At 59.2% G+C, this 57,671-nt stretch carries 47 protein-coding genes, 1 tRNA gene and 2 rRNA genes (1 of these 50 running past the window's edge); 34 read left to right on the forward strand and 16 right to left on the reverse strand.

The window, feature by feature from the left end; genetic code table 11:
• Nucleotides 1–47 precede the first annotated feature (47 nt).
• Both BFP92_RS16630 and rrf read left to right on the forward strand, forming a co-directional pair.
• Nucleotides 48–2,939 (forward strand): 23S ribosomal RNA (locus tag BFP92_RS16630).
• A 157-nt stretch (nt 2,940–3,096) separates the two neighbouring features.
• Nucleotides 3,097–3,212, forward strand: a 5S ribosomal RNA gene (gene rrf / locus BFP92_RS16635).
• Between the two features lie 102 nt (nt 3,213–3,314).
• On the opposite strand, the gene BFP92_RS30500 is transcribed toward rrf, so the two are convergent.
• The 6 genes from BFP92_RS30500 to BFP92_RS16665 form a co-directional block, all read right to left on the reverse strand.
• Nucleotides 3,315–3,809: a GNAT family N-acetyltransferase gene (locus BFP92_RS30500; protein WP_074854533.1), complete on the reverse strand. Its 495-nt coding sequence runs from the start codon at nt 3,807–3,809 to the stop codon at nt 3,315–3,317.
• Nucleotides 3,810–4,003: 194 nt separating this feature from the next.
• Entirely contained in the window at nt 4,004–4,162 is a 159-nt protein-coding gene (locus tag BFP92_RS31745; RefSeq protein ID WP_167365891.1) for a hypothetical protein, read from the reverse strand.
• 401 nt (nt 4,163–4,563) lie between these two features.
• Nucleotides 4,564–4,965 (reverse strand): hypothetical protein, encoded by a 402-nt coding sequence (locus BFP92_RS16645; protein WP_065930344.1) that lies wholly within the window; start codon nt 4,963–4,965, stop codon nt 4,564–4,566.
• On the reverse strand, nt 4,952–5,365 hold the full coding sequence (locus BFP92_RS16650; RefSeq protein WP_239694278.1) for a hypothetical protein: 414 nt from the start codon (nt 5,363–5,365) through the stop codon (nt 4,952–4,954). Before BFP92_RS16650 ends, BFP92_RS16645 begins: the two co-directional genes overlap by 14 nt.
• 116 nt (nt 5,366–5,481) lie before the next feature.
• Complete coding sequence (locus tag BFP92_RS16655; RefSeq protein WP_239694279.1) at nt 5,482–7,794, reverse strand: TonB-dependent siderophore receptor; 2,313 nt, start codon at nt 7,792–7,794, stop codon at nt 5,482–5,484.
• A gap of 309 nt (nt 7,795–8,103) precedes the next feature.
• The gene (locus BFP92_RS16665) at nt 8,104–8,955 is read right to left on the reverse strand and encodes an AraC family transcriptional regulator (protein ID WP_065930347.1); all 852 of its coding nucleotides are present in this window, start codon (nt 8,953–8,955) and stop codon (nt 8,104–8,106) included.
• 113 nt (nt 8,956–9,068) lie between these two features.
• Between BFP92_RS16665 and BFP92_RS32300 the strand changes: the two genes are divergently transcribed.
• Nucleotides 9,069–9,410, forward strand: coding sequence for a transposase (locus BFP92_RS32300; protein WP_256122269.1), 342 nt, complete (start codon nt 9,069–9,071; stop codon nt 9,408–9,410).
• Nucleotides 9,411–9,529: 119 nt separating this feature from the next.
• Here the strand turns inward: BFP92_RS32300 and BFP92_RS16670 are convergent.
• Nucleotides 9,530–9,614 (reverse strand) — tRNA-Leu (locus BFP92_RS16670).
• A 108-nt stretch (nt 9,615–9,722) separates the two neighbouring features.
• On the opposite strand from BFP92_RS16670, the gene queA reads away from it, so the two are divergent.
• The 6 genes from queA to BFP92_RS16700 all read left to right on the forward strand — a co-directional run bounded on the left by queA (nt 9,723) and on the right by BFP92_RS16700 (nt 15,814).
• Nucleotides 9,723–10,787: a tRNA preQ1(34) S-adenosylmethionine ribosyltransferase-isomerase QueA gene (queA, locus tag BFP92_RS16675; protein WP_065930348.1), complete on the forward strand. Its 1,065-nt coding sequence runs from the start codon at nt 9,723–9,725 to the stop codon at nt 10,785–10,787.
• 5 nt (nt 10,788–10,792) lie between these two features.
• Nucleotides 10,793–11,908, forward strand: coding sequence for a tRNA guanosine(34) transglycosylase Tgt (tgt, locus tag BFP92_RS16680; RefSeq protein ID WP_170875848.1), 1,116 nt, complete (start codon nt 10,793–10,795; stop codon nt 11,906–11,908).
• Nucleotides 11,909–11,951: 43 nt separating this feature from the next.
• On the forward strand, nt 11,952–12,290 hold the full coding sequence (gene yajC, locus BFP92_RS16685; RefSeq protein WP_003175975.1) for a preprotein translocase subunit YajC: 339 nt from the start codon (nt 11,952–11,954) through the stop codon (nt 12,288–12,290).
• 62 nt (nt 12,291–12,352) lie between these two features.
• Nucleotides 12,353–14,224, forward strand: a complete 1,872-nt coding sequence (gene secD, locus BFP92_RS16690) for a protein translocase subunit SecD (protein ID WP_065930350.1) — start codon at nt 12,353–12,355, stop codon at nt 14,222–14,224.
• Between the two features lie 9 nt (nt 14,225–14,233).
• A complete protein-coding gene (secF, locus tag BFP92_RS16695) occupies nt 14,234–15,148 on the forward strand; it encodes a protein translocase subunit SecF (RefSeq protein WP_056858739.1) in 915 nt (304 codons plus the stop codon).
• 123 nt (nt 15,149–15,271) lie between these two features.
• On the forward strand, nt 15,272–15,814 hold the full coding sequence (locus BFP92_RS16700) for a glycine zipper 2TM domain-containing protein (RefSeq protein WP_017135941.1): 543 nt from the start codon (nt 15,272–15,274) through the stop codon (nt 15,812–15,814).
• A gap of 127 nt (nt 15,815–15,941) precedes the next feature.
• Here the strand turns inward: BFP92_RS16700 and suhB are convergent, their stop codons facing one another.
• Nucleotides 15,942–16,757, reverse strand: coding sequence for a type III secretion system regulator SuhB (gene suhB, locus BFP92_RS16705; protein ID WP_003175971.1), 816 nt, complete (start codon nt 16,755–16,757; stop codon nt 15,942–15,944).
• Nucleotides 16,758–16,902: 145 nt separating this feature from the next.
• On the opposite strand from suhB, the gene trmJ reads away from it, so the two are divergent.
• From trmJ to BFP92_RS16810, 21 genes are all read left to right on the forward strand, one after another.
• Nucleotides 16,903–17,673: a tRNA (cytosine(32)/uridine(32)-2'-O)-methyltransferase TrmJ gene (gene trmJ, locus BFP92_RS16710; protein ID WP_003210307.1), complete on the forward strand. Its 771-nt coding sequence runs from the start codon at nt 16,903–16,905 to the stop codon at nt 17,671–17,673.
• A gap of 2 nt (nt 17,674–17,675) precedes the next feature.
• Nucleotides 17,676–18,461, forward strand: coding sequence for a serine O-acetyltransferase (cysE, locus tag BFP92_RS16715; protein WP_065930351.1), 786 nt, complete (start codon nt 17,676–17,678; stop codon nt 18,459–18,461).
• Between the two features lie 299 nt (nt 18,462–18,760).
• Nucleotides 18,761–19,252 (forward strand): Fe-S cluster assembly transcriptional regulator IscR, encoded by a 492-nt coding sequence (iscR, locus tag BFP92_RS16720; RefSeq protein ID WP_003194020.1) that lies wholly within the window; start codon nt 18,761–18,763, stop codon nt 19,250–19,252.
• Between the two features lie 50 nt (nt 19,253–19,302).
• Nucleotides 19,303–20,517 (forward strand): IscS subfamily cysteine desulfurase, encoded by a 1,215-nt coding sequence (locus tag BFP92_RS16725; RefSeq protein ID WP_065930352.1) that lies wholly within the window; start codon nt 19,303–19,305, stop codon nt 20,515–20,517.
• Between the two features lie 99 nt (nt 20,518–20,616).
• The gene (gene iscU / locus BFP92_RS16730) at nt 20,617–21,003 is read left to right on the forward strand and encodes a Fe-S cluster assembly scaffold IscU (RefSeq protein ID WP_003175965.1); all 387 of its coding nucleotides are present in this window, start codon (nt 20,617–20,619) and stop codon (nt 21,001–21,003) included.
• Between the two features lie 28 nt (nt 21,004–21,031).
• Nucleotides 21,032–21,355 carry an iron-sulfur cluster assembly protein IscA gene (gene iscA / locus BFP92_RS16735; protein WP_003209680.1) on the forward strand — a complete coding sequence of 108 codons (324 nt, stop codon included), beginning with the start codon at nt 21,032–21,034 and terminating at the stop codon, nt 21,353–21,355.
• Nucleotides 21,356–21,363: 8 nt separating this feature from the next.
• Nucleotides 21,364–21,885: a co-chaperone HscB gene (gene hscB, locus BFP92_RS16740; RefSeq protein WP_065930353.1), complete on the forward strand. Its 522-nt coding sequence runs from the start codon at nt 21,364–21,366 to the stop codon at nt 21,883–21,885.
• A 51-nt stretch (nt 21,886–21,936) separates the two neighbouring features.
• A complete protein-coding gene (gene hscA, locus BFP92_RS16745; RefSeq protein WP_065930354.1) occupies nt 21,937–23,799 on the forward strand; it encodes a Fe-S protein assembly chaperone HscA in 1,863 nt (620 codons plus the stop codon).
• 3 nt (nt 23,800–23,802) lie between these two features.
• The gene (fdx, locus tag BFP92_RS16750; RefSeq protein WP_015885743.1) at nt 23,803–24,144 is read left to right on the forward strand and encodes an ISC system 2Fe-2S type ferredoxin; all 342 of its coding nucleotides are present in this window, start codon (nt 23,803–23,805) and stop codon (nt 24,142–24,144) included.
• Between the two features lie 14 nt (nt 24,145–24,158).
• Complete coding sequence (gene iscX, locus BFP92_RS16755) at nt 24,159–24,362, forward strand: Fe-S cluster assembly protein IscX (protein ID WP_017135947.1); 204 nt, start codon at nt 24,159–24,161, stop codon at nt 24,360–24,362.
• A 92-nt stretch (nt 24,363–24,454) separates the two neighbouring features.
• Nucleotides 24,455–24,880 (forward strand): nucleoside-diphosphate kinase, encoded by a 426-nt coding sequence (gene ndk, locus BFP92_RS16760; protein ID WP_003175956.1) that lies wholly within the window; start codon nt 24,455–24,457, stop codon nt 24,878–24,880.
• 29 nt (nt 24,881–24,909) lie between these two features.
• Entirely contained in the window at nt 24,910–26,058 is a 1,149-nt protein-coding gene (gene rlmN / locus BFP92_RS16765; protein WP_017135948.1) for a dual-specificity RNA methyltransferase RlmN, read from the forward strand.
• Between the two features lie 12 nt (nt 26,059–26,070).
• Nucleotides 26,071–26,829 carry a type IV pilus biogenesis/stability protein PilW gene (gene pilW / locus BFP92_RS16770; RefSeq protein ID WP_065930355.1) on the forward strand — a complete coding sequence of 253 codons (759 nt, stop codon included), beginning with the start codon at nt 26,071–26,073 and terminating at the stop codon, nt 26,827–26,829.
• Nucleotides 26,829–27,830 (forward strand): RodZ domain-containing protein, encoded by a 1,002-nt coding sequence (locus BFP92_RS16775; protein WP_065930356.1) that lies wholly within the window; start codon nt 26,829–26,831, stop codon nt 27,828–27,830. Before pilW ends, BFP92_RS16775 begins: the two co-directional genes overlap by 1 nt.
• A 2-nt stretch (nt 27,831–27,832) precedes the next feature.
• On the forward strand, nt 27,833–28,942 hold the full coding sequence (gene ispG, locus BFP92_RS16780; RefSeq protein ID WP_056858733.1) for a flavodoxin-dependent (E)-4-hydroxy-3-methylbut-2-enyl-diphosphate synthase: 1,110 nt from the start codon (nt 27,833–27,835) through the stop codon (nt 28,940–28,942).
• Between the two features lie 21 nt (nt 28,943–28,963).
• Nucleotides 28,964–30,253 (forward strand): histidine--tRNA ligase, encoded by a 1,290-nt coding sequence (hisS, locus tag BFP92_RS16785; protein WP_060754314.1) that lies wholly within the window; start codon nt 28,964–28,966, stop codon nt 30,251–30,253.
• Between the two features lie 41 nt (nt 30,254–30,294).
• Nucleotides 30,295–30,936, forward strand: coding sequence for a YfgM family protein (locus BFP92_RS16790; RefSeq protein ID WP_065930357.1), 642 nt, complete (start codon nt 30,295–30,297; stop codon nt 30,934–30,936).
• On the forward strand, nt 30,929–32,080 hold the full coding sequence (bamB, locus tag BFP92_RS16795) for an outer membrane protein assembly factor BamB (protein WP_056858730.1): 1,152 nt from the start codon (nt 30,929–30,931) through the stop codon (nt 32,078–32,080). Before BFP92_RS16790 ends, bamB begins: the two co-directional genes overlap by 8 nt.
• A 135-nt stretch (nt 32,081–32,215) precedes the next feature.
• Nucleotides 32,216–33,685, forward strand: coding sequence for a ribosome biogenesis GTPase Der (der, locus tag BFP92_RS16800; RefSeq protein ID WP_053135513.1), 1,470 nt, complete (start codon nt 32,216–32,218; stop codon nt 33,683–33,685).
• A 134-nt stretch (nt 33,686–33,819) separates the two neighbouring features.
• Nucleotides 33,820–34,968 (forward strand): pyridoxal phosphate-dependent aminotransferase, encoded by a 1,149-nt coding sequence (locus BFP92_RS16805; protein WP_065930358.1) that lies wholly within the window; start codon nt 33,820–33,822, stop codon nt 34,966–34,968.
• Complete coding sequence (locus BFP92_RS16810; RefSeq protein WP_065930359.1) at nt 34,956–35,747, forward strand: amidohydrolase; 792 nt, start codon at nt 34,956–34,958, stop codon at nt 35,745–35,747. The genes BFP92_RS16805 and BFP92_RS16810 overlap by 13 nt, the downstream gene beginning before the upstream one ends.
• A 165-nt stretch (nt 35,748–35,912) precedes the next feature.
• Here the strand turns inward: BFP92_RS16810 and leuA are convergent, their stop codons facing one another.
• The 4 genes from leuA to BFP92_RS16830 form a co-directional block, all read right to left on the reverse strand.
• Nucleotides 35,913–37,592, reverse strand: a complete 1,680-nt coding sequence (gene leuA / locus BFP92_RS16815; RefSeq protein WP_065930360.1) for a 2-isopropylmalate synthase — start codon at nt 37,590–37,592, stop codon at nt 35,913–35,915.
• A gap of 427 nt (nt 37,593–38,019) precedes the next feature.
• Nucleotides 38,020–38,841 (reverse strand): peptidoglycan DD-metalloendopeptidase family protein, encoded by an 822-nt coding sequence (locus tag BFP92_RS16820; RefSeq protein ID WP_065930361.1) that lies wholly within the window; start codon nt 38,839–38,841, stop codon nt 38,020–38,022.
• 3 nt (nt 38,842–38,844) lie between these two features.
• Entirely contained in the window at nt 38,845–40,224 is a 1,380-nt protein-coding gene (gene xseA, locus BFP92_RS16825) for an exodeoxyribonuclease VII large subunit (protein WP_065930362.1), read from the reverse strand.
• A gap of 30 nt (nt 40,225–40,254) precedes the next feature.
• Entirely contained in the window at nt 40,255–41,145 is an 891-nt protein-coding gene (locus tag BFP92_RS16830) for a LysR family transcriptional regulator (protein WP_065930363.1), read from the reverse strand.
• Nucleotides 41,146–41,244: 99 nt separating this feature from the next.
• Between BFP92_RS16830 and BFP92_RS16835 the strand changes: the two genes are divergently transcribed.
• From BFP92_RS16835 to guaA, 4 genes are all read left to right on the forward strand, one after another.
• Nucleotides 41,245–42,012, forward strand: coding sequence for a sulfite exporter TauE/SafE family protein (locus tag BFP92_RS16835; protein WP_065930364.1), 768 nt, complete (start codon nt 41,245–41,247; stop codon nt 42,010–42,012).
• Between the two features lie 143 nt (nt 42,013–42,155).
• Nucleotides 42,156–42,704, forward strand: a complete 549-nt coding sequence (locus tag BFP92_RS16840; RefSeq protein WP_065930365.1) for a sugar ABC transporter ATPase — start codon at nt 42,156–42,158, stop codon at nt 42,702–42,704.
• Between the two features lie 259 nt (nt 42,705–42,963).
• On the forward strand, nt 42,964–44,433 hold the full coding sequence (gene guaB / locus BFP92_RS16845) for an IMP dehydrogenase (RefSeq protein WP_016977684.1): 1,470 nt from the start codon (nt 42,964–42,966) through the stop codon (nt 44,431–44,433).
• An 81-nt stretch (nt 44,434–44,514) separates the two neighbouring features.
• Nucleotides 44,515–46,092, forward strand: a complete 1,578-nt coding sequence (gene guaA / locus BFP92_RS16850) for a glutamine-hydrolyzing GMP synthase (protein ID WP_065930366.1) — start codon at nt 44,515–44,517, stop codon at nt 46,090–46,092.
• 220 nt (nt 46,093–46,312) lie between these two features.
• Here the strand turns inward: guaA and BFP92_RS16855 are convergent, their stop codons facing one another.
• The 4 genes in view from BFP92_RS16855 to BFP92_RS16870 are tightly spaced (at most 44 nt apart) and all read right to left on the reverse strand, a layout consistent with a single transcriptional unit that may run on beyond the window.
• On the reverse strand, nt 46,313–47,218 hold the full coding sequence (locus tag BFP92_RS16855; protein WP_065930367.1) for a PoNe immunity protein domain-containing protein: 906 nt from the start codon (nt 47,216–47,218) through the stop codon (nt 46,313–46,315).
• Nucleotides 47,215–56,313 carry a hemagglutinin repeat-containing protein gene (locus BFP92_RS16860; protein WP_065930368.1) on the reverse strand — a complete coding sequence of 3,033 codons (9,099 nt, stop codon included), beginning with the start codon at nt 56,311–56,313 and terminating at the stop codon, nt 47,215–47,217. The genes BFP92_RS16855 and BFP92_RS16860 overlap by 4 nt, the downstream gene beginning before the upstream one ends.
• 44 nt (nt 56,314–56,357) lie before the next feature.
• The gene (locus tag BFP92_RS16865; RefSeq protein WP_065930369.1) at nt 56,358–56,876 is read right to left on the reverse strand and encodes a toxin-activating lysine-acyltransferase; all 519 of its coding nucleotides are present in this window, start codon (nt 56,874–56,876) and stop codon (nt 56,358–56,360) included.
• Between the two features lie 11 nt (nt 56,877–56,887).
• Nucleotides 56,888–57,671, reverse strand: the end of a protein-coding gene (locus BFP92_RS16870) for a ShlB/FhaC/HecB family hemolysin secretion/activation protein (RefSeq protein WP_065930370.1). 998 nt of this gene lie beyond the right edge of the window; only the last 784 of its 1,782 coding nucleotides appear in the window; its start codon lies off the right edge, out of view; its stop codon occupies nt 56,888–56,890.

Here is a 57,671-nt window from a genome sequence, read left to right on the forward strand (position 1 = left end):
CGGCGAATGTTGTCTTCACAGTATAACCAGATTGCTTGGGGTTATATGGTCAAGTGAAGAAGCGCATACGGTGGATGCCTTGGCAGTCAGAGGCGATGAAAGACGTGGTAGCCTGCGAAAAGCTTCGGGGAGTCGGCAAACAGACTTTGATCCGGAGATGTCTGAATGGGGGAACCCAGCCATCATAAGATGGTTATCTTACGCTGAATACATAGGCGTAAGAGGCGAACCAGGGGAACTGAAACATCTAAGTACCCTGAGGAAAAGAAATCAACCGAGATTCCCTTAGTAGTGGCGAGCGAACGGGGACTAGCCCTTAAGTGGCTTTGAGATTAGCGGAACGCTCTGGAAAGTGCGGCCATAGTGGGTGATAGCCCTGTACGCGAAAATCTCTTAGTCATGAAATCGAGTAGGACGGAGCACGAGAAACTTTGTCTGAATATGGGGGGACCATCCTCCAAGGCTAAATACTACTGACTGACCGATAGTGAACTAGTACCGTGAGGGAAAGGCGAAAAGAACCCCGGAGAGGGGAGTGAAATAGATCCTGAAACCGTATGCGTACAAGCAGTGGGAGCCCACTTTGTTGGGTGACTGCGTACCTTTTGTATAATGGGTCAGCGACTTATTTTCAGTGGCGAGCTTAACCGAATAGGGGAGGCGTAGCGAAAGCGAGTCTTAATAGGGCGTCTAGTCGCTGGGAATAGACCCGAAACCGGGCGATCTATCCATGGGCAGGTTGAAGGTTGGGTAACACTAACTGGAGGACCGAACCGACTACCGTTGAAAAGTTAGCGGATGACCTGTGGATCGGAGTGAAAGGCTAATCAAGCTCGGAGATAGCTGGTTCTCCTCGAAAGCTATTTAGGTAGCGCCTCATGTATCACTGTAGGGGGTAGAGCACTGTTTCGGCTAGGGGGTCATCCCGACTTACCAAACCGATGCAAACTCCGAATACCTACAAGTGCCGAGCATGGGAGACACACGGCGGGTGCTAACGTCCGTCGTGAAAAGGGAAACAACCCAGACCGTCAGCTAAGGTCCCAAAGTTATGGTTAAGTGGGAAACGATGTGGGAAGGCTTAGACAGCTAGGAGGTTGGCTTAGAAGCAGCCACCCTTTAAAGAAAGCGTAATAGCTCACTAGTCGAGTCGGCCTGCGCGGAAGATGTAACGGGGCTCAAACCATACACCGAAGCTACGGGTATCACGTAAGTGATGCGGTAGAGGAGCGTTCTGTAAGCCTGTGAAGGTGAGTTGAGAAGCTTGCTGGAGGTATCAGAAGTGCGAATGCTGACATGAGTAACGACAATGGGTGTGAAAAACACCCACGCCGAAAGACCAAGGTTTCCTGCGCAACGTTAATCGACGCAGGGTTAGTCGGTCCCTAAGGCGAGGCTGAAAAGCGTAGTCGATGGAAAACAGGTTAATATTCCTGTACTTCTGGTTATTGCGATGGAGGGACGGAGAAGGCTAGGCCAGCTTGGCGTTGGTTGTCCAAGTTTAAGGTGGTAGGCTGAGATCTTAGGTAAATCCGGGATCTTAAGGCCGAGAGCTGATGACGAGCTAACTTTTAGTTAGCGAAGTGGTTGATGCCATGCTTCCAAGAAAAGCTTCTAAGCTTCAGGTAACCAGGAACCGTACCCCAAACCGACACAGGTGGTTGGGTAGAGAATACCAAGGCGCTTGAGAGAACTCGGGTGAAGGAACTAGGCAAAATGGCACCGTAACTTCGGGAGAAGGTGCGCCGGTGAGGGTGAAGGACTTGCTCCGTAAGCTCATGCCGGTCGAAGATACCAGGCCGCTGCGACTGTTTATTAAAAACACAGCACTCTGCAAACACGAAAGTGGACGTATAGGGTGTGACGCCTGCCCGGTGCCGGAAGGTTAATTGATGGGGTTAGCTAACGCGAAGCTCTTGATCGAAGCCCCGGTAAACGGCGGCCGTAACTATAACGGTCCTAAGGTAGCGAAATTCCTTGTCGGGTAAGTTCCGACCTGCACGAATGGCGTAACGATGGCGGCGCTGTCTCCACCCGAGACTCAGTGAAATTGAAATCGCTGTGAAGATGCAGTGTATCCGCGGCTAGACGGAAAGACCCCGTGAACCTTTACTATAGCTTTGCACTGGACTTTGAATTTGCTTGTGTAGGATAGGTGGGAGGCTTTGAAGCGTGGACGCCAGTCTGCGTGGAGCCAACCTTGAAATACCACCCTGGCAACTTTGAGGTTCTAACTCAGGTCCGTTATCCGGATCGAGGACAGTGTATGGTGGGTAGTTTGACTGGGGCGGTCTCCTCCTAAAGAGTAACGGAGGAGTACGAAGGTGCGCTCAGACCGGTCGGAAATCGGTCGTAGAGTATAAAGGCAAAAGCGCGCTTGACTGCGAGACAGACACGTCGAGCAGGTACGAAAGTAGGTCTTAGTGATCCGGTGGTTCTGTATGGAAGGGCCATCGCTCAACGGATAAAAGGTACTCCGGGGATAACAGGCTGATACCGCCCAAGAGTTCATATCGACGGCGGTGTTTGGCACCTCGATGTCGGCTCATCACATCCTGGGGCTGAAGCCGGTCCCAAGGGTATGGCTGTTCGCCATTTAAAGTGGTACGCGAGCTGGGTTTAGAACGTCGTGAGACAGTTCGGTCCCTATCTGCCGTGGACGTTTGAGATTTGAGAGGGGCTGCTCCTAGTACGAGAGGACCGGAGTGGACGAACCTCTGGTGTTCCGGTTGTCACGCCAGTGGCATTGCCGGGTAGCTATGTTCGGAATAGATAACCGCTGAAAGCATCTAAGCGGGAAACTAGCCTCAAGATGAGATCTCACTGGGACCTTGAGTCCCCTGAAGGGCCGTCGAAGACTACGACGTTGATAGGTTGGGTGTGTAAGCGCTGTGAGGCGTTGAGCTAACCAATACTAATTGCCCGTGAGGCTTGACCATATAACACCCAAGCAATTTGACTACTCGAAAGAGCATCAGATTGCGGTGTGTGAAGACGAGATGAACCGAAAGTTCGACGCTCACAAAACACCGAAAGCTGTCACATACCCAATTTGCTGAAGCGAAGCCATCTGGCTACGACTCAGTACCCGAATTTCTTGACGACCATAGAGCATTGGAACCACCTGATCCCATCCCGAACTCAGTAGTGAAACGATGCATCGCCGATGGTAGTGTGGGGTTTCCCCATGTGAGAGTAGGTCATCGTCAAGATTAAATTCCGAAACCCCTGATTGCTAACGCAATCAGGGGTTTTGTTTTGGGCGGTCGAAAACAACAACTCACTTCGCGTGCAGCCTCTGACGGGGCGCCGTATCAACAACCGTCTGGTTGCTCCAAATCAACAGCGTTGCGGTTAATCCGGACATAGTAATTATCGAACTCGCCGCTTTCGACGAACACAAAACCGTGGCGAGTGTAAAAACGATTGGACGCGCTTTCCTTCAAGGCGCCAACTCTGATCGGGCGCCTGGTCTCATCAGCCTCTCTGAAAATCCGAGCAAGAACCTCGGAGCCGATTCCTGCGCCTTGAGCGCTGGGGACCACATACAAGTGGTCAAGCAGAAGCTCGTCCTGATGGTCTTTGATAACGACGAAACCGACCAGGTCGCCTGCTACTTCTATGCGCCGTGTGCTGCTGGCGTCAAACCCGCCAAGAAATCGTTCACGCGCACGATCGGGGTTAAATCGTCCAAGCCGTTCAAGGCTTTCGCGCATGGCCTCAATTCTGATGGATACCAGAACTTCCAGGTCGTTATTGGAAGCTGCGCATAAAACGACAGCGCAGTTGTGATCGGTGGAGGCAGGCATAACAAGCACCCTAGGCATGGCTGGTTAGCCATCATAGAGAAAAGAGTTCGTATAACCATAAACGCCTGGGCTCGCTGGACGCGATCGCCCCATATCGGCTCAGAGGCTGCTATGGGTGTCTATTACTTAGTGCCTGCCACGCGCCTTATGACTCGCCTGGTGCTTATCCTGCGTCCTTCATTGTGCGGTATGCCTCAACCTGTAAGGCCGATCATGCGCACATCAATGTTGCCATCGGGCAGGGCTTGTTCGGCTTGGCTGAGCGCTTCGCGAATAAACTCACCCGGCAGGCGCGAATTCCGGCAGCTCGCTTCGCGCGAATGTGCAAGGCGCTCAGGGGATGAGGCAAGCATGAAGGTAGGAAGTACCAGGCGCGGGATTGTATTCGCGCCACACGAATACAACGAATAAGGGGATGCAAAGGTAGATGGCCAGGCACAAAAAAACCGCCTCAAGTGGCCGGTTTCTTTGGTGCTGAGAGCCTGGTAGAGACTTTCAGATACTGCTATATGGTGCCAGAGGAAAACGGAAGCAGCTCACTGCCCCCGATATTGCTCTAAAAATAAAGAAATTCGAGTACTGAGAAGGATGGGCAGCGCGTAGCCGGCATCTAATGGCGTTGCGTCATGTTCGGCCAGTAGGTCTGGGATTCTCGCTGGTGTGGTGGAAGCCGGCGATCAAGTAGCGGGCAGCAGCTCGCCGCGACAGTGCGCGGCGGCAGAGTTTGATGGAGATTGGATACCAGCATTGGCCATCAGTGAGATGACTTTCCACCCTTTAGGAGCAGTTCTCTTGCCATCTCCGTTGCCTGCTCACGTGAAGCAGCAAGAAGCAAAGGGTAGCCCCAGAACTTGGCAAACACGACCGCAAATGCCTTGAACCCAAGACGTTTTGCCGAGTTGGGTTCAATCATGATCATTGCCAGCACCCACTTTCGCAATTCAACCTTGTGCTTTTTCATCCAGAGCGCGGTGCGTTTTTTTTCTTCCGGCGAGTGCTCATGGTCTTCGGTAGGTACGGTATCGGTCAAGAATACAAAGGGCTCCCCGCGCTGCAAATTGGCCTCTAATTCGGCGAAGTCTTTTTGATGATCGTGGCCGGGTTCTTGATTAAGGTTCATCCAGACCAAAGGGAACTCAGAACTATTCACCGACATGGCCGTTTCCTTCGTTTTTAATGCAAAACCAGGTGGCCACAATGGCGAACACGCCGGGCAACGTAATGAAGAACACTGCCGAAAAGGCAACGTGCCAACCGTCGCGCAACCCGTCGGAGATTCCCCCGAGGGTATTCAGAGCGACAAGCAGGCTGCCAAAAACCAGGACAACCCACTGAGCCTTACGGGTGCCTATCAGTGCGATAAGCACTGTTAAGATCCAAGAGCCATAGAACGCGGAAAACATCCACAGTACATCGGGCTCAAACGTAATCGCCGGTGTTGCACCGTGCGCTCTGACAAAATCGTTCACGTAAAAAAATAACTGAAAGGTGACAAAAAGTACGGCACCGGCGGCTGTCGTCAACCAGAACAAGGCCACTTTGTTTGTGTTGTTCATGGCCGTGTGTTGGGCGCGGTTTAGGGTAGGCTTAATGGGCATAAGAGCTTTCTCGATAATCAATGAATGTTGTATGTCTGCGATTTACAACGGGAGAAATGTTCGTCTCCGGGAAATCAATACCTATAGTCCAGCGTCACCATCAAGTTGCGTGGTGCGCCATAACCTACAGTGTCAAAATCTCCCTTCTCCAACGCGTACTTCTTGTCGAGTACATTGTTGACGTTGACCGCCGCGGTGATCTGCTTCGTGACGGCGTAGCGCCCCAACACGGATACCAGCGCATAAGAACCTTGTTCCCCGCCCAACGAACTGGTGCCGGTGTTGGGCGCCTCGTAGAAGCGGCTTTGCCATTTAACGCCTGCGCCCAGCGTCAATTTGTTCCACTCTCCCGGCAACTGGTAGGTGTTGAAAAGCTGGGCAGTGGTGCGCGGTATTTGCGAATTCAAGCGCACGCCATCGCCATCTTGTGCCGTGAAATGGGCGATGCCTGAATAGATGTTCCAGCCACGCGCCAGCTCGCCCTGCAAGTCCAGCTCGATCCCCCGCGACTTCGTCCCATCCGAACCCATATAGGCTTGGGCACCACTTGGCGTATAGGTTCCTGCGACCATCTGTGCAGCGTTGTCCAGCTCGGTATGGAACAAGGCCACCGACGCATTCAGACGCCCATCCAGGTAAGCGCCTTTAAGGCCGATTTCCTTGGTTTTTCCCTTTGTCGGCGTGAGCACGTTGCCCTTGCTGTCGCGATAGTCGGTTTGCGGATTGAATATGCCCGTGTAGCTCACGTAGGCCGAATAGGTCTTATCGATGTCGTAGATCAAACCCGCATACGGGGTGAATTCACTGCTTTTCTTGTAGTGCAACGACGAGGCGCCGACGGCGTCGTCGATTTCGTAGTTGCTGAATCGGCCGCCGACAATGAGTTTCAGAGGCTCGGCCAGCGAGAACCGGGCTGCGCTATAGACACCGCTCTGTTTGATCAGGGTGCGGGTCGGTATCGAAGCCATGGCATCGAAGTTGGGGCGGGGAAAGGCCGGGCTCAGTTGATAGACATTGACCGGCGTGAAGCCTGCGTAGAACGGAGCGATAGCTTCCTGGCTGGCGGTGCGGCGCGAACTCGTCGCCCCCACCACCAAGTCATGCTGGCGGCCGAGCAGTTCGAAGGGGCCGCTCGCCATCACATCGAAGGTGTTTTGACGGCTGCTACCTTCGGACGCCAGTGCCACCGGAAGAGCCCCGTTGGGAAAGGAGCCCAGTCCCGTGGCGCGATCGGGGCGGCCGACCAGGCCGAGCAGTTCGGCATCGAATTCCGTGCGGTATTGATTAGCGACGGCCCGGAGATTCCAGCCGTTGTCAAAGCGGTGCTCGACCTCGGCAAACGCGGTCTTAAGGGTGTTGTCCCAATGGCTCCAGTTCTGCGCGTAGTTCTTGGAGCGTGAATACTCGGCCTGCGTGCCGTCGCTGAACCATAGCGGTAAACCTCCCCAGGTGGAGCCCTTCGGCGTGCTGTCCTGGTAGTCATAGCCCAGACTCACCGTCGTGTCGGGTGTCAGATCTGCCTCGATGATGCCGTAGAACGCCTTCCTCTGCGGTTTGTAGCCATCAATGTACGAGTCTCCTTCCTGGGACGTCCCGACCATGCGGGCGCGGATACGGCCATCCTCGGTCAACGGAATCGATACGTCGGCCATTTCCCGGTGGGTATCCCAGCTCCCTGCACCGAGCGAGGCGGAGGCCGAGAAGTCGCGGGTCGGTCGTTTGCGCACCAGGTTGACGGCGGCCGAGGGATTGCCGGTGCCGGTCAGCAAGCCAGAGGCGCCGCGCACGACCTCGACACGATCGTAGAACGCGGTATCCAGGGAGCTGATCCCGCTCCCGCTGACGATGTCGCCGGCGACGGTGGGTATGCCATCGTACTGAACGTTGTTGATCAAGAAACCACGCGAATAGAAACTCGTCCGTTCGCTGTCGGATTGGTACGACGAGACGCCCGTGGTGTTATCCAGCACGCTCTGCACCGAGTTCAGTTGCTGGTCGTCCATGCGTTGGCGGGTGATCACCGTCACCGACTGCGGTGTTTCCCGTAGCGAAAGTGGCAGGTGCGTCGCCACCGATGTCTGGCCCGTAGTGTAGGAACCAGTACCTTCGGTGGTCGCCGTATCCATAGGCCCCGTTACGGTGATGGCCGGCAAGGCTATCTCCTCTTGAGGCTTTCCACCGGCCTTGGTCTGAATCTGCCCTGGCTCGGCCGCGAATGCGCCCTGCGCACTAATGAGAACTGCCGCCGCGACTGCCGAGCCCAGCACGTTGCGGGGCGCGCTCCTGATTGCGCCCTTGTACGGCCCAACCAGATGAGGATAGCCAGTGGGCTGTGCGCGCATATCAAGTGGCCAACGGAACTTCCCAACAGTTGCGATGATGAACATCAACAATACTCATTTGTATTTGGATGTTGCATTTAACAATAGAGGCAGCTGGGAGTGATGGCGAAACTAGGCCATATTATTATTCAGTTAGGCCAATTGTGATGTCATGCAGGTGCCCGGATGGTTTTCGCTGAAGTCCTGGCCTTGCACGAACACTTGCAGATGCTGGTATTGGAGAAAGGCTTTGCTCTCGATGAGGAGCCGGCCTTCACCCCTATCACAACGTTGCGAAATGTCAGCAACTTCGCAAGGAAGGACTACAGGCGACGGTGGGCGGCCGCTGGTCCCGAACCAAGATAATCTGGTGCATCAGGGGGAGATTTCATTGGGGAGCATGATGCCGGGCACGGAAGCGAGCTCTGCGCCGCTGATGCGATCCGATAGGTATCGTGCCGGAGGTTTGCCCACGGCCTTGCGGAACATGGTTATGAAACCGCTGGCGTTTTCGTACCCCAGCTCAAATGCTACCGTTTGCACGCTTTCGCCGTTGGTCAAACGTTGAAGTGCAAGGATCACATGCAGCTGCCGACGCCAGCCCCCAAAGCTCATTCCAATTTCATGCAGCAAAAGACGGCTCATGCTTCGCTCGCTCATGCCAATTCGAGTAGCCCACTCGGCCTTCGATGTCTTGTCCGCGGGGGCCGCCAGCATCATTTCCACGAGGCGGCGCAAGCGGGGATCACGCGGCATGGGCAGATGCAAGTCTTCCACCGGTGCCGCCACCAACTCATCGAGCAACGCGGCAATCAACCGGTCTTCTCGTCCACCCTGCGCGTATAACTCAGGAAACCCGGCCACCTTCAGTAGCAACTCGCGTAGCAATGGCGACACCGAAATCGTGCAACAGTTTTTCGGAAGGTCCGGTGCTGCGTCTGGCTCAACGAACAGGCAATAGCATTGCGTTTCACCCGCCCCCCGCGCCGCGTGTGGCAAATCTCCCGGTATCCATATGGCGCACTGCGGCGGCACGATCCAGACACCGTCTTCAATTTCGCAGTTGAGAATGCCGCGTAGGGAGTAGATCAGCTGCGCTTTGCGGTGCTGATGCCTCGCATTTTCCCAGTCCTTTGTCACCGATGTGGCACTTAATGCCACAACGGGGCGCGAGACGCTGTCGACGTCCCAATGCACTGTTAGATCGGAGATTGCGATGCTGGACATGTTGTCTCGTAGAGCCTCGGATGGAAGATGAGGCTCTGGCCTAATCGGAAAATACTATGACCAACCTGCTCGATAACGTCTAGCCATTCCTTACGCCGGGGGCCTGGCTACTCCTGGAGGGGGGAGGCCGATTTTCTTGGCGACGGACAACCCGTTCCGAGGTCCTCGCACGCTGGATCTTGTTCCACCAATGTCTGAGTCTAATAGCGGGCTCCAGCGGCAAGTTCATCCTGAGCCGCAGTTTGAGTAAGCGCGGAGACTCAGAAGCGCGGCGCCTTCTGCATAACGCCGCACTGGCTGCAAGCCGGACGGAAGCCTGGAAAGGGTTTTATCAAGCGCAACGGGAGCTGGGATATAGCACAACACAGGTGCTGGTAATGCTGGCTCGCAAGCTTGCTCGGGTGGTATTTGCCTTGCTGAAAGGGCAAACCGAATATCAGCCAAAGGTTGGTTGAGGGTTGCCCCTCAACCATAGGATCTCCCACAGGGGGCATTGGTGAGCCGTGATCAGGGTGCCATTCACTTTTCTACAGACGAAAAAAAAGACCTTGAAATTCAAGGTCTTTCTTTAAGATGGTGCCCCGAGGGAGACTCGAACTCCCACTCCTTTCGAAAACGGATTTTGAATCCGCCGCGTCTACCAATTCCGCCATCAGGGCTCAATGGCGGCGAAGTATAGAGATGAGATTGCCGTTGGTCAATCACGTTTCATGGTCTATTTTCACTATTTCCGCTAGACTTCCCGGCCCTGCTAGACGAACCCCATCATGCGCGTTGCTGACTTTACTTTTGAGCTCCCTGATTCGCTGATCGCTCGCCACCCTTTGGCCGAGCGTCGCGCCAGTCGACTGCTGACCCTGGACGGGGTGAGCGGTGCCCTTGCACACCGTCAATTCACTGATTTGCTTGAGCATTTACGCCCAGGCGATTTGATGGTGTTTAACAATACCCGGGTGATTCCGGCACGGCTGTTTGGCCAGAAAGCGTCCGGCGGCAAGCTGGAAATTCTGGTGGAACGGGTGCTGGACAGCCATCGCGTGCTGGCCCATGTGCGTTCCAGCAAGTCGCCGAAACCCGGCTCGAGCATCCTCATCGATGGCGGTGGCGAAGCCGAGATGGTTGCGCGCCATGATGCGTTGTTCGAGCTCAAGTTTGCCGAAGAAGTGTTGCCGCTCTTGGAGCGTGTCGGCCATATGCCGCTGCCTCCTTATATCGACCGCCCCGACGAAGACGCGGACCGCGAGCGCTACCAGACGGTGTACTCCCAGCGCCTCGGCGCCGTGGCCGCGCCAACGGCCGGCCTGCATTTCGACCAGCCGCTGCTGGATGCGATTGCCGCCAAGGGTGTTGAAAGCGCTTATGTGACCCTGCACGTGGGGGCCGGCACGTTTCAGCCGGTGCGTGTGGATAACATCGAAGACCACCATATGCACAGCGAGTGGCTGGAAGTCAGCCAGGACGTCGTGGATGCGGTGGCGGCGTGCAAGGCGCGCGGCGGTCGTGTTGTGGCGGTGGGCACCACCAGCGTGCGCTCGTTGGAGAGTGCCGCGCGCGATGGTGTGCTCAAACCGTTCAGTGGCGATACCGATATCTTTATTTTTCCGGGCCGGCCGTTCCATGTGGTCGATTGCCTGGTGACCAATTTTCATTTGCCGGAATCCACGCTGTTGATGCTGGTGTCGGCCTTCGCGGGTTATCCCGAAACAATGGCGGCGTATAAAGCCGCCATCGATAATGGGTACCGTTTTTTCAGCTACGGTGATGCGATGTTTATCACCCGTAACCCTGCGCCGACTGCTCCTAAAGAAGCGGGCCATGAGGAGCAACTATGAGTCGTATGTCGTTTGAATTGTTGGCCACCGATGGCAAGGCTCGTCGTGGTCGCCTCACGTTCCCGCGTGGCACCGTCGAAACCCCGGCCTTCATGCCTGTGGGCACTTACGGCACGGTAAAAGGCATGCTGCCGCGTGACATCGTCTCCACTGGCGCCGAGATCATCCTGGGCAACACCTTCCACCTGTGGCTGCGCCCGGGCACGGAAGTGATCAAGAAGCATGGCGACCTGCATGACTTCATGAAGTGGCAAGGCCCGATCCTCACCGACTCCGGTGGTTTCCAGGTGTTCAGCCTGGGTGCCATGCGCAAGATCAAGGAAGAGGGCGTGACGTTCGCCTCGCCGGTGGACGGCTCCAAAGTGTTCATGGGCCCTGAAGAGTCGATGCAGGTGCAGCGCGATCTTGGCTCCGACATCGTGATGATTTTTGACGAGTGCACGCCGTACCCTGCGGATGAAGACGTGGCGCGCATCTCCATGGAGTTGTCGTTGCGTTGGGCTCAGCGCTCGAAAAACGCCCACGGCGATAACACCGCTGCGCTGTTCGGTATCGTCCAGGGCGGCATGCACGAAAGCCTGCGCAAGCGCTCGCTGGAAGGCCTCGACAAGATCGGCTTTGACGGCCTGGCTATCGGCGGTCTGTCGGTGGGTGAGCCCAAGCACGAGATGATCAAGGTGCTGGATTACCTGCCGGGCCTGATGCCCGCTGACAAACCTCGTTACCTTATGGGCGTTGGCAAACCGGAAGATCTCGTAGAGGGTGTGCGCCGCGGTGTGGACATGTTCGATTGCGTGATGCCAACCCGTAATGCCCGCAATGGGCATCTGTTCATCGATACAGGCGTGCTGAAGATCCGTAACGCGTTCCATCGCCATGATGATTCGCCGCTCGATCCCACCTGTGACTGCTACACCTGCCAGAACTTCTCGCGTGCTTATCTGCACCATCTGGACAAGTGCGGGGAAATGCTGGGTAGCATGTTGAATACCATCCACAATTTGCGTCACTACCAAGTCCTGATGGCTGGTTTGCGCGAGGCTATTCAACAGGGTACATTGGCCGCCTTCGTCGATGCCTTCTATGCCAAGCGCGGGCTCCCTGTGCCGCCCTTGGACTGAGTTTTCCGACCCTAAGATTCACTATTTGCAACTGGAGTGCTAAATGAGCTTTTTTATCTCTAATGCCATGGCTGACGCCGCTGCGCCTGCCGCTGCCGGCCCTATGGGCGGCGGTTTCGAGTGGATTTTCCTGGTCGGCTTCCTGGTCATCTTCTACCTGATGATCTGGCGTCCACAGGCCAAGCGCGCCAAAGAGCAGAAAAACCTGCTGGGCAGCCTGCAGAAAGGCGACGAAGTGGTGACCACTGGCGGTATCGCCGGCAAGATCACCAAGGTTTCCGATGCTTTCGTGGTTCTGGAAGTCTCCGACACCGTAGAAATGAAGTTCCAGAAGGGCGCCATCGCCGCCACGCTGCCAAAAGGCACGCTCAAAGCGATCTAAGTAACAACCTTTACCAATCGACGGGGCGCGCAAGGCGCCCCGCGTTATAAGCGGGCGGCGTGATGCTGAACAAATACCCTCTGTGGAAATACGTACTGATCCTGGCGGTGCTGGCGATCGGTTTTATTTATTCCGCTCCCAATCTTTATCCTGATGACCCTGCGATCCAGATCACTGGCGCCAGCACTACGCTGCAGGTCAATCAGGCTGACTTGGACCGTGCGAGCAAAGCGCTCACCGACGCCGGTATTCAGGTAAAAGCGGCAACCCTGGCGTCTGATGCGAAAGGCGGTTTGTTGCGCCTGACCAAGGCTGAAGACCAATTGCCGGCCAAAGACGTCGTGCGCAAGGCCATGGGTGATGACTACGTAGTCGCGCTCAACCTGGCACAGACCACGCCGAAATGGCTGCGCAGCATTGGCGCGCACCCGATGAAGCTGGGTCTGGACTTGTCCGGTGGTGTGCACTTCCTGCTGGAAGTCGACATGGACAAAGCCCTCGACGCACGCCTGAAAGTCTACGAAGGCGACGTGAAGAGCCTGCTGCGCAAAGAGAAGGTGCGTTATCGCAGCCTGCCGCAGCTCAACGGTGCCATCCAGCTGGGCTTCTCTGATGAAGCGACCCGCGAACAGGCCCGTGCCCTGGTGCGCAAGAACTTCAATGATTTCGACATCGTGCCGGCTGACCTGAATGGCCAACCTGTACTGCGTCTGGCGATGACCCCGGCCAAGATCGCGGAAATCCGCGAATACTCCATCAAGCAGAACTTGACCACGGTCCGTAACCGCGTCAACGAGCTGGGTGTGGCTGAGCCGATCGTGCAGCGTCAAGGTGCCAACCGCATCGTGGTTGAACTGCCAGGCGTACAAGATACCGCTGAAGCCAAGCGTATCCTGGGTAAAACTGCCAACCTGGAATTCCGTCTGGCGGCTGAGCCGGGTGCGACTCGCGCGACTGCCGAAGAATTCGAGTTCCGCGAAGGCAACCGTCCTCCAGCGCTGATTGAGCGTGGCTTGATCATCACCGGTGATCAGGTGACTGACGCCAAGGCGGGTTTCGATTCGCAGCACGGTACTCCGGAAGTGAACATCCGTCTGGATGGCCATGGCGGTGACCTGATGAGCCGCGCCACGCGCAGCAACGTCGGTCGCAGCATGGCGGTGATCTTCATCGAGCAACGCCCGGTCACCACCTACACCAAACAAATGGTCGACGGTGTCGAGAAAGACGTGCCGGTGCAGACCTTCAAGGAAGAGAAGAAGATCATCAGCCTGGCGACCATCCAGTCGCCGTTGGGTGCTCAATTCCGCATCACCGGCCTGAATGGCCAGGGCGAGTCGTCCGAGCTGGCACTGCTGCTGCGTGCGGGTGGCCTGGCGGCGCCGATGTACTTCGCTGAAGAACGCACCATCGGCCCGAGCCTGGGTGCCGACAACATCACCAAGGGTGTCGACGCAGCCTTGTGGGGCATGCTGTTCGTGTCCCTGTTCATCATCGCCATCTACCGCTTCTTCGGCGTCATCGCCACCGTAGCCCTGGCGGGCAACATGGTGATGCTGCTGGCACTGATGTCGCTGCTGGGCGCAACGCTGACCCTGCCAGGTATCGCCGGTATTGTACTCACCATGGGTATGGCGGTAGACGCCAACGTACTGATCTTCTCGCGGATTCGTGAAGAGATCGCTGCGGGCATGACCGTACAGCGTGCAATCAACGAAGGCTTCGGCCGGGCATTTACCGCGATTCTCGACTCCAACCTGACCACTCTGCTGGTCGGTGGGATTCTCTTTGCCATGGGCACCGGCCCCGTCAAAGGTTTTGCGGTGACCATGTCCCTCGGTATCTTTACCTCGATGTTCACGGCCATCATGGTGACCCGCGCAATGGTCAACCTGATCTTTGGCGGACGTGACTTCAAGAAGTTGTGGATTTAAGGGGCTGCCATGTTACGTACAATCAACTTCATGGGCGTTCGCAACATTGCGTTCGGCGCCACAGTGCTCCTTACCGTTCTGGCGTTGTTCAGCTGGTTCCATAAGGGCCTGAACTACGGTCTGGACTTCACCGGCGGTACGCTCATCGAGCTGACCTACGAGAAGCCGGCCGACGTTACCCTGGTGCGCAGCGAGCTGGTCAAGGCCGGCTATCACGAAGCCATCGTGCAGAGCTTTGGTGCTACCACCGACCTGCTGGTGCGTATGCCGGGCGAAGACCCGCAGTTGGGTCATCAGGTAGCCGAAGCCTTGCAGAAGGTCGGCGGTGACAACCCGGCGTCGGTCAAGCGTGTCGAGTTCGTAGGCCCGCAGGTGGGTGAAGAGCTGCGCGACCAGGGCGGCCTCGGCATGCTGATGGCGTTGGCCGGCATCATGGTCTACCTGGCGTTCCGCTTTCAGTGGAAGTTCGGCGTCGGCGCGATTGTGTCGCTGATCCACGACGTTATCGTCACCGTGGGTATCCTGGCGTACTTCCAGATCACCTTCGACCTGACGGTGTTGGCGGCGGTGCTGGCGATCATTGGTTACTCGCTCAACGACACCATCGTGGTATTCGACCGGGTTCGTGAGAACTTCCGCGTACTGCGCAAGGCCACGCTGATCGAGAACATCAACATCTCCACCACCCAGACCCTGTTGCGGACCATGGCGACGTCGATCTCCACCTTGCTGGCGATTGCTGCGCTGATGATCTTCGGTGGCGATAACCTGTGGGGCTTCTCCCTGGCGCTGTTCATCGGCGTTCTGGCGGGCACCTACTCGTCGATCTACATCGCCAACGTGGTGCTGATCTGGCTGAACCTCAACAGCGAAGACTTGATCCCGCCTGCCGCTACCGGCAAGGAGGTCGACGACCGTCCTTGATGGGCGTTCGTTGATACGCTGTTACAAATAAGGCACGAGTATTGAACTCGTGCCTTTTTTTTTGCTCCAAGGCTGGGTATAGCGCGGACGTTTCGGTCCGCTTGTGATGGTCAGGAGGTTCACGTGAACAAGTCGTTACTGGTTGGTGCGGTATTGGGTGCTGTCGGTGTGACTGCCGGGGGTGCTGTTGCCACCTACAGCCTGGTAAAAAGCGGCCCTGAGTATGCGCAAGTGCTGGCAGTGCAGCCGGTGAAAACCCAGATCAAAACCCCTCGTGAGGTCTGCAAGGACGTCACCGTGACCCGGCAGAAGCCGGTGCAGGATCAGCATCAAATCGTCGGCACCGTGGTCGGTGCGCTGGCCGGTGGCCTGTTGGGCAACCAGGTCGGTGGCGGTAACGGCAAGAAGCTGGCGACTGTAGCCGGTGCGGTTGGTGGCGGTTACGCCGGTAACAAGGTGCAGGAAGGTATGCAGAATCGCGATACCTATACCACCACGCAGCAGCGTTGCAGCACCGTCAATGACATCAGTGACAAGGTGGTCGGCTATGACGTGCGCTACAACCTGGACGGTAAGGAAGGTTCCGTGCGTATGGACCGTGATCCGGGCGGCCAGATTCCAGTGGATAAGGAAGGTCGTCTGATCCTGGGCCAAAACCAGCAATAAGGCTGAGATCAATCCAAGTGTGGGAGCAGGCAAGCCAGCTCCCAAATTGGATTGTGTTTGCTGCTGAGATATGAAATCCAAAGTATAAAAAAAGCACCCCTTGGGGTGCTTTTTTGTGCTCGCTCGCTTAACGCTTCAGCGAAGCCGGCAGGTGCGGCTGGATCGCCGTCAGTACTGCCTTGAAGCATTTGGTGTTGCCGGCAACTACGTGGCCTTTCTCCAGGAAATCGTGACCACCGGTGAAGTCGCTCACCAGGCCGCCAGCTTCCTGGATCAGCAGGGCGCCTGCAGCCATGTCCCACTCGGACAGACCCGACTCCCAGAACGCATCAAAACGACCGGCGGCAACGTACGCCAGGTCCAGGCTGGCAGCACCGGCGCGGCGGATGCCGGCGGTCTGGCCAACCAGGGCGCGGAACATGCCCAGGTAGTTTTCCAGGTTGTCCATCTGGTCGTCACGGAACGGGAAGCCAGTGCCCAGCAGGGCGCCGTCCAGGCTGGTACGGCCGCTGACGCGCAGGCGACGACCGTTCAGTTGGGCGCCACGGCCACGGCTGGCGGTGAATTCTTCCTGGCGAACCGGGTCGAGTACGACGGCGTGTTCCAGGCGGCCACGGTATTTGCAGGCGATGCTGACTGCAAAGTGTGGGATGCCGCGCAGGAAGTTGGTGGTGCCGTCCAGTGGGTCGATGATCCACAGGTAGTCTTCGCCTTCGCCGCTGCCTTTGTGCAAGCCGGTTTCTTCACCGAGGATGCCGTGGGTAGGGTAGGCCTTGCGCAGCGCGTCGATGATTTTTTGCTCAGCGGCGCGATCCACCTCGGATACATAATCCTTGGCGTCTTTTTCGTCGACCTTGATGGTATCCAGGCGCTCGATGGAGCGGAAGATCAATTCACTGGCGCTGCGGGCGGCGCGCAGCGCGATATTCAGCATGGGCTGCATGGATGTGTCACCTAAGGTTGTTAAAGAAAGCCGGGCATTCTAGCAGAAACTTTCTTCAGGTGAAGGACGACGTTAGCTTTCATGGCATAACCTTAGGCTGTTCTGTAAGATTTGCTCCCCTTTCCTGTGTCCGAGAGCGCCTCCCTTGCTGCAAAACATCCGTGTCGTCCTCGTCAATACCAGTCATCCCGGCAACATCGGCGGGGTGGCGCGAGCCATGAAAAACATGGGGCTGACGCGCCTGGTGCTGGTCGAGCCGCGTGTGTTCCCGCACCACGAGGCCGATGCCCGCGCATCCGGCGCCAATGACATCCTTGAAAAAGCCCAGGTCGTCGCCACCTTGGAAGACGCCTTGGTCGGCTGCAACCTGGTGCTCGGCACCAGCGCCCGCGACCGTCGAATCCCCTGGCCATTGCTGGACCCGCGTGAGTGCGGCACCAAGGTGGTAGAAGAGGCCGCTGGTGGTGCAGAAATCGCCTTGGTGTTTGGTCGTGAAGATTCCGGCCTGACCAACGAAGAACTGCAGCGATGTCATTATCACGTGCACATTCCATCAGACCCTGAGTTCAGCTCGCTGAACCTCGGGGCAGCGGTGCAGGTGTTGAGTTACGAAGTGCGCATGGCCTGGTTGGCTGCTGAAGGCCAGCCGAGCAAGGTCGAGAAGGATGAAGTCGCATCGACCAAGAGTGGCGAGTTGGCCACCATGGACGAATTGGAGCGATTCTATGAGCACCTGGAGCAAACCCTGGTCGCCATCGAATTCCTCGACCCGGAAAAGCCCCGGCACTTGATGGCACGCCTGCGTCGCTTGTACGGCCGTAGCTCGGTCAGTCGGGCAGAAATGAACATATTGCGTGGCATCCTCACGGAAACCCAGAAAGCGGCCCGTGGTGAGCTTCTTAAGCGGAAGGATTAAAAATGTTCGAGCGTTTGCGAGAAGATATCCAGAGTGTTTTCCACCGTGACCCGGCGGCGCGCAACGCCTTTGAAGTGCTGACCTGCTACCCGGGCATGCATGCGATCTGGATTCACCGCCTGTCCGGAGTTTTGTGGGGCATGGGCTGGAAATGGCTGGCGCGGCTGGTGTCGAACTTTGGGCGCTGGTTGACCGGAATCGAGATTCACCCAGGCGCCAAGGTCGGTCGTCGCTTCTTTATCGACCATGGCATGGGCATCGTGATTGGCGAAACCGCCGAAATCGGTGATGACGTGACGCTGTATCAGGGCGTGACCCTGGGCGGCACGACCTGGAATAAAGGCAAGCGTCACCCGACACTGGGCGATGGCGTCGTGGTAGGGGCGGGCGCCAAGGTGCTTGGACCGTTCACCGTCGGCGCCGGTGCCAAGGTGGGCTCCAATGCGGTGGTGACCAAGGCCGTGCCGCCTGGCGCGACGGTGGTGGGCATTCCCGGCCGGATCATCATTAAGCCGCAGGTCGGCGACGAGCAGGAGGCCAAGCGTAAAGCCATGGCCGAGAAGATCGGATTTGATGCCTACGGCGTCAGCGAAGACATGCCCGACCCGGTGGCGCGTGCCATTGGCCAACTGCTCGATCACTTGCAAGCTGTGGATGGCAAGCTGGACGGTATGTGCGGCGCGCTCAAAGAGCTGGGCAGCAATTACTGTGCAAAAGATCTGCCTGAGCTGCGCGAGGAAGACTTCGCCGAGATCAAGGTTGAAGCTGGCACCACCAAGGCTGGCTAAATCTTAAGCTCGATAAAACCTCCTGTGGGAGCTGGCTTGCCTGCGATAGCGGTCTGCCAGCTCACTTAGAGGGTGCTGACCCATCGCTGTCGCACGCAAGCCAGCTCCCACATTTGGCCTCCATGGGTCTTGAGATTGAGTCGTGGCCCGGTTCCCGCTGTTCGTCCCCACCCCACCCTGCTATGATTTGCGCGCCCTTTTTACGGCTAATCCTGACTAAAGTACTAGGTCTTATAGTTGACTTAAATACTCGGGAATCGCATACTTGCCCCCATTCTGAAACACCTTGGTACTTGTCCATGAGACTGACTACAAAAGGCCGATACGCGGTGACCGCCATGCTTGACCTGGCCTTGCACGCGCAAACTGGGCCGGTGTCCCTGGCCGATATCTCCGAGCGCCAAGGCATTTCCCTGTCCTATCTCGAGCAACTGTTCGCCAAATTGCGCCGCAGCAACTTGGTTTCCAGTGTGCGTGGGCCGGGTGGCGGCTATCAATTGTCCCGCGATATGCAGGGCATCCAGGTAGCTCAGGTGATCGACGCGGTGAACGAATCCGTCGATGCCACCAAATGCCAGGGTTTGGGTGACTGCCACGCCGGCGACACCTGCCTGACGCACCACTTGTGGTGTGACTTGAGCCTGCAGATCCATGAGTTTTTGAGTGGTATCAGCTTGGCTGATCTTGTGACTCGCCGTGAGGTACAAGAAGTAGCCCAGCGTCAGGACCAGCGCCGTTGCAACACCAAGGCGCCGCGTCTGGACAAGATTGAAGCGTCCGCCGTCGAGTGACAGCCGAAGAGCTAACGGCACGCCAGCCAGCCTGATTTAGGAGAAAGTCCATGAAATTGCCGATTTACCTTGATTACTCAGCGACCACCCCGGTTGATCCGCGTGTCGCGCAAAAGATGAGCGAGTGCCTGCTGGTTGACGGAAACTTCGGCAACCCAGCCTCCCGTTCCCACGTATTCGGCTGGAAAGCCGAGGAAGCGGTCGAGAACGCTCGTCGCCAAGTCGCCGACCTGGTGGGCGCCGACCCACGGGAAATCGTCTGGACCTCCGGTGCTACCGAATCCGACAACCTGGCAATCAAGGGCGCGGCGCATTTCTACGCGACCAAAGGCAAGCACCTGATCACCACCAAGATTGAGCACAAGGCTGTCCTCGACACCATGCGCCAACTGGAGCGTGAAGGTTTCGAGGTCACCTACCTTGAGCCAACCACCGACGGTATCGTCACCCCGGCCATGATCGAAGCGGCCCTGCGTGAAGACACCATCCTGGTTTCCGTGATCCACGTGAACAACGAAATCGGCACCATCAACGACATCGCAGCCATTGGCGAGCTGACGCGCTCCAAAGGCATTCTGCTGCACGTCGACGCTGCTCAGTCCACCGGCAAGGTCGATATCGACCTGTCCAAGCTGAAAGTCGACCTGATGTCGTTCTCTGCCCACAAGACCTACGGCCCTAAAGGCATCGGCGCGCTGTACGTGAGCCGCAAACCTCGCGTGCGCATCGAAGCGACCATGCACGGCGGCGGTCACGAGCGCGGCATGCGTTCGGGCACCCTGGCCACTCACCAGATCGTCGGCATGGGCGAAGCCTTCCGTGTAGCCAAGGAAGACATGGCTGCCGAAAACATTCGTATCAAGGCCCTGAGCGATCGCTTCTACAAGCAGGTCGAGAACCTTGAAGAGCTGTACATCAATGGCAGCATGACCGCCCGTGTACCGCACAACCTGAACTTGAGCTTCAACTACGTCGAAGGCGAGTCGCTGATCATGGCGCTCAAGGACCTGGCGGTTTCGTCCGGTTCGGCCTGCACCTCGGCGTCCCTTGAGCCTTCGTACGTTCTGCGCGCCCTGGGCCGCAACGACGAACTGGCACACAGCTCGATCCGCTTTACCTTCGGCCGCTTCACCACCGAAGAGCAAATCGACTACGCCGCGCAGAAAGTCTGCGAAGCCGTCAACAAGCTGCGCGTTCTTTCGCCGCTGTGGGACATGTACAAAGACGGTGTCGATATCTCCAAGATCGAGTGGGCGGCACACTAAATATAGAAGCCGCCACCCAAGCTCTGTAAGAACGTGGCGGAAAACGCAGGCGTTTTTACAGGGTTCCAGAGCGGCCCTGATGAGTGAGGATTCAGTACCATGGCTTACAGCGAAAAGGTCATCGACCACTACGAAAACCCCCGCAACGTCGGCAAGATGAACGCGGAAGACCCTGATGTCGGCACCGGCATGGTCGGCGCTCCGGCGTGCGGCGATGTGATGCGCCTGCAGATCAAGGTCAACGACGCTGGCGTTATCGAAGACGCCAAGTTCAAGACTTACGGCTGCGGTTCCGCCATTGCCTCCAGCTCCCTCGCTACCGAGTGGATGAAAGGCAAGACCCTGGATGAGGCTGTCACCATCAGCAACACCCAGCTGGCCGAAGAACTGGCGCTGCCACCGGTGAAAATTCACTGCTCCGTACTCGCAGAAGACGCCATCAAGGCGGCCGTTCGCGACTACAAGCAGAAGAAAGGCTTGATCTAAGCATTTGGCGACGAGTAAGGAGTCAACGATGGCTATCAGCATGACAGAAGCGGCTGCGCAGCACATTCGCCGCTCCCTGAATGGGCGCGGTAAAGGTGAGGGGATTCGTCTGGGTGTTCGCACCACGGGCTGTTCCGGCCTTGCCTACGTGCTGGAGTTTGTCGACGAGGTGGTTGAGGAAGACCAGGTGTTCGAAAGTCACGGCGAGAAGGTGATCATCGACCCTAAAAGCCTGACTTACCTTGACGGCACCGAACTCGATTTCGTCAAGGAAGGGTTGAACGAAGGTTTCAAGTTCAACAACCCCAACGTGCGCGGTGAATGTGGCTGCGGCGAAAGCTTCAACATCTGAGGCTATTCGTGGGTATTCCTTGTCATTTCGCTTTATTCGAGCTGCAGCCGAGCTTTCGGCTGGACCTTGAGCAGCTTGCCACGCGCTACCGAGAGTTGGCGCGTGCGGTGCATCCGGACCGCTTTGCTGACGCTTCCGAGCGTGAGCAGCGCCTGGCGCTTGAGCAGTCGGCCAGCCTCAACGAAGCCTATCAGACGCTGAAAAACCCGCCCAAACGCGCGCGCTACCTGCTCGCGTTGAACGGTGGTGAGTTGCCGATCGAAGTCACGGTGCACGATCCGGACTTCCTGATGCAGCAGATGCAGTGGCGCGAAGAACTCGAAGACTTGCAGGACGAGGCTGATATAGCCGGTGTCGCGGTCTTCAAGCGTCGTCTGAAAACGGCCCAGGATGAGCTCAACGAAAGCTTCGCAGCCTGTTGGGATGATGCGGCGCAACGTGAACAGGCCGAACGCCTGATGCGGCGCATGCAGTTCCTCGACAAGCTCACCTACGAAGTGCGCCAGCTAGAAGAGCGCCTCGACGATTAACCCAGTGCTGCCCGTGATGCACGCCTGATAGACAGATAAGACCTGATTACCATGGCCCTACTGCAAATCGCCGAACCCGGCCAAAGCCCTCAACCGCACCAGCGTCGCCTGGCGGTCGGGATTGACCTGGGCACCACCAATTCCCTGGTTGCTGCCTTGCGCAGCGGCCTGTCCGAGCCGTTGCCCGACGCTAATGGCCAGGTGATCCTGCCCTCCGCTGTGCGTTATCACGCTGATCGCACTGAAGTCGGTGAGTCGGCCAAGTTGGCGGCGTCCAGTGACCCGTTGAATACCGTGCTGTCGGTTAAACGCTTGATGGGCCGCGGTCTGTCCGAAGTCAAGCAATTGGGCGACCAGCTGCCGTACCGCTTCGTTGGCGGCGAATCCCATATGCCGTTCATCGACACCGTCCAGGGCCCGAAAAGCCCGGTGGAAGTGTCGGCGGATATCCTCAAGGTGCTGCGTCAGCGCGCAGAAAATACCCTGGGCGGCGAACTGGTCGGCGCAGTGATCACCGTTCCTGCCTATTTCGACGACGCACAGCGTCAAGCCACGAAGGACGCCGCGAAGCTGGCGGGTCTGAACGTGTTGCGCTTGCTCAATGAGCCGACCGCAGCGGCGGTGGCCTATGGACTGGATCAGCACGCTGAAGGCCTCGTGGCAATTTATGACCTGGGCGGCGGCACCTTTGATATTTCGATCCTGCGCCTGACCGGCGGTGTGTTTGAAGTGCTGGCTACCGGTGGCGACAGCGCCCTGGGTGGCGATGACTTTGACCATGCCATTGCCGGCTGGATCATCACCAGCGCCGGCTTGTCGGCTGACCTGGACCCGGGCGCGCAGCGTAATCTGCTGCAAACCGCCTGCGCGGCCAAGGAAGCACTGACTGACGCTGATTCTGTTGAAGTTTCCTACGGCAGCTGGTCCGCTCAACTGACTCGCGAAGCCTTTGATGCGTTGATCGAACCGATGGTCGCTCGCAGCCTCAAGGCGTGCCGTCGGGCTGTACGTGATTCCGGTATCGAGCTGGAAGACGTGGCCGCTGTGGTCATGGTCGGCGGATCGACGCGCGTCCCACGCGTTCGCGAAGCGGTTGCCGAAGCGTTCGGCCGCCAGCCACTGACGGAAATCGACCCGGATCAAGTAGTCGCCATCGGCGCCGCTATTCAGGCCGACACCCTGGCCGGTAATAAACGCGATGGTGGCGAACTGCTGCTGCTCGACGTGATCCCGCTGTCCCTGGGGCTGGAAACCATGGGCGGCCTGATGGAGAAGGTGATTCCACGCAACACCACCATCCCCGTCGCGCGCGCCCAGGATTTCACCACGTACAAAGATGGCCAGACGGCCATGATGATTCATGTGCTGCAAGGCGAGCGCGAACTGATCAGCGACTGCCGCTCCCTGGCGCGCTTTGAACTGCGCGGCATCCCGGCGATGGTGGCCGGTGCGGCGAAAATTCGCGTGACCTTCCAGGTCGACGCCGATGGCCTGCTCAGCGTGGCAGCACGTGAATTGGCCTCGGGCGTTGAAGCCAGCATTCAGGTCAAGCCGTCCTACGGCCTCACCGACGGCGAAATCGCCAAGATGCTCAAGGATTCGTTCCAATATGCCGGTGACGACAAGGTCGCCCGCGTGCTGCGCGAGCAGCAAGTCGATGCCCAGCGCCTGCTCGAAGCCGTGCAGGGCGCCCTGGAAGCCGACGGCGAGCGTCTGTTGGATGCTGAAGAGCGCATGGTTATCGACCTGCAAATGCAGGAATTGGCCGAATTGATGAAAGGCAACGATGGTTACGCCATCGAGCAGCAGACCAAGCGCCTGTCGCAAGTGACTGATGCCTTTGCCGCCCGCCGCATGGATCAGACGGTGAAAGCCGCACTGGCCGGGCGCAACCTGAATGAAATCGAGGAATAATTAATGCCGCAGGTCATTTTTCTGCCACACGCCGAGCATTGCCCGGACGGTATGGTTGTGGAGGCTGAGACCGGCAAGTCCATCCTCGAAGTTGCCCATGACAACCATATCGAGATCGAAAGCGCCTGCGGCGGTGTCTGCGCCTGCACGACCTGCCACTGCGTAATTCGCGAGGGTTTCAACTCTCTCGAAGAAGCGGACGAGCTGGAAGAGGACTTTCTGGATCGCGCCTGGGGCCTGGAGGCGACTTCTCGCCTAAGCTGTCAGGCAAAGGTCGGCACGGAAGACATCACTGTCGAAATTCCGAAATATTCCCTCAACCATGCGGCCGAAGCGCCGCATTGATTCAAGGAAATGTCATGAGCCTGAAATGGGTTGATGTACAAGAAATCGCTATACAACTTGCGGAAGCTCATCCTGAGGTCAATCCTCTTACCGTGAACTTCGTCAAGTTGCGCGACCTCGTAATGGCACTGCCGGAATTCGACGACATCCCTGACCGGGGTGGCGAAAAGGTCCTGGAGGCGATTCAGGGTCTGTGGATCGAAGAAGCAGACGACTGAGCCGACTTTTTACGCAGTTAGGCAATACCCAATAACCCGCGTATAATTCGCGGGTTTAATTTTTCGTAAATTACCGTTTCTGGAGTTACACCATGGCTGTTCAACGTACTTTCTCCATCATCAAGCCTGACGCTGTTGCAAAAAACGTCATCGGCGAGATCACCACTCGTTTCGAAAAAGCCGGCCTGAAGGTTGTAGCTTCGAAACTCAAGCAACTGTCCAAAGCTGAAGCTGAAGGCTTCTACGCTGAGCACAGCGCTCGTGGCTTCTTCGGCGACCTGGTTGCCTTCATGATCTCCGGCCCTGTTGTTGTTCAGGTTCTGGAAGGCGAAAACGCTATCGCTCTGAACCGTGAGCTGATGGGCGCTACCAACCCTAAAGAAGCCGCTGCCGGCACCATCCGTGCTGACTTCGCTGAGTCCATCGACGCCAACGCTGTTCACGGTTCGGACTCCGAAGCCGCTGCTGCTCGCGAAATCTCGTACTTTTTCGCTGCTACTGAAGTAACCGCTCGCTAAGCATCGGCTTAAAGAGTGAGGGTGAATCCATGACTACATCGACTGTTAAAACCAACCTGCTGGGTCTGACTCAACAGGAAATGGAAAAATTCTTCGACTCAATCGGGGAGAAGCGTTTCCGTGCCGGTCAGGTAATGAAGTGGATTCACCACTTTGGTGTCGACGATTTCGACGCCATGACGAACGTCAGCAAGGCCCTGCGCGACAAGCTCAAGGCCATTGCCGAGGTCCGTGGTCCCGAGGTTGTCAGCGAGGACATCTCCACCGACGGCACCCGTAAGTGGGTGGTGCGCGTGGCGTCCGGCAGCTGCGTCGAGACCGTCTACATTCCCCAGGGCAAGCGCGGCACTTTGTGCGTTTCGTCCCAGGCAGGCTGTGCCCTGGATTGCAGTTTCTGCTCCACCGGCAAGCAAGGCTTCAATAGCAACCTCACTGCCGCCGAAGTTATCGGCCAGGTGTGGATTGCCAACAAATCCTTTGGCAGCGTCCCGGCAACCGTCGACCGTGCCATCACCAACGTGGTGATGATGGGCATGGGTGAGCCGCTGCTGAACTTCGACAACGTCGTTGCCGCCATGCATTTGATGATGGACGACCTGGGTTACGGCATTTCCAAGCGCCGTGTGACCCTGTCGACCTCCGGCGTGGTGCCGATGATCGATGAGCTGGCCAAGCACATCGACGTTTCCCTGGCGCTGTCGTTGCACGCACCGAATGACGCATTGCGTAACCAATTGGTGCCAATCAACAAGAAGTATCCGCTTAAGATGCTGCTCGAATCTTGCCAGCGCTACATGGCGACCTTGGGCGAAAAGCGTGTGTTGACCATTGAGTACACCATGCTCAAGGACATCAACGACAAAGTTGAGCATGCGGTCGAGATGATCGAGCTGCTCAAGAACACCCCGTGCAAGATCAACCTGATTCCGTTTAACCCGTTTCCCCATTCTGGCTACGAGCGGCCGAGCAACAACGCCATCCGCCGTTTCCAGGATCAACTGCACCAGGCCGGCTACAACGTTACTGTGCGCACCACCCGTGGTGAAGACATCGACGCCGCCTGTGGCCAACTGGTCGGGCAAGTGATGGATCGCACCCGCCGCAGTGAGCGTTATATCGCCGTGCGCGAACTTAACGCCGCCGAAGATTTGCCGCAAATTGCTGTGAATCGAATCTGAGAGAGGACCTCTATGCCCTTGCGCCTCGCGCTGCTGTTGCTTTTTACCGGTCTGATGGCCGGTTGTGTTTCATCGGGCCAGGACAGCCCCATGCAAACCGGCAAAGGCCGTGACGAGGCGCGAATTGCCTATGTGCAATTGGGCTTGGGTTATCTGCGCCAGGGTATGAGCGAGCAGGCCAAGGTGCCGTTGAAAAAGGCGCTGCAACTGGACGGCGATGATGCCGATGCCAATGCCGCACTCGCCCTGGTGTTCCAGGCTCAGGCTGAGCCCGAACTGGCCGAGGCGTATTTTCACAAGGCCCTGGCCGCACGTCCTGCCGACCCTCGGCTGCTGAATAACTACGGCAGCTTCCTGTTTGCGCAGCAACGTTATGAGCAGGCGTCCCGTTATTTCCAGCAAGCCAGCGCCGATAGCCTTTATCCTGAGCGTTCACGCGTATTCGAGAACCTTGGGGTGACCTCGATACGCCTGGGCCAGCGCGACAGCGCCCGCCAGCAACTGGAAAAAGCCCTGCACCTGAACAGTCGCCAGCCACGGGCGTTGCTCGAAATGGCTGAGTTGTCTTACGAAGACAGGCATTATGTGCCGGCACGTGACTTTTACGAGCGTTTTAGCCTGCTCAGCGGGCAAAATGCACGTAGTCTATTGCTCGGTGTGCGCCTGGCGACGGTTCATGAAGAACGCGACACGGCTGCACAGTTTGGCCAGCAACTCGAACGACTCTATCCCGGTACGCCGGAATATCAGCAATACCTGTCGGAGCAATGATGAAAGCGGCGCACCCGGAAGTTGTAGCAGCTAATCGCGTAAACCCAGGCGAGACCTTGCGTCAGGCCCGCGAAAGCAATGGTTGGTCGCTGGCAGAAGTGGCCCTCAAGCTCAATTTGACCGCCACGTCCCTGGGCAACCTGGAAGCCGGCGCGTTCGACAAGCTGCCTGGGCATACCTTCGCCCGCGGCTATATCCGCGCCTACGCCAAATTGCTGGGCATCGACCAGACTGTATTGGTCCAGGAATTCGACCAGTTCACCGGTACCGACTCCCAGGGCAGCAACGTGCATGGTCTGGGCCGCATCGAAGAGCCGGTACGGGTTTCCCACACGATTTTGCGGATTGTCAGCCTGTTGCTGCTGATTGCCGTGGTCGGTGGCGGTTTCGTCTGGTGGCAAGACCAGGCCTCCCAGCGCACCAAGGACCTGACCAGCAACGCCATGGAGCACGTCGAAGTCGAAAGCGCCGACGGCACCACCCAGATTCACCCGCTCGATGAGCCGGAAGACCAGGCGGTTGCCCAAGGGCAGGCCGCCTCGCAAGTGCCGGCTACCACCGAGCAACCGACTCCGGAAGCGGGCACTGCACCTGCAGCCACCGCTGCTGTGCCGGCTCCAACCGTACCGGCTGCCCCGGTTGCCCAGGCGCATACGCCAGCTGCTCCGGCTGCTCCGACGCAGGCCCCAGCGACCAGCGCACCAGTGGCCCCGGCCCCGGCTGCGATTTCGCCTCCCACCACCCCGGCGTTGATCGCCGGTGACGGGCATATCCAGATTACCTTCATCGCTGACTGCTGGACGCAAGTTACCGATGGCAATGGCAAAGTGCTGTTTAGCGGTCTGAAGCGTAAGGGAGATACACTTGACCAAGGCGGCAAGCCTCCTTTGACGCTGCGTCTGGGCTTTGCCCGTGGCGCCCAAGTGGCCTACAACGGCCAGCCTGTGGACGTGGCGCCGTTCACCAGTGGCGAGACCGCTCGCCTCAAGTTGGGACAATAGTCATGCACGGCGAATCTCCAATCAAACGTCGCGTATCGCGCAAGATCTGGGTCGGCTCGGTGCCGGTAGGTGGCGATGCCCCTATCGCAGTGCAGAGCATGACCAACAGCGACACCAATGATGTGGCCGCAACTGTCGCCCAGATCAACCGTCTGGAAGCCGCCGGTGTAGACATCGTGCGGGTTTCCGTGCCGGACATGGACGCTGCCGAAGCCTTTGGCCGCATCAAGCAACTGGTCAAGGTACCGCTGGTCGCCGACATTCACTTCGACTACAAGATCGCGCTGCGTGTGGCCGAGCTGGGTGTGGACTGCCTGCGCATCAACCCGGGCAATATCGGTCGCGAAGACCGTGTGCGCGCGGTGGTTGATGCGGCACGTGATCGCGGCATTCCCATCCGCATCGGCGTCAACGCCGGTTCCCTGGAAAAAGACCTGCAGAAAAAGTACGGAGAACCGACCCCGGCCGCGCTGGTTGAGTCGGCATTGCGCCACGTTGAACACCTTGAACGCCTGAATTTCCAGGACTTCAAGGTCAGCGTAAAGGCCTCCGACGTGTTCATGGCGGTAGAAGCCTACCGCCTCCTGGCCAAGGAAATCGTGCAGCCGCTGCACCTGGGTATCACTGAAGCGGGCGGTTTACGCTCAGGCACAGTGAAATCTGCGGTGGGTCTCGGTATGCTGCTCGCCGAAGGGATTGGCGATACTATCCGCATCTCCCTGGCGGCAGACCCCGTAGAGGAAGTGAAAGTCGGCTACGACATTCTCAAATCCCTGCGGTTGCGTTCCCGTGGCATCAACTTCATTGCCTGCCCGAGCTGCTCGCGGCAGAACTTCGACGTGGTGAAAACCATGAACGACCTGGAGTTGCGCCTCGAAGACCTGCTGGTGCCGCTGGATGTGGCGGTGATCGGGTGTGTGGTCAATGGGCCGGGTGAAGCCAAGGAAGCCCATGTGGGCCTGACTGGCGGTACACCGAACCTGATTTACATCGACGGCAAGCCGTCGCAGAAACTGACGAATGAGAATCTCGTGGATCATCTGGAAAAGCTGATCCGCGAGAAAGCAGCTGAAAAGGTTGCGGCTGACGCAGCGCTGATCGCGCGCGGCTAAGAACGAATTTAAGGATTAGATGTGAGCAAGTCTCTGCAAGCCATTCGTGGCATGAACGACATCCTGCCGGAGCAGACGCCGCTGTGGCGCTACTTCGAGAGCACGGTCGCGCGCCTGCTGGATAACTACGGTTACAAGCAGATCCGCATGCCGATCGTCGAGTTCACCGAGCTGTTCAAGCGCTCCATCGGTGAAGTAACCGACATCGTCGAAAAAGAGATGTACACCTTTGAAGATCGCAACGGCGACTCCCTGACCCTGCGTCCGGAAGGCACCGCTGCGTGCGTGCGCGCGGTACTGGAGCATGGCATCACCGGTGGTGGCCAGACCCAGAAGCTCTGGTACATCGGCCCGATGTTCCGCCACGAGCGCCCACAGAAAGGCCGCTATCGCCAGTTTCACCAGATCGGTTGCGAAGTCTTCAACCTGGACGGTCCGGACATCGATGCCGAGCTGATCGTATTGACCTGGCGCCTGTGGGGCCAACTGGGCATCCGCGATGCGGTCAAGCTTGAACTCAACAGCCTGGGCACCAGTGAATCCCGGGGCCGCTATCGCGAAGCCCTGGTCGAGTACCTGTCCGCCCACCTAGACAAGCTGGACGAAGACAGCCAACGTCGTCTGAAAACCAACCCGCTGCGCGTTCTCGATACCAAAAACGCCGACACCCAGGCCGTACTGGTCGACGCGCCGAAAATGGCCGACTACCTGGACGACGAATCCCGCACGCATTTCGAGGGGCTCAAGGCTCGCCTGGATGCGGCCGGTATTCCTTACGTGATCAACCCCAAGCTGGTGCGTGGTCTCGACTACTACAGCAAGACCGTGTTCGAGTGGGTCACCGACAAACTCGGTGCCCAGGGCACCGTGTGTGCCGGTGGTCGCTACGACGGCCTGGTTGAGCAAATGGGCGGCAAGCCGACCACGGGCGTAGGTTTCGCCATGGGCATCGAGCGGCTGATCCTGCTGCTGGAAACCCTGGAGCAAATTCCGGAAGAAATCTCCCGTCAGGTGGACGTGTACCTTTGCGCCTTTGGCGAGGCCGCCGAACTGGCAGCCCTGGCCCTGAGCGAAAAAGTGCGCGACCAACTGCCGAACCTGCGCCTGCAGATCAATGCCGGCGCCGGCAGCTTCAAGAGCCAGTTCAAGAAGGCCGACAAGAGCGGCGCGCTGTATGCGCTGATCCTCGGCGATGACGAATTGGCCCAGCAAGTGATAGGTTTCAAACCCCTGCGTGGCCAGGGCGAGCAACAGAACATTGCCTTTGATGCGCTCGCCGCGCACTTGGCCACCTGCGTCGTGCAGGGTTGAAGCTGTCGAACAGCCGAATTTAGCGATTAAGGAGTATTGGGGTGTCGAGTACTGATGATGAGCAAATGGCCGAGTTCAAGGACTGGTGGCAGCGTAACGGCAAGCCCCTGGTTACTGGCGGTCTGCTGGCTTTAGTGGTGGTGTTCGGCTGGCAAGCCTGGCACAAATATCAGGCCAACCAGTCTCAAGGCGCCTCGGTCCTCTATCAGCAATTGCTGGAAACCACACTGACGCCGGACGGCAAGCCTGATCCAGCTCAAGTGGCGGACCTGGCCGGCAAGCTGAAAAACGAATTTGGCGGTAGCACCTACGCCCAGTACGGCAGCCTGTTCGTCGCGAAAGTCGCGGTCGACACCGGCAAGCTGGATGACGCAGCCACTGAGCTGAAGGCTATCGCCGACAAGCCGACCAACCCGACCCTGGGTGAAATCGCACGTCAGCGCCTGGCTCAGGTATTGGCGGCACAGAACAAGGCTGACGAAGCACTCAAACTGCTCGACGGCGATGCTGACAAGGCATTTGTGGCCACTCGTGAAGAGCTCAAGGGCGACCTGTTGGTCCAATTGGGTCGTACCGACGAAGCCCATGCTGCGTACCAAAAAGCCAAGGCGGCGCTGTCTGATGAAGCGGCGGTCGGTGGCTTACAAATCAAGCTGGACGACTTGGCCAAAGGGGATGCGTGACGTGATCCGTTGGAAACATGCAGCATTGCTGGCTCTGGCCGTTCTGGCCGCGGGTTGCAGCAGCAACAGTAAAAAAGAACTGCCTCCTGCCGAGCTGACCAGCTTCAAGGAAGAAGTGGTCCTGCAAAAACAGTGGAGCCGCTCCGTCGGTGATGGCCAGGGCGACCTGTACAACCTGTTGCAGCCGTCGATCGACGGCGACAACATCGTGGCCACTGACTCCACGGGCGTTGTCATGGCCATGGATCGCATGAATGGCGACGTGAAGTGGAAGAAAGACCTCGAACTGCCGGTTTCCGGTGGTGTGGGTGTCGGCTACGGCATGGTGCTGATCGGTACGCTCAAAGGCGACGTGGTGGCTCTGGACTCGGCAACGGGTGAAGAGAAATGGCGCGCTCGCGTGACCAGTGAAGTGCTCGCAGCGCCGGCTACCAACGGCGACGTGGTCGTGGTGCAGACCCAGGATGACCGTGTAATCGGTCTGGATGCCGCCACCGGCAACCAGCGCTGGTTGTACGACAGCACCCCGGCGGTGTTGACCCTGCGCGGTACCAGTGGTCCGATTGTGACCAACAACCTGGCCGTTGCTGGCCTGTCGACCGGTAAAGTGGTCGCCCTGGACACCCAGAACGGCGTGCCGGCCTGGGAAACCCGTGTGGCTATCCCGCAAGGTCGCTCCGAACTGGACCGCGTAGTGGACATCGACGGTGGCCTGCTGCTGTCGGGTGAAACCATTTACGTCGCCACCTACCAGGGCCGCGTTGCGGCGCTGGACCTGCAAAGCGGCCGCATTAACTGGCAGCGTGATGCTTCCAGCTACGCCGGTGTCGCCCAAGGGTTTGGCAGCGTCTACGTAAGCCTCGCTTCCGGCACCGTTGAAAGTGTCGACGAGCGTTCCACTACTGCACTGTGGAGCAACGACTCCCTGGCTCGCCGTCAGTTGTCGGCACCGGAAGTGTTCTCCAGCTACGTAGCGGTAGGTGACTTCGAAGGTTACCTGCACCTGCTGAGCCAGGTAGACGGTCGTTTTGTCGGCCGCGAGCGTATCGACAGCGATGGTCTGCGTGCGCGTCCGCTGGTTGTGGGTAACATGCTTTACGTGTTTGGCAACAGCGGCAAGCTGGAAGCCCTGACCATCAAGTAAGCAACTATGCTTGGGGTAAAACCCAGGCGGCCCCGCTTCGGCGGGGCATGCGGCATTTGACTATGCTGCCCCGAGCACCAGCCGCTGCCTTGCAGCGGCTTTTGTATTTTCTGAAATAACGAAGTGGAGAGCCGCATGGTTCCCGTAATCGCCCTGGTGGGCCGACCTAACGTCGGCAAGTCCACCTTGTTCAACCGCCTGACCAGGACTCGTGACGCCATCGTTGGCGACTTGTCCGGTCTGACCCGTGATCGCCAATACGGTGAGGCAAAGTGGCAAGGGCGCTCCTACATTATTGTCGACACCGGTGGTATCTCCGGTGACGAGCATGGCATGGACGAAAAGATGGCCGAGCAGTCGCTGCTCGCGATCGAAGAAGCCGATGTCGTGTTGTTCCTGGTGGACGCCCGTGCGGGCTACACCGCTGCCGACCAGATGATTGGCGAGCACCTGCGCAAGCGCAACAAGCGTTCCTATCTGGTCGCCAACAAGATCGACAACATCGATCCTGAGGCGGCCCGTGCCGAATTCAGCCCGATGGGCCTGGGCGATGCGATCCCGGTCGCGGGTGCCCACGGTCGCGGCATCACCCAGATGCTGGAAATCGCCCTGCGCGACTTCCCCAAGGATGACGCTGAGGAAGAAGAGGGCGAGGAAGAGATCGTTGCCGAAGGTGAGGAAGCCAAGCGCATTCCTGGCCCAAGCGAAAAAGACGGTATCAAGATCGCCATCATCGGCCGTCCGAACGTCGGCAAGTCGACCCTGGTTAACCGCATGCTCGGTGAAGACCGGGTCATCGTGTATGACCAGCCGGGTACTACCCGCGACAGTATCTACATCCCGTTCGAACGTAACGACGAGAAGTACACGCTGATCGACACCGCCGGTGTGCGCAAGCGCGGCAAGATCCACGAGGAAGTTGAAAAGTTCTCGGTGGTCAAAACCCTGCAGGCGATCAAAGACGCCAACGTGGTGATCTTCGTGATGGACGCCCGCGAAGGCGTGGTGGACCACGACCTCAACTTGCTGGGCTTTGCCCTGGAAGCCGGTCGTGCCCTGGTCATCGCGATCAACAAGTGGGACGGGATGACGCCGAGCGAGCGCGATTTCGTCAAGATCGAGCTGCAGCGTCGGCTGTTCTTCGTTGAGTTCGCCGATATCCACTTTATCTCGGCACTGCACGGCACCGGCGTGGGCAACCTCTACGCGTCCGTACAAAACTCGTTCAAGTCCGCGGTTACCCGCTGGCCGACCAACCGCCTCACCCAGATCCTGGAAGACGCGGTTGGCGAGCATGCGCCGCCGATGGTCAACAACCGCCGGATCAAACTGCGTTACGCCCACTTGGGCGGTGCCAACCCGCCGATTATCGTGATTCACGGTAACCAGATCGAGAAGGTGCCCAAGTCCTATGTGCGTTACCTGGAAAACACCTACCGCCGTGTCTTGAAACTGGTCGGTACGCCGATCCGTATCGAGTTCAAGGGTGGCGAGAACCCATATGAAGGCAACAAGAACACACTGACTGACCGTCAGGTGAACAAGAAGCGTCGTTTGATGACTCACCACAAGAAGGCCGACAAGAAGCGCCGCGACAAGAAATAAGCGCCGCTTTGAGTTGTGAGCGACACGCCGCAAGAGAGGGCTCCTTTGGAGCCCTTTTTTGTGCGCGGTGGTTTGTGCCTTGACCCGATGCTTGGGGCAGCTTAAAACTTGGGCCTCACCTGCAGGGGCCTCCGATGATCACCAGCAAGCTGCCGAATGTCGGCACCACTATTTTCACCACCATGTCGCAACTCGCTGCCGAAACCGGGGCGCTTAACCTGTCCCAGGGCTTTCCCGATTTTAATGGCCCTCAAGAGTTGCTCGATGCCGTGGGCAAGCATATCGCCCTTGGCCATAACCAATACGCCCCGATGACCGGCCTGCCCGTGTTGCGCCAACAAGTGGCGGCCAAGATCGCCCGCAGTTATGGCGCCACAGTGGATGTCGACAGCGAAGTGACCATCACCCCAGGCGCGACCGAGGCGATCTTCTGCGCGATCCAGGCGGTCATCCGCAACGGCGATGAAGTCATCGTGTTCGACCCCAGCTACGACAGCTACGAGCCGTCGGTCGAGCTGGCCGGTGGCCGTTGCGTGCATGTGCAATTGAGCCTGCAAGGCTTCGCGCTCGACTTCGACAAGATCAAGGCCGCGCTCTCACCGCGCACGCGCATGATCATCCTCAACTCGCCACACAACCCCACCGGTGCCCTGATCAGCCGGGCCGAGCTGGACCAGTTGGCCGAGCTGATCCGCGACCGCGATATCTACCTGATCAGCGATGAGGTCTACGAACACCTGGTGTTCGATGGCGTGCCCCATGTCAGCGTGCTGGCCCATGAAGAGTTGTATCAGCGCGCGTTCGTGGTCAGCTCCTTCGGCAAGACCTACCACGTCACCGGCTGGAAAACCGGCTACGTGGTCGCACCGCCGGCCCTGACCGCCGAGCTGCGCAAGGTGCATCAATATGTCAACTTTTGCGGCGTGACCCCTTTGCAGTACGCTTTGGCTGACTTCATGGCCGAACACCCGGAACACGTCGAGCAATTGCCGGCCTTTTATCAGGCCAAGCGCGACCTGTTCTGCGACCTGCTGGCGCCGTCGCGTTTCAGCTTTACACGGGTGGCCGGCACTTACTTCCAACTGGTGGATTACTCGCAGATTCGCCCGGACCTGGATGACGTCGCCATGTCACTGTGGATGACCCGCGAACACGGCGTGGCGACCATCCCCGTCTCGGTGTTCTATCAGAGCCCGCCCCAAGGCCAGCGCCTGGTGCGCCTGTGCTTTGCCAAACGCGAGGAGACGCTGCAACACGCGGCGGAGAAACTATGCGTGATTTGACTGCATTACCCGACCTGAATATTGCCTTGGTCCAGACCAGCCTGGTGTGGCATGACCGTCAGGCCAACCTCGAACATTTCGAACTGTTGCTGGAGCAGGCCAACGGCGCCGACCTGATTGTGCTGCCGGAAATGTTCACCACCGGTTTCTCGATGGAATCACAAACCCTCGCCGAGCCGGAACATGGCCCGACTCATCACTGGCTGCAAGCCCAGGCGGCCAAGTACAACGCAGTGATCACCGGCAGCGTGATCATCCAGGCGGCCGACGGCAGCCACCGGAACCGCCTGCTGTGGGCGCGCCCGGACGGTGAAGTGCTGCACTACGACAAGCGTCACCTGTTCCGTATGGCGGGCGAGCACGACCATTACACGCCCGGCGAGCGCCAGGTGCAGTTCGAATTGAAGGGCTGGCGCATTCGCCCGTTGATTTGCTACGACCTGCGCTTCCCGGTGTGGAGCCGTGATGCCCAGGACACCGACCTGCTGCTGTACACCGCGAACTGGCCGGGCGCGCGGCGTCAGCACTGGAACCGCCTGCTGCCGGCGCGGGCTATCGAGAACCTGTGTTACGTGGCGGCTGTGAATCGGGTGGGTACCGATGGCAAAGGCTTTGCCTACACCGGAGACAGCCAGGTGCTGGATTTTCAGGGTGAGACCTTGCTGAGTGCGGGGGAGGCGGACGGGGTGTTTCAGGTGTGCCTGAATGCGGCGGAGTTGGCGGCTTATCGCACCAAGTTTCCGGCAAATCTGGATGCCGATAGGTTCGAATTCACCTGACCAGATCGTTCCCACGCTCCGCGTGGGAATGCAGCCCCGGACGCTCTGCGTCCGCTTTCAGAGTTGTGACGCAGAGCGTCACCGCAGGCATTCCCACGCAGAGCGTGGGAACGATCAGGCCCCTGGATTCCCACCCAGGGGCCTTTTGCATGACCGCGACAGTGCTTACGCCGCCTTCGCTTCCAGCTGGCTCAACGAGCGGTTCAGCGCACTGAACACTGCCTTAAAGCTCGCAGTGGTGATGTTTTCATCGATCCCCACGCCATGCACTGGGCGTTCGCCGTTCACGCGCAGCTCGATGTAGGCCGCTGCCTTGGCATTGGTGCCGGCACCGATCGCGTGTTCGTTGTAGTCCATGATTTCAACTTTGATCGGCAGCGCCGCAACCAGCGCTTCCAGGGTGCCGTAGCCCTTGCCGTTCCAGCGCAGGTTGGTTTCGCCCTGGCCCTTGCCCGAGACTTCCACTTCCACGGTGCTGTTGCCGTTTTCTTCCTGCAGGCGATGACTGACCAGCGCGTACGGGGTGTTGGCTTGCAGGTATTCACGCTGCAACAAGGCGTAGATCTGCGGTGCAGTCATTTCCAGGCCCACACGGTCGGTTTCGGCCTGTACCACTTGGCTGAACTCGATCTGCATGCGGCGTGGCAAGCTGATGTCGTATTCCTGCTCCAGCAGGTAGGCGATGCCGCCTTTGCCCGACTGGCTGTTTACGCGGATCACCGCCTCGTAGCTGCGGCCGATGTCCGCCGGGTCGATCGGCAAGTACGGCACTTCCCACAGCGCGTCGGCTTTCTGCTGGGTAAAGCCTTTGCGGATTGCGTCCTGGTGGGAGCCGGAGAACGCGGTGTGCACCAGGTCGCCGACGTACGGGTGACGTGGGTGCACCTGGATCTGGTTGCACTCCTCGACGACTTTGCGCACGCCGTCGATATCGGAAAAGTCCAGCTGTGGGTCGAGGCCCTGGGTGTACATGTTCAAGGCTACGGTCACGAGATCGACGTTACCGGTACGCTCGCCGTTGCCGAACAGGCAACCTTCGACACGGTCGGCGCCCGCCATCAGGCCCAGCTCGGTGGCGGCCACGCCGGTGCCGCGGTCGTTGTGGGTGTGCAGGCTGATGATCACGCTGTCACGACGGTTGATATGGCGGCCGAACCACTCGATCTGGTCGGCATAGATGTTGGGTGTCGCGCACTCAACGGTGGCCGGCAGGTTAAGGATCATCTTGTGCTCTGGCGTCGGGTTCCACACCTCGATCACTGCGTCACAGACTTCCTTGGCGAACTCCAGCTCCGTGGCGCTGAAGGTCTCCGGGGAGTACTCGAAAGTCCACTGGGTTTCCGGCTGCTGGGCGGCATACTTGACGAACAGCTTGGCCGCGTTGACCGCGATGGCCTTGATGCCGTCTTTGTCCTGGTTGAACACGATGCGGCGGAATGACGGCGACGTGGCGTTGTACAAGTGCACGATGGCCTTTTTGGCGCCGCGCAGGGATTCGAACGTACGTGCGATCAAGTCTTCACGGCCCTGGGTCAACACCTGGATGGTGGTGTCCGCGGGGATGTGGTTGTCTTCGATCAGGGTGCGCACGAAGTCGAAGTCGGTTTGCGACGCGGCCGGGAACGAGGCTTCGATTTCCTTCACGCCGACAGACACCAGAGTCTTCCAGAAACGCAGCTTTTTCGCCGCGTCCATTGGCTCGATCAGCGACTGGTTGCCATCACGCAGGTCGGAGCTGCACCAGATCGGCGCTTCGGTGATGGTCTTCGACGGCCAGGTGCGGTCCGGGATGTCGATGGTCGGGAACGCGCGGTACTTCGAAGACGGGTCTTTGAGCATGCTCATCGGGAAATCCTTTGTAGTAGGGGCCGAGAAAAGGCGGCCTGCCGTAAAACTGTTATTGGGGACGAAGCGTGGGACGAGGCAGATCGATTCAGCCTGGCAGTCGTGCGCTGACGAGGCACAGGCTGCGGTGCTGGCGGAGCTGAATGAGGGTGTGAGAGGTTTTCATAAGCTCAACCCTAACCGCCGGGGTGAAAGATGGCAAGCAGTCGAAAAAAATTGAGATAAGTTCTTCTATTTGGCTGGTATTCGATATTTTGTGGCGGTTATTGATTTGGGGGGTTGTTTTTATTGCGCAGTAGTTATCGGGCGCGCAATTGGGCTGGAAGACCTGGCGCTATCGCGGGCAAGCCCGGCTCCCACAGGGATGCGCGTTCACCTGTGGGAGCCGGGCTTGCCCGCGATGAGGCCGGTAGGTTGAATATTTTTATCAGGGCTGGAACGCGCCAATAAAGATCGCCGGGTCAACCCGCGCATCGTTAAGGCTGATATTCCAATGCATGTGCGGCCCGGTCGCACGGCCTGTGGAACCGACCTTGCCCACCACCGCACCGCGTGCCAGTTGGTCGCCGACTTTCACGTCGATCTTCGACATATGGCAAAACATGCTGATAAAGCCCTGGCCATGGTCGACGAACACAGTGTTGCCGTTGAAGAAGTAATTCCCGGTGAGGATCACCTTGCCTGCCGCCGGTGTCTTGATCGGCGTGCCCGCACCTACGGCAAAGTCCAGGCCCGAATGCGGGTTGCGCTCCTCGCCATTAAAGAAACGGCGCACGCCGAACTTGCTCGACAGCGGCCCGTTGACCGGTTTGTCCAGCAGCAGGTTGCTCGGTGTGTTCGGACTGAAACTGCGGTAAGCCTTGAGCTGAACGGCCAGTTCGCCCTCGATGCGCTTGAGTTGCGCCGGGGCCGGGTTCACCTGGCTTTTGTTCTTCAAGGTGATGTGCTGTTCGGGGTATTTCTTGAAGCCCACCACAAACGGCAAGTTCTTCCCGCCGCTGGTGATGCGCTCGGTGCCGGGTTTGACGGTCAACGGGATCCCGACAATCGCCAGCCAGTTGTTTTGTTCCTTGACCACCAGCACCGGCCGGTTCAGGTAGGTGGCTTTGGGCGCGCTGACCGAAGTGCCGAGGTCGACCACCGCCACGCCACCCGGCACCGGCTTGTTCAGCAACCGCGTGATGTAGCTGTCGGCGTGGGCGTTAAAGGTCAGGCATAACAGCATCAGCAGGCTAAATAAACGTGGCATCAATCAATCCAGTAACGAAAGGGTGACGGGCGTCAGGTGGTTATCTTCCACCCGCACCTGCAATTGGCCTTCACCGAGTCGCGCAGTGAGGCGCTGGCCGGTGTGGGTTTGCGCGGCGTTGCGGATCGCCTGGCCGCGCTCGTCCAGCAGGATGCTGTAGCCACGGCCCAGGGTGGCCAGCGGGCTGACCACCTGCAAGGTCTGCACCTGGCTTTGCAACTGCAGGCGGCGTGCCTTGAGGCCTTCGCGCATGGCGCGGGGCAGGCGTTCTGCGAGGCTGTCGAGGCGCTGGCGCAGCAACGCCAGTTGACGGCCGGGATGTTGGCCGGCGAGGCGGGTTTCCAGGCGGATCAGGCGTTCGCGACGGGTATTGAGGCTGCGCTCGAAGGCGCGGCGCAGGCGCATGTCCAAATCGTCCAAACGCTGGGCCTGCTGGCGCAGACGTTCGCCAGGGTGGCGCAGGCGGCGGGCCATGCCATCCAGGCGCAGGCGATCATGGCTCAGCCGGTTGCGCATCAGCATCACCAGGCGGCGGTGCAGGTTTTCGACCTGACGTACCAGGTGGCTGGCGTCTGGCGCGAGCAATTCGGCGGCGGCGGAGGGCGTGGGGGCGCGTACGTCGGCCACAAAGTCGCAGATCGACACATCGGTTTCATGGCCGACGGCGCTGACGATGGGCGTCACGCAGGCATCTACCGCACGGGCTACGGCTTCTTCGTTGAAGCACCAGAGGTCTTCCAGCGAACCGCCGCCACGGGCCAGGATCAATGCGTCAAAGCCACGGGCGTCAGCCAGTTTCAGCGCGCGCACAATCTGCGGGATCGCTTCGCGACCCTGCACGGCGGTGGGAATCAGTGTCAGTTCAACGTTCGGCGCACGACGGCGGAACACGCTGATGATGTCGCGAATCACCGCGCCGGTTGGCGAACTGATGATGCCAATGCGCCGAGGGTGCGCCGGCAGCGGCACTTTCCGTTCGGCACTGAACAGGCCTTCGGCGCTGAGCTTTTCCTTCAGCGCATCAAAGGCCAAACGCAGCGCGCCATCGCCGGCAGGTTCCACGGTATCAAGGATCAACTGGTAGTCGCCACGGCCCTCAAACAGCGAGACCTTGCCGCGCACTTTCACCGCCAAACCGTCTTTCAACGCCTGGCGCACTCGCGCGGCATTGTTGCGAAACAGCGCGCAACGCACTTGGGCGCCGCTGTCCTTGAGGGTGAAATACACATGGCCGGAAGCCGGGCGGGCGAGGTTGGAGATCTCGCCTTCGACCCAGATATTGGTGAACACGTCTTCCAGCAACACCCGCGCGCGGCCGTTGAGCTGGCTGACAGTCAGGACTTCGCGGTCCAGGCCCAAGCGGGCAAACGGATCTTTAATCATGAGGAGCGATCTTTAATCATGGGCGGCAGTTTATAGGCATTCGCGCAAGGTTTGGCAGAATTGCTCCACCAGCGCACTCGGCGTCTGCGCGCACGCCAAGGCCACGGTGCTGATGCAGTCCGGGTCGGCCAGAGGCAAAAAGTGCAGGTTGGCGGGGGCAATGTCCTGCATGGATTTTGGTAACAAGGCAATTCCGAAGCCGGCCTGGATCAGCTGCAATTGCGTGGTCTTGCGCGACATCACTCGCGCGGCCCTGGGGAAAAATCCTGCGCGCATGCACAGTTCGGCTGACAGATAACTCAAGCCGCCTCGTTGGGGGTGTGGAACTGAAATAAACGCTTCGTCCTTGAGCTGTGCCAGTTCGACAGGCGTATCGCTGCGTGCCAGAGGGTGATTGGGCGGCACCGCCAACACCAGTTGTTCGCTATATAAAGGCACCACGCGCACGCCTTCGCGCTGGCGCAGAACCGGTAAACGTAACAGGCCGACGTCCAGGCGCCCGTCGGCAATTTCTTCAAGCTGCGCCTCGGAAGACAGTTTGACGATATCCATCGATACGCCGGGGCAACGCTGCAGCCAGGTGCTGATGCCGTGCAGCAATGGTCCGCTCATCGGCACAGTGCTCGAATGGCTCAGGCGCAGGGTGCCAAGCTGACCATTGCCAACCTGGGTGGCCATCTCGCTGGCCTTGAGCAGCTCGCTCAGCAGGTTGCGTGCCCTCGGGTAAAAGGCTTCGCCCGCCGCCGTCAGCCGGGGCTGGCGCGCGGTGCGTTCGAACAGTGGGGTTTGCAGTTGGGTTTCCAACTCCTTGATCTGGCGGCTCAGCGCTGATTGCGCCACGAACAAACGCTCGGCGGCGGCGCTGAAGCTGCCGCTGTCGGCGATTTCGACGAAGTAGCGCAGTTGGCGAGTAGATATCACGCGTCATGCCTTTTCGAGATGAGTGGAGGGCTTTGAAGATATTAGTCGCAACGCTCGGCGATGGCTAAAGTGATGACTGTCTCTTTCAAGGAATACGTCATGGGTCCGGTTGAGCTGATGAGCCAGTGGTCGTTCAGTGGTGTCGATTGGCTGGTCATCGGCCTGGGTGTGGTGCTGGCCTACATCGTGTTCGGCATTGCCGGTTTTGGCACGGCACTGGTGGCGGGGCCGATCCTGATTGTGTTTATGCCGCTGTCGAAGATCATCCCGCTGCTGGTGCTGCTGGATTTTGTCGCCGCCTTCGGCAATCTGCTGCAATCGCGGCGAGACGTGAACACGCCCGAGCTGCTGCGGTTGCTGCCGTGCATGGCCATCGGTTGCACGCTGGGGGTGATCTTTCTGCTCAACCTGCATTCGGATCTGTTGCTGCTGCTGATGGGGCTGTTTATCAGCGCCTATGCAATCTACAGCTTGTCGGTGAAGGCGCGGCCCGCTCAGCTTTCCAAAGGTTGGTCGATTCCCATGGGCACCGTCGGCGGGTTGTTTGGTGCATTGTTCGGCAGCGGCGGCTTTTTGTATGCGATCTACCTCAACAGCCGTTTGCCCAAGGACGCGGCGCGGGCCACGCAAAGTGCGTTGATCAGTTGCAGCACAGTGGTGCGCCTGAGCCTGTTTCTGGTCGCCGGGGTGTATGCGGACTTGCCACTGCTGTTGTTGGCGTTGTGCCTGTTGCCGGCGATGGCTCTGGGGCTGTGGTGTGGGCGCAGGTTGACGATGCGCATGTCCCGTGAAGCCTTTGTGCGTTTGGTGACGTGGTTGGTGTTGGCCAGTGGCATTGCGTTGATTGGGCGCTACTTGAGTACTTGACCTGTGTGGGGCAGGGATTAAGCTGCCAGGCTTCAGGGCCTCATCGCAGGCAAGCCAGCTCCCACATCGACTGTGTTCACATCGCATAATGTGGGAGCCGGGCTTGCCCGCGATGGCGGCAGACGCCACACCGCAGGACTCCCATGAACTCCCAAAGCATCCTTGTCCCCAAAATCTCCACCTTGCCCGTCCACGAACCCCGCGCCCGGGCCATCGTGCGTTGGCTGGTGCGCAAGAACATCATCAAGGAAGAGCTGACCACCTGCGGACGCACCGGCAACCGCATGGCCTACGCCCTGGCCGACGGCGCCCGCGCCGTGGTGCTGCACCCCGAAGCGCTGCCGTTCAACGAGCCGATCAATGGCCTGGAGATCATCTACAAGCGCTGCATCTACACGCCGGCCAAGGGCTTTCTCGAAGAAGCCGGCTGCCCCGAATGCCTTAAAGAGGTCGGCGAGGCACTGTTCGAAAGCCTCGAAGACTGGATGCCCGGCCACACCGACAACTTCACCTGCCCGTTGTGTGGGCATGAAGATGACATCAATGGGTTTCTGTTCCTGCAGGAATGCGGGTTTTCCAACCTGGGTTTCATCTTCAACAATTGGGCGGAGGCGGGGTTCAAGCCGAGCTTTATCGACGAATTTGCCGATTGGCTGGACCAGAAGATGAGTTGGGTCAAAGTCGAGCTTTAATCCGATCGTTCCCACGCTCCTGCGTGGGAATGCATCCCGTGACGCTCCGCGTCACCATAGCGCGGGGCTTCAACCTTGCGCAGACCCCGGACGCGGAGCGTCCCTGGCGGCATTCCCACGCGGAGCGTGGGAACGATCCAGCGCTGCAGGTTTTATCCATCTATCAGTATTACCAAGTTTGTCAGAGTTTTACATTGAGCCCGACAGGGTGCATGTATATAATGGCGCGCTTCCATTTTCCCGCTCGGGAGCCCCCGCGATGCTGCGTATCAGCCAAGAAGCTCTGACATTCGACGACATTCTCCTAGTGCCCGGTTATTCCGAGGTGCTTCCTAACGAAGTCAGTCTCAAGACCCGCCTAACCCGTGGCATCGAGCTGAATATTCCTCTGGTTTCCGCTGCCATGGACACCGTCACTGAAGCCCGTTTGGCAATCGCCATGGCTCAGGAAGGCGGCATTGGCATCATCCACAAGAACATGACCATCGAGCAGCAAGCTGCCGAAGTGCGCAAGGTCAAGCGTTACGAAGCCGGTGTGGTGAAAGATCCCATCACCATCGAAGCCGACGCCACCGTGCGTGACCTGTTCGACCTGACCCGCCTGCACAACATCTCCGGCGTTCCGGTACTGCACGATGGCGACCTGGTCGGCATCGTCACTTCCCGTGACGTGCGTTTCGAGAACCGTCTTGAAGTCACCGTCCGTGAAGTGATGACGCCTAAAGAGCGCCTCGTCACGGTCAAGGAAGGCGCCGACAAGAACGATGTGCGCGAACTGCTGCACAAGCACCGCATAGAGCGCGTGCTGATCGTCGACGACAAATTCGCCCTCAAAGGCATGATGACCGTCAACGACATCGAAAAAGCCAAGGCTTACCCGCTGGCCAGCAAGGACGATCAAGGTCGTCTGCGCGTCGGCGCTGCGGTCGGCACCGGTAAAGACACCGGTGACCGCGTTTCGGCCCTGGTGGCTGCCGGTGTTGACGTGGTGGTGGTCGACACGGCCCACGGTCACTCCAAAGGCGTGATCGACCGCGTGCGCTGGGTCAAACAGAATTTCCCTGACGTACAAGTGATCGGCGGCAACATCGCCACCGGCGCAGCTGCCAAGGCCCTGGCCGAAGCCGGCGCCGATGCGGTCAAGGTCGGTATCGGCCCTGGCTCCATCTGCACCACGCGTATCGTCGCCGGTGTGGGCGTGCCGCAAATCAGCGCCATCGCCAACGTGGCTGCTGCCCTTGAAGGCACTGGCGTACCGTTGATCGCCGACGGCGGCATCCGTTTCTCCGGTGACCTGTCCAAGGCCATCGTCGCCGGTGCTTCCTGCGTGATGATGGGCTCGATGTTCGCCGGTACCGAAGAAGCACCGGGCGAGATCGAACTGTTCCAGGGCCGTTCGTACAAGGCTTACCGCGGCATGGGTTCGCTGGGCGCCATGTCCCAGGCGCAAGGTTCTTCCGACCGCTACTTCCAGGACTCTTCGGCAGGCGCCGAGAAGCTCGTACCGGAAGGCATCGAAGGCCGTGTGCCGTACAAAGGCACCCTGAGCGCGATCATCCATCAACTGATGGGTGGCCTGCGTTCCTCGATGGGCTACACCGGCAGCGCCGACATCGAAGAAATGCGCACCAAGCCAGAGTTCGTACGGATCACCGGCGCCGGCATGGCTGAATCCCATGTCCACGACGTGCAGATCACCAAGGAAGCGCCGAACTACCGCGTAGGTTGAGGCTTCCAGCAAAACGTTAAGTAACCGGGGCTGTTCTTTCAGCCCCGAGTTGTTTCTGATTCATTAGACGAGACTGACTTCATGGCCCTCGACATTCACGCCCACCGCATTCTGATCCTCGACTTCGGTTCCCAGTACACCCAGCTGATCGCCCGCCGCGTGCGTGAAATCGGCGTGTACTGCGAACTGCACCCGTTCGACATGGATGACGAAGCGATCCGCGAATTCGCCCCTAAAGGCGTCATCCTTGCCGGTGGCCCCGAGTCCGTGCACGAAGCCAACAGCCCGCGTTGCCCGCAAGCCGTATTCGACCTGGGCGTGCCCGTCTTCGGTATCTGCTACGGCATGCAGACCATGGCCGAGCAACTGGGCGGCAAGGTTGAAGGTTCCGAACTGCGTGAATTCGGTTATGCCCGTGTCGACGTGGTCGGCAAGAGCCGCCTGCTGGACGGCATCGAAGACCACATCGACGCCGACGGCCTTTTCGGCCTCGACGTGTGGATGAGCCACGGTGACAAGGTCACCAAGATGCCGGAAGACTTCCACATCCTGGCCAGCACTCCAAGCTGCCCGATCGCCGGCATGTTCAACGACGAGCGCGGCTACTACGGCGTGCAGTTCCACCCGGAGGTGACTCACACCAAGCAAGGCGGGCGCATCCTGTCGCGCTTCATCCTCGACATCTGCGAGTGCGAAGCCCTGTGGACCCCGTCGAAAATCGCTGAAGACGCCATCGCCAACGTGCGTGCCCAGGTGGGTACCGACAACGTATTGCTCGGCCTGTCCGGCGGCGTTGACTCCTCCGTGGTTGCCGCGCTGCTGCACAAAGCCATCGGCGACCAGCTGACGTGCGTGTTCGTCGACAACGGCCTGCTGCGCCTGCACGAAGGCGAGCAAGTGATGGCCATGTTCGCTGAGAACATGGGCGTCAAAGTGATCCGCGCCAACGCCGAGGACCAGTTCCTCAACAACCTGGCCGGCGAAAGCGACCCAGAGAAAAAGCGCAAGATCATCGGCCGCACCTTCATCGACGTGTTCGATGCCCAGTCCAACAAACTGGACAACATCAAGTACCTCGCCCAGGGCACCATCTACCCTGACGTGATCGAGTCGGCTGGCGCCAAGAGCGGCAAGGCCCACGTGATCAAGTCCCACCACAACGTGGGTGGCCTGCCGGAGGAGATGAACCTCAAACTGGTAGAACCATTGCGCGAACTGTTCAAGGACGAAGTCCGACGTCTGGGCCTGGAACTCGGCCTGCCGTACGACATGGTCTACCGTCACCCATTCCCGGGCCCGGGCCTGGGCGTGCGCATCCTCGGTGAAGTGAAGAAGGAATACGCCGACCTGCTGCGTCGCGCCGACCACATCTTCATCGAAGAACTGCGCAAGGCCGACTGGTACCACAAGGTCAGCCAGGCGTTCGTGGTGTTCCAGCCGGTGAAATCGGTTGGCGTTGTCGGTGATGGCCGTCGTTATGCGTGGGTTGTTGCGCTGCGTGCCGTAGAGACCATCGACTTCATGACCGCGCGTTGGGCACACCTGCCGTATGAGCTGCTGGAGACGGTCAGCGGCCGTATCATCAATGAAATCGAAGGCATTTCGCGCGTTACTTATGACGTGTCGAGCAAGCCGCCGGCGACGATTGAGTGGGAGTGAGCCCACAGCGAGGCATGAAAAAAACCGGCTTTTGCCGGTTTTTTCATGCCCGCGATAAGGGCTTATTCTTGCTGACGTGAACGCTTTGAAGGCATTCATCTGTCGGTGAATCAAACCAGGTTCAAAGCACTTTATTCCTCCCATCTCCGGCATCGACGTTGGCACTTCTCGGCGGGTGCGTGCCTTGCGATAGCCGTGTCTTGCTTGATCACACTGGCGCTTATCTATCACTGGACCGGGTGAAAATTCGGGCCCAAAAGCCGGCTTTCTTTGCTGAAGCCAACGGTGGATGTGGCTCTGTTGTCTCTCTTGCCGGGTGAGTGCCAGGGCCATCAGGTCTCAAAAGGTCTCCCGGATAATGCTCTTGACCTAGACATGGCGAGTCATCCATTCCAAACGCCTTCACGGCAGCCACGGCTTCTACACACCAACGACCAAAATAAGCCCCGCCTTCAAAGTTCTGGTCGCCATAGGTATACCAATAAGGATGCCGATAGCTGACCGCTTGCGGGTCTGATCCGGATTTCGCGCCAGTGCGCACTTCCAGATACCAGTGCTCGACAAAGGCTTTGAGCAGCGGTGCCTGAGAATCTGAGGGCGCATTTACTGCCTTCAACAAACGACCATAGGGTTTGGGATATAGAAGCACGGCTCCTATCTTGCGGTCTGGACTGCGGCTGGCAATGATCCGATCAAGAAGTACGTCTTCGCCATCATTGCCGATCAAGGCCAGCAAGCGATGCCATTGCTCGTCTGGAATGTCGAGTGCGAGTGCCAAGCCGACCAACCAGAAGCAAACGATGTAGTGGTCGTAGTTGACGCGCCAGTGGTGCCGGGTGAATTGCTGCTCTGCAGTCCACACTGCTGCTCCGAGCCGCTCAGCTTCTTCCCAAGCATCTAACAGACCGGGGAAATAATGCGCCAAGTCAGTAATTGGGCATCCGGCTGAGTATTTGCGCAGAATTTGGTGCCAGTGTTTCTGAGCAAGTGTAAATTGGAATTGGGGCGCGTAATTCTGATCACCTGAGTTGTTATCAGCGGCTACAGATTCTTTTTTTATGTAATCGTCGTTGTACTCAATCCACTCAGACCAGTAGCTTATTTCCCCTAATGGTGCGCGAATCATTTAGCGGCCCTTCCTAATAGTTTTGATGTGGCAACTGGATCAGCTACAAATTTTCCATTTTTTTCCAGGACGCCGACAGTGACATTTCCAAACGGGTCTGTATGGACTAGCCATTTTTCGACACGGCCTGCCTGTAGTGCTTTGTTGATGCTATCAGCAGCTTTTTCATTACCGTTGACAGACTCCAGAATCCGATTGTAGTTAGTAGAGCTACCTTGTAACCAATCATCACTCATCTGCAGCCCATCTCGGGTGGGCTTCAGCTTGGACGAGCCAAATTTGTACTCAACAATCAGGTAGTCGACACCAGGCTTATCTACCTTGTACAAATCGTCAATGCCTGTCTGGCCAATATCGGGAGCCCGGCCAATTTTTTCAGCGCCGGGCACCAACGTCTTGATTTGCTCTCCACCCATGATGTCCCCGACGATGCTCTTCTGCGCGTTGGTCATGGCGCGGAAGTCCATCAGCGGGGTGCCGTTAGGGTTGAACTGCCCGCCGCGTGCTACAAGCTTGTCGAATTTGGCGAGGCTCGCCACCTCAGCCATCTTTTCAAGCTGCTGCGCTCCAACCTTGATCCCCGCCTTGGCCAGCGCCACGCCACCTTTCGCAGCCCCGCCCACCCCCGTTGCAATGCTGCCGACCTGCCAGGCGATTTCGCCGATGGCCTTGCCCAATGCTTCGGCGTTTTCGTCGCCGCCGACTTCCAGCGCGGTCTTGATCGTTTCTATCTTAACGTTGAGTTCGTTGACGACGCTGTCGCCAAACTGCTTTCTGGCCTCCGGGTTATTAATCAGTTGGCCAAGGCCGGTAAGCCCTTCGATGGGGTGCGCGACAAATTCGGCGAGGCCCGTGACGTCATTCCAGCCTGACTGGGCCAACCCCTTGCCGATGCCGAACTGGGTCAGAACATCCTGCCGGCCGCTGATGTACGACCATTTGGCAACGACTTTGCCGGCGGCAATCAGGCCTTTTGCTTCGTCATACTCCTTCTTGAACTGCACGATCTGCTGAGTCGCCAGCCAGTTGTTATCCACCGCCGCACCCGCCGCGGTATTGGCGGTGGTCGGGTCGATGGAGGCGCTGGTCGCTGCCAGGCCGGTCACCAGGCTGACGATCAGGTTGCGCTTGGCTTCGCGTTGTTCTTCGCTTTCGTCGGGGCTGCTTTGTGAGAACAGGCCGGTGAGCAGGCTTGATGCCGCCGCGCCTGCCGCGCCGCTGCCGCAACTTTGACTGCTGGCGGCGGCACCGGCGCAGGCGACGATGCCGTGCAGTGCCGCGTGCAGTGGCGAGCCTTCGGTGAGCTCGCCTTTGGCCACCAGGTCGCCGATGTAGCCGGCGCCCCGTTGCTGCACATAATTGACCACCAGGCCTTGCACGAAGGCAGCGTTGCCCGCGCTGATATTGCCGCCTGCAGCACCGATCAGGGCGGTGGTGATCTGGCGATAGGTGCCGCCTGCGCCCCAGTTTTCGGAGATCGCGTTGGCCTGTGCCGAGTACTCCCGCGCCTGGAGCTGCAGTTGCAGGCGCGCAGCGTCACTCATTGGCGTGTCACGATTGTCTGCTTTTGACTGCAGCTCTTTTGCCTGTTGGCGTTTGAGGTCCGCTTCCCTGGCTTTGTTCGCAAGGAAGGTACTGGCTTCGTTGGAGAATGCGCTGACGATCTCAAAACCGGCGCGGATTTCATCTTCGTCGAAGATCGGTTTGAGCGAGTTGCTGCCATCGCGATCACTGGACACATCACGGTTGAGGCTGGCGACGGTTTGTTCAGCGGTCTGGCCGGTGCGTTTCTGCTGCTCGGCGTCGTCGGTAATGACGACGGCACCGCCACTGATGCCGCTGCGTGTCAGGCTGCTTGCCTTGTCGCTGGCGCTGATGGCGATCGGCATATTGGCGCCGATGTTGTTCTCGTTTTTGGCCAGGTCGGTGCCCGGGTTAACCTTGCCGCCAGTCTGCGCGTTGCCCTTCTGGTCCTTGCCGACTTTGTTGTAGCCGCCGCCCAGGCTGACGGTATTGGCGTCGTAATCCGCCTTGTTCTTGATGTCGCGGCTGGTGAGGCTGGATGTGACCAGGCTGTTTTTGCCGTCCTGCACGGCCTTGTCGCTGCTGGCGATCACGCCGCCGACCAAATCGGTGTTGCCCCGCACGTTGATGTCGAAACCGTCATCACCGGCCTTGATGCCTGACTGCTCGGTGACGCTGGCATAGTTGGAGTCGATGTTGGTTGCGCCAAAGTTTGCGCTGGCACCGCTTATCGAGCTCATGCCGTAGCAGAACGGTGGAATACAAAGACTGATGCCGATGCCCAGGCTCTTTTCATCGACTTTGTACGTGTTGGTGTCTTGCAGGCTTTCGATATTAAGATCGCCGCCGACGTCGGCGATGACTTTTTTGCCACTGGCCACCGCCCCCTTAAGCTGCGTGTCGCCGCCGGATGACAGCAGCAACTGGTTGCCAGCCTCCACTTTGGTATTGGTATGGGTCAGCTCGTCGCCGTCGGCCTGGCCCCGGTTTCCGGTGGCACCCAGGTCCAGGGTAAAGCCGTTTCTGCTACCGCCCAGCGAAAGGCCGATACCGATGCTGGCGCTGCTGCCCTTGCTGTCGGTGTTTTGCTGGCTGGTGTTGTTGGCGGCGAGCAGGTTGATGTCGCCGTCGGCCATCAGGCTGGCGTCACGCCCGGCCTTGATCTGGCTGCCTTGGACCGTGATGTTGCTGTCTGCACCTGCGCCGGTCGCGCGCAGGCGCACATCTTGACCGGCGGTGATGGTCGAACCGGCGGCGCTGTCGCTGGTCTGGGTGGTTTTGCTTTCGTTCTTCTTGGTGCCCAGCGACAGGCTGATGTTGATACCACCTGCCGCGCCAGGGTCCATTGCCACCGCCGTAGCGGCGTTGTTACCGGCCAGCAGGACCGTGGCCGCTGCCAGCGCCTTCATGCGCCCGTCATCGGTTTTCTCCGATGCCTGCTTCATCTGCTGGGTGGTCTGGATTGCACTGATGACAGGGTTAGTCACCGTCAGCGTGAACCCGGTCTGTTTGAACAGAGTTTCACGTTCGCGCTTGCTGGTGTTGCGTGCCTCGACGATGTCGACGGTCTGCCCGGTGATGTCGACGTTGCCCTCGGGCGCAGAGACGTGGCTGCCCACTTGGCGATAGCCTTTACCCGCATCGATCAGCACATTGCCACTGGTCGAGCCCACGGTACTGGCCGCCGCCGTCTGACGGAGGGTGAGGTCTTTGACGCTCTGCTGCTGTGTGCCCAGGGTGACCGCGATACCGCCGCCGCTGAACAGGCCGCTTGTCTTCACCGACTTGTCGTGACGTTCGCTGCTGCTCTCGGTCGCCGCTTCGATGTTGATGTTGTTGTCTGCCGCCAGAATGGTCTGGGTGGTGGACACCACGCTGCTGCCGTTCACGTTGATGTCGCGGCCAGCCTGCACATAGGTTTTCTCGGCACTCAGCGTCGAGCCCTGCGCCTGGGTCTGGTTGACGGTGTCGCGTGTGGTGGTGGTCTTGCTGGAGAACAGGCCGTTGCTGCCTTTGAATTTGTGCGCTTCATCGGCGAACTGGGTGTTTTGCGCTGCGGTCAGGTTCACGTCGCGCCCGGCGTCGGCGATGATTGCACCTTGCTGACTGGTGACGCTTGCGCCTCGGGCATTGAGGTCCTGCCCGGCACTGAGGCGCACATCGCCTTGGCCTTGAATGGTTGAGCCGACTTCGGTCTGGCTGGCGTCTTTGCGCCAGTTGCTGCTGTTCCAGCTCACCGATTGCTGATGGGCCTCGCCGACCGTCGCCAGGTTGATGGTGTTGCCTGCCTTGAGCGATGTGCTACCACCTGTGCCGGCGTTGACCACTTGGGCGCCGGTCAGGTTGAGGTCCTTGCCTGCGCTGACGTCGAGGGTGCCGCCAGCGCCGCTGACGAACAGCCCGGCCACCCGTGACAGGTTGGTGCGGGTGCCTTGGGCACTGCTGCTGTCACGACTGCTGGACACGACGTTGACGTTTCGCCCGGCGTTGATGGCGAGGCTGTCTGTCGCGCCGATCAGGCCGCCGAGGTTGTCGAGGTTTTCCCGTGCCGTCAGCGAAACCTTGTCGGCCTGGATGCGGCCGCCGAGGTTTTCGATGTTCTGCGCGGTAATCGCCATCACGCTGCGCCCGGCCAGGCTGCCGCTGTTGACCAGATCACCGGCAATGTTCAGGTTCAGGCGTTGCCCGGCAATCAGCGAGCCAGAGCCGTTAAGGTCGCTTTCCTGCACGCGCACGTAGACCTGCGGCACCAGCACGTTGCGGGTTTCGCCGCTGGCGAGGGTGACTTTTTTCTGTACCAGCCAGACGATATCGCTGGTCAGTTGCGCCATCTGCTCGGGGGACAGCTCGATGCCCGGCACCAGTTGCCATTGATTGGCCAGGGTGACGGCATTGTCGATCAGCGCCCGGTACTGCGCTTCGTCGTTGGCGTAGCCGTCGAGAAAGCGTCGCCCCGTCAGTTGTGCAACCTGTTCGCGAATCAGTTTTTGCTCATAGAAGCCATCGCCGAGACGCTGCTGGGTGAGCGCAGGGTCGACTTGCAAGCGCTCCAGCATGTAATCCGAAGACAGCCAGGTGCGATAGCTGGCGAAACGCGGATCTGTTTCGACCAGGTAATTGCTGGTGGTCTGCGGATGGGTGGTGAACAGGCTGTTATTCGGCAATTCCAGGGACGGCCCCCCGGTGCGAATTTGCTCGGCCACGCCTTGTGCGTTCTGGGTGGTCTGCGCTGCAACCTGAACGATCGGAGCTACTTGAAAGGTACGGGCGGCCGGAGCGCTGACCGTACCGGTGGAAGCGATCTGCTGGCCGACGGCCTGAGTCCCGCGTGCGCTGATCTGGGTGCCCGTGCCGCTGACCGCTGTGTTCTGCGCGAAGACGGTAGGCTGCAGGGAAATATCCTGAATCAGCGGGGCAGGGGTATAGGCTGCGGTGTTCGCGCCTTGCCGGTCGCGACCCTTGCGCTGGATGCGGTAGAAATTGGTGACGCTGCCGCTGTCGACGGTGGTGCGCTGGCCCGACACTTCGGTGTTGGTCAGGCTGGTGACGTCTGCCTGCAATAGTCCGCCGGCGATGATGCGGCTCTTGTCGTTGAGCACGTCGCCGGCGCTGATCTGCATTGTCCCGCCAGACAGGATCTGCGCCGGGGCCGAGGTGGCGATCTGGGTTTCGTTGACGACGCGGGTGTAGTCGTAGCGGTTCCAGTTGTCACGCTGGCCCTCGGGGGTGACCAGGTAATTCACCTCATCGTGGCGCAGGGAGATCTCGTTGGCTTGGTAGCGGTTGGTCGAGCCGGTGAGTTGAAATTCCTGCTCAGGCGTTCGACTGACCTCAACATCGCGCGTGCTGAAATGTTCGTTGGTGTTGCGCACGCTTTGTACGTTCAATGACAGATCGCCAAGCGCTTCGAGGGTCGCGCTGGCATTGGTCAGCAATTGGGCGCGACCCTCGGCGGTGTCGAGCGTGCTCAAGGTCCCGCCAATGGCGAGATCGCCAGCACTGAAGACCAGCGATTGCTCGCGGTTGTTCAGGGTTGCGGTGCCGATATTCAGTGATTCACGGGCTGCTATCGTCGCTGCGGTGCCATTTTCATCGAGGTTGTTCAACGTCGAGGTGGCTATCGCCAGTTGGTCGCCATACAGGCGCGCGGTGCCGAGGTTATTCAGCGTCGCTGCCTGCACGCGGACTTGCTGGCCGTCGATCAGCCCGCGGTTTGTCAGGGTGTCAGCGACGTTCAGACGAACCTGGCCCGCGCTGATTTCGGCGTTGGCGCTGTTGTCGAGCGTCTGCGCGCTGACCAGCAGGGACTTGCCCGCCAGCAAACGCCCGGTGTTGTTGAGCGCTCCGGCGGTGCTCAGATCAACGCCGTTGTTGGCTTGAATCTGCCCGCTCAGATCAAGGCCGCTCTGCACCCTGAACTTGATGTCGCCCAAGCTCAGGGCCCGGCCCGTGCCGCTGTAATAGGCCGCGTTGAGCGACAGCAGCTTGCCCGCAATCAGCGTACCGTCGAGGTTGTTCACCGACTGGCGACGCTGCGCTGTGTCGCGGTCGCGGATGGTCAGGTCACCGGTCGAAGAGATCAGCCCGCTCTGGTTATTCAGCGTCTGGCTCACGCCCAGCAGCAGGCCTTCATCAGTGCGCACGGCACCGGTCTGGTTGTTGAGGGTGTTGACCGCCAGGTTCATGCTGCGGCCTTCAAGGCCCAGGTTGGTGCCCTGGGTGGCGCTGTTGTCGAGCACATCGGTGCTCAGGTTCAACGCGCCTGCACTGCGGACCAGCCCACCCTGATTGATGAGGGCCTGACCCAGTGCCAGCTCGACGTCGCCGAGGCTTTGCAACTGGCCGCCACGGTTATCCAGGCGTGCGCCGTCGACGTGTACGGTTTTCTCGCCAATGATTTGGCCGCCGTTGGTGTTGACCACGTCGCTGGCGGTGAGCAACAGATTGCCCTTGGTACTCAAAAAACCGGTGCTGTTATTGACGCTGGCGCTGCGGATTTCCACGGCATCCTGACCGCTGATGCCTTTGGTGGTGCCGGAGTCGAGGTTATTGAGGGCCTGATTTGCGGTGTCGATAAACAGTTTGCCTGCAGACTGAATCAAGCCCGCCGCGTTACGCAATTCGCCGCTGCGCAAGTCGAGCGTGGCGCGTGCGTCGAGCGTGCCATCGCTGTTGTCAAACAGATTGCTGTTGCTGTTTAGGTCCAGTGCCAGACCACTGATCACACCGCTGTGGTTGTTCACACCTTGCGCCGCCACGGCGATGTCGCCCTGGGCTTCGAGACGCCCTGCGTCGTTGTTCAGTGCGCCATCGGTCACGTTCACCGACAGCCCGGACTGCACCGAACCCAGCACGCCATGGGTGTTGTTGAATTGCCCGGCGATGATCGCCATGCGCTGGGTCGAGGCGAGCGTGCCGCCGATATTGTTCAGTTGACCGAAGCGGGCTTGCAGCGTGCTGCTGGCGCTGAGGGTGCCCTGAGCATTTTCCAGGCGCGCGCCGCTCAGTTCAGCGCCGCCGCTGGCAGCCAGCGTTCCGCCGCTGTTGTCGATCAAATCACTGGCGGTCACCGTCAGCAGGCCGCCGTCGGTTGCAACAACTTTGCCGTTCTGATTATTCAGCGTGCCAACGTTGATCGCCACAGCGCCAGGGCTGCTGACCTGGCCGTTCTGATTGTTGAATTGCTCGCTGACATTGATCTGTAAAGGCTCCAGCCCCGTTTGCAGAATGCGCCCGTATTGATTGGACAGAGTGCGGGCCTGAAGCGTGAGCTGTTGGCCCTGGGCCAGACCTTCATCCAGCACCACGTCGTCAGCCTTGATCGACACGCTGCCATTACTGGCAATGCTGCCTTTGGTACTGCCGAGGTGGTTGGCCTGAATGCCCAGCGAACCCTTGCCTGCGTGTTCGATGCTGCCGCTGCTGTTGTCGATGCGACCGGCGCTGATCCGGGTATTGGTCGCGTTTGAGGCAATTCGTCCGCTACGGTTGTCGAGGGTCGCGGTGGCGTTTATCGAGGTGTCGGCGACGCCGGTCTGCACCAGCTCGCCGCCGACGTTGGACAGATCACTGGCGTTCAGTTGCAGGTTGTCGGCGTTGACGCTGGCGCTGTCTGTGCGCAGGGTTTTTGTCGCGTTGGCCGCGAGGGTCTGGCTGGCATCCACGCGGCTGCCACTGAGATTGCTATCGCCGTTGTTGGCGGTCAGGGTGACATTGCGGCCTTGAGTCTGGCTGCCGCTGAGGTCCAGATCATCGGCCTGGATGCTGACATCGCCTGCCGCCAGGTTTTGACCCTGCGCTTTTACGTGGGTGGCGCGCACCGCAAGGTTGCCGCTGCTGCCTAGTTTGCCGTCCACGCCTGCGCCCGCCGCCAGGCTTGAGCCCTGGGTGCTACGAATCGATTTGGCGCTGAGGGTTGTTTGATTCTGGCTGGCAATCGTGCCGCTGTTGTCGATATCCCCGGAGCTGGTGAGGTTCAAATCGCCCTTGGCGTAAAGTGAGCCGCTATTGTCAACGCTTGTGGCAGTGATACGCGTGGCCGTGGTGCTGCTGATTGTGCCCATGTTGTGCAGTTTGCCGTCTGCGCTGACGACCACTTCACCCGCCATGGCGCCAATTTGCCCGGCATTGCGCATGCCGACACCCGATTCGGTCCCCACCAGCACGATCTTCCCGGCGTACATTCCGCCCAATTGCGCCACGTCGATGCCGACGGCTGGCTTGTCGCCGTCGGCGCCGGCCTGAGGCTTGGCCTGGGTGTTGTCGGCGTTGACCTGATTGCGTCCGGCAGTGACCTTAAGGTCATTGGCCCAGATACCCGCATTGACCTGCACGGTTCGGGCAATCAGATCGGTGTAATCGGCGTCGCGGCTATCAAGGCCCTTGCCCTGAATGTTCAGGGTGCCGCCGTTCACGGTGTAGCCGCTGATGCTGCCGTTTTCCAGCTGCACCTGGCCGGTGCTCAGGGTCGCACGGTTGGCGTTGATGAAGCCGCAACCGTCGCAGGTGATGCCGGCCGGGTTGGCGATGACCACCTGGGCGCGTTGCCCGGCGACTTCGACATAGCCGCGTAACTGGCTGGGGTTGCTGGCGTTGACCTCATTGAGGATGACCCGCGCGCTGCCTTTGGCCATCGCCGCGTTGCCTTCGATCCAGCCACCCAGTTGCGTTTGGGTGTTGGCGCCGCTGTTGTTGAGGATGACGCCGCGCGGGTCGACATCGAACTGATTGTAGGTGTTACGCGAAACCCCGGCCGCGCTGGGCGCTTGAATATTCACCTGCGGCGTGCCGTTGGCGCTTTGAATCACCGTCGGACGCTGGCCGGCTGCGGCGGCCGGATCGGCCACAATCGTGCCCGCCGCCCACGCCGGTACAGCGCTCCAGGACACCAGCCCGAGCGCGATCATCAATGCAAAACGCATCGGCCCGAGCGTTGCCGTGCAGCCTGCGGAGGCGGTGGTGAGGCTGACGCGAGTGCCCGGCGCCTTGACCTGGCTGGTGACGTTCTCCGCCACCACCATCAACAGCCCGCGTGCCTTGTTGAAAACAATTCGGTACAGGTGCTTGTTCATAGCAATTCCATTTGCGGAGCCGGCCCGCGATACAAAAGTTGAAGTTACGGTGCTGTGGCAACCGGGTGAGCTGCAAACCAGGCTCTGGCCTGTTCAGGGATCACACCGATGCCCTGGAATGTCTTGATTTGCAGGCCTCGCTCGTCGCCCCGGTGATACAGCGCGCGACCGCATCGGTTGGCGAACAGGTGGCGCTGGAGGATTCGGGTAAAGGTGGCTGTATGGCCAAACGGTGCGACCCAGTCGTTGAGCCAGAGGCGCTCGCCGCAATTCCAGTCCGCGTCGCTCAATGTCATCGGTGATTGCTGCAAATAGCGCTGTTCCGCTGCCTCATCGACGTTAAGCCAAGAGAGGTAGCACACCGGCTTGCCGTGCTCGCTGCCCAGCACGAATTGGCGATGCTTGAGCGCCGGCAGCAGAAGTGTCGGTAAGCTGTGCAGTGGCGCATCACGGTGAGCGCTGGAGTGCATCCACAACCAAGTGACCGAGCCCAGCACCGCCGCCTCGTTCCAAGGTTCGTCGATCAGGCCGGGCGCCGTGATGTCCAGGGTTTCAAAACGCATGGCATTACCCCTCAGAACGACCAGATGACGGTAAAGTCGCTGGTCACGTTGGCGGTCTTGAAGCCATCGGGCTTCTTGAGCGGCGTGCCTACCGACCAGTCATAAGACAGGCCCTTGTAACCACCACGCACACCCACCACAGCCCCCGCCAGTCTTTTACCAATCAGGAACTTACTGGCCTGACCGCTGACTTCGCCGTAGTCGACACCGGTGTAAAGCTCCTGGCCGGTTTGCCCCAGCGCCAGGCCGACTTCGTTGCGCAGTGTCCAGCCGCGATCGGCAGAAAGAATGTTTTCGCCGTCAAACCCGCGCACGCTGTAGCGTCCGCCAATCGAGAAGCGGTCCTGCGGCACCAACGGTGTGCGGTTCCATTGCGACCGCCAACTGCCGATATAGCGCAGGCGCTGGTCGCTGAGGGCGAATGGCACTTGCAGCTGGGCGTCGGCGGTGATGATCTGCGAGCGGGATGTGCCGGCACCAGAGGCTTCTTCGGGGGCCGGCAGCGAGTCATGTGCGCCGGTACCGCGACGGTAGGCGACGCCAAGGTCCAGAATAGAGGTGCCGATAAATTCCCGGTGATCCAGGCCGAGCTGCCAGCCCGCCATGCGCCGATCCTGGTTGCCGATCTCGGTGTCGTCGATGAAGTTTTCAGAAGACCGTGTCCACAGGCCACCCCACGCCGTGGTCTTGCGCACGGCATCGCGGTAAAGCAGGCGAGACAGGCGCAGATCGTTGGTACGGCTTTCGCCTCGATACTGGTACGTCTGGGTGGCGCCGGCGACCGACTGCTCGTAG

This window comes from Pseudomonas sp. 58 R 3 (assembly GCF_900006605.1).
In the GTDB taxonomy this organism is placed as follows: domain Bacteria; phylum Pseudomonadota; class Gammaproteobacteria; order Pseudomonadales; family Pseudomonadaceae; genus Aquipseudomonas; species Aquipseudomonas salomonii.

Coding starts and splice junctions, on each gene's coding strand:
- BFP92_RS16810 (WP_065930359.1), top strand. CDS start 34,956: ATGCGTGATTTGACTGCATTACCCGACCTGAATATTGCCTTGGTCCAG.
- guaB (WP_016977684.1), top strand. CDS start 42,964: ATGCTGCGTATCAGCCAAGAAGCTCTGACATTCGACGACATTCTCCTA.
- BFP92_RS16865 (WP_065930369.1), bottom strand. CDS start 56,876: ATGCGTTTTGAAACCCTGGACATCACGGCGCCCGGCCTGATCGACGAA.
- leuA (WP_065930360.1), bottom strand. CDS start 37,592: ATGAGCATGCTCAAAGACCCGTCTTCGAAGTACCGCGCGTTCCCGACC.
- hscA (WP_065930354.1), top strand. CDS start 21,937: ATGGCCCTACTGCAAATCGCCGAACCCGGCCAAAGCCCTCAACCGCAC.
- BFP92_RS16820 (WP_065930361.1), bottom strand. CDS start 38,841: ATGCCACGTTTATTTAGCCTGCTGATGCTGTTATGCCTGACCTTTAAC.
- ndk (WP_003175956.1), top strand. CDS start 24,455: ATGGCTGTTCAACGTACTTTCTCCATCATCAAGCCTGACGCTGTTGCA.
- BFP92_RS16840 (WP_065930365.1), top strand. CDS start 42,156: ATGAACTCCCAAAGCATCCTTGTCCCCAAAATCTCCACCTTGCCCGTC.
- BFP92_RS16855 (WP_065930367.1), bottom strand. CDS start 47,218: ATGATTCGCGCACCATTAGGGGAAATAAGCTACTGGTCTGAGTGGATT.
- BFP92_RS16860 (WP_065930368.1), bottom strand. CDS start 56,313: ATGAACAAGCACCTGTACCGAATTGTTTTCAACAAGGCACGCGGGCTG.
- guaA (WP_065930366.1), top strand. CDS start 44,515: ATGGCCCTCGACATTCACGCCCACCGCATTCTGATCCTCGACTTCGGT.
- yajC (WP_003175975.1), top strand. CDS start 11,952: ATGAGCTTTTTTATCTCTAATGCCATGGCTGACGCCGCTGCGCCTGCC.
- BFP92_RS16805 (WP_065930358.1), top strand. CDS start 33,820: ATGATCACCAGCAAGCTGCCGAATGTCGGCACCACTATTTTCACCACC.
- ispG (WP_056858733.1), top strand. CDS start 27,833: ATGCACGGCGAATCTCCAATCAAACGTCGCGTATCGCGCAAGATCTGG.
- cysE (WP_065930351.1), top strand. CDS start 17,676: ATGTTCGAGCGTTTGCGAGAAGATATCCAGAGTGTTTTCCACCGTGAC.
- BFP92_RS16645 (WP_065930344.1), bottom strand. CDS start 4,965: ATGTCGGTGAATAGTTCTGAGTTCCCTTTGGTCTGGATGAACCTTAAT.
- BFP92_RS30500 (WP_074854533.1), bottom strand. CDS start 3,809: ATGCCTGCCTCCACCGATCACAACTGCGCTGTCGTTTTATGCGCAGCT.
- secD (WP_065930350.1), top strand. CDS start 12,353: ATGCTGAACAAATACCCTCTGTGGAAATACGTACTGATCCTGGCGGTG.
- fdx (WP_015885743.1), top strand. CDS start 23,803: ATGCCGCAGGTCATTTTTCTGCCACACGCCGAGCATTGCCCGGACGGT.
- BFP92_RS16655 (WP_239694279.1), bottom strand. CDS start 7,794: ATGTTCATCATCGCAACTGTTGGGAAGTTCCGTTGGCCACTTGATATG.
- iscA (WP_003209680.1), top strand. CDS start 21,032: ATGGCTATCAGCATGACAGAAGCGGCTGCGCAGCACATTCGCCGCTCC.
- queA (WP_065930348.1), top strand. CDS start 9,723: ATGCGCGTTGCTGACTTTACTTTTGAGCTCCCTGATTCGCTGATCGCT.
- BFP92_RS16650 (WP_239694278.1), bottom strand. CDS start 5,365: ATGAACAACACAAACAAAGTGGCCTTGTTCTGGTTGACGACAGCCGCC.
- bamB (WP_056858730.1), top strand. CDS start 30,929: ATGCGTGACGTGATCCGTTGGAAACATGCAGCATTGCTGGCTCTGGCC.
- rlmN (WP_017135948.1), top strand. CDS start 24,910: ATGACTACATCGACTGTTAAAACCAACCTGCTGGGTCTGACTCAACAG.
- iscR (WP_003194020.1), top strand. CDS start 18,761: ATGAGACTGACTACAAAAGGCCGATACGCGGTGACCGCCATGCTTGAC.
- xseA (WP_065930362.1), bottom strand. CDS start 40,224: ATGATTAAAGATCCGTTTGCCCGCTTGGGCCTGGACCGCGAAGTCCTG.
- BFP92_RS16835 (WP_065930364.1), top strand. CDS start 41,245: ATGGGTCCGGTTGAGCTGATGAGCCAGTGGTCGTTCAGTGGTGTCGAT.
- iscX (WP_017135947.1), top strand. CDS start 24,159: ATGAGCCTGAAATGGGTTGATGTACAAGAAATCGCTATACAACTTGCG.
- suhB (WP_003175971.1), bottom strand. CDS start 16,757: ATGCAGCCCATGCTGAATATCGCGCTGCGCGCCGCCCGCAGCGCCAGT.
- iscU (WP_003175965.1), top strand. CDS start 20,617: ATGGCTTACAGCGAAAAGGTCATCGACCACTACGAAAACCCCCGCAAC.
- der (WP_053135513.1), top strand. CDS start 32,216: ATGGTTCCCGTAATCGCCCTGGTGGGCCGACCTAACGTCGGCAAGTCC.
- BFP92_RS16775 (WP_065930356.1), top strand. CDS start 26,829: ATGAAAGCGGCGCACCCGGAAGTTGTAGCAGCTAATCGCGTAAACCCA.
- tgt (WP_170875848.1), top strand. CDS start 10,793: ATGTCGTTTGAATTGTTGGCCACCGATGGCAAGGCTCGTCGTGGTCGC.
- secF (WP_056858739.1), top strand. CDS start 14,234: ATGTTACGTACAATCAACTTCATGGGCGTTCGCAACATTGCGTTCGGC.
- BFP92_RS16665 (WP_065930347.1), bottom strand. CDS start 8,955: ATGTCCAGCATCGCAATCTCCGATCTAACAGTGCATTGGGACGTCGAC.
- BFP92_RS16725 (WP_065930352.1), top strand. CDS start 19,303: ATGAAATTGCCGATTTACCTTGATTACTCAGCGACCACCCCGGTTGAT.
- BFP92_RS31745 (WP_167365891.1), bottom strand. CDS start 4,162: ATGCTTGCCTCATCCCCTGAGCGCCTTGCACATTCGCGCGAAGCGAGC.
- pilW (WP_065930355.1), top strand. CDS start 26,071: ATGCCCTTGCGCCTCGCGCTGCTGTTGCTTTTTACCGGTCTGATGGCC.